The organism is Caminicella sporogenes DSM 14501 (genome assembly GCF_900142285.1).
In the GTDB taxonomy this organism is placed as follows: domain Bacteria; phylum Bacillota; class Clostridia; order Peptostreptococcales; family Caminicellaceae; genus Caminicella; species Caminicella sporogenes.
In genome coordinates, this window is the sequence record NZ_FRAJ01000020.1 from 1 (window position 1) to 42336 (window position 42336).

Here is a 42336-nt window from a genome sequence, read left to right on the forward strand (position 1 = left end):
TCTTACCATGGTCTACGTGACCTATTGTTCCTATGTTTACGTGTGGCTTCGTTCTCTCAAATTTTGCCTTTGCCATCTTTCTTCCTCCTTCTTAACTTTCTCATTAAATGTTTTTTAACCAAGGTCAATGTAAACTGACCCTGGTGTATCTTAATATGTATATAAATATAATTTTGATGTGTTGTGGAGCCCACGAGCGGATTTGAACCGCCGACCTCCGCCTTACCAAGGCGACACTCTAACCTGCTGAGCTACATGGGCATTTACCTATAATATTTTACTACTTTTGTTTAGACAAGTCAACGTGTTTTTTGCTTTCATATTTTTCCACAGCAACATCAATTGCCCTTTGACTCTAAAAACCTCTCTAATTTTCTTTTTACTCTTTGAAGAGCATTATCAATTGACTTTACATGCCTGTTTAAATCTTTGGCTATTTCTTGATAAGATTTTCCCTGCAAATAAAATATAAGAACCTGCCATTCTAAATCACTTAAAATTTCTCCAATTTTACTTTCTATGTTATTAATTTCTTCTCTTGAAATTAATAATTCTTCTGGGTCAGATATTTTTTTACCAGATAAAACATCTAAAAGAGTTCTATCTGACTCCTCATCATATATAGGTTTATTAAGCGACACATAAGAATTTAAAGGTATATGCTTTTGCCTAGTTGCTGTTTTTATAGCAGTAATTATCTGCCTAGTTATACACAGTTCTGCAAAAGCTCTAAACGACGATATTTTATCACTTCTATAATCCCTTATAGCCTTAAATAATCCTATCATTCCTTCTTGAATAATATCTTCTCTGTCTGCACCAATTAAAAAATAAGACCTTGCTTTTGCTCTTACAAAATTTTTATATTTTTTTATCAAATATTCCTGAGCCCTTGGATCCCCATTTTTGGCATCTTCTACAACTTTTTCATCAACTAACACTTCATAAACTTCTGGTTCTTCTTTGTATGCTCCTACTCCCACCATCATCTCCTCCTGCCCCTTTAAATATGAAGAGAAAATGCGTCTTTTACGCTTCTTCAATTTCGAGTCCCATAGTCAATTTTTATTAATTTTAATTCCCAACTCAAATTCCAATTGACTTACTTTGTCCAAACACTATGCATAAAAATTATACTGAATACAAAATACCACTATGATTTAATTATATATTACTTAAAATAATTCAGTCAAGATTTAAACCTCTTCTCTTCTCCATTTTTCAAGGGCTTCAAGAATTTTTTGGTCTATTCTGTCGCTTAATGTCGACTTTTTTCTATTTTCCATATCTATTTTATTTTTTATCTTTCCTTTAATTAAATCTAGTTCATATTTTAATTCTCTTGGAGTAACTCTAACAGCTCCACTACCTATAACAACCTGCTGTTCAGCCCAATCTGATGTTACAACTTTTACTATATTCCTCCTATTTTTAACCAAGTCTTCTACTACCTTTTCAATATAAGTGTCTGCTGTCTGATGTTCTTTAGTAAACACTACTTCAATCCCCTTGACATTTTCTTTTTTTACCTTTGCACTTTTAACTTGATAAGCATCAAATACTATTATAACATTTACCCCTGTATAAGAATGATATTCTATCATTTGTTCGATAAGAAAATCTCTAGCCTCTTCTAAATTTTCTCTACTCACTTTTTTAAATTCTGGCAAAGCATTTATTACATTATAACCATCTATTAATAAATATTCTCTCAATTTTAGTTCACCCTAACTATTATCCCTCTGCCTCAAGATTTCATACATTAAAATAGATGCTGCTACAGAGGCATTAAGCGATGTCACTTCTCCCTTCATAGGCAATTTAACCAAAAAATCACACTTTTTCTTAACTAATCTGCTTATTCCTTGTCCCTCACTTCCAATAACCAAAGCAACATTACCCTTTAAATCACTCTCATAATAAAGTTTTTCCCCATCCATATCTGCTCCAACTATCCATACACCTTGCTCTTTTAAATAATCTATAGTTCTTGAAATATTAGTAACTCTTGAAACTGGAACATACTCAATAGCTCCTGCTGAAGTCTTAGCTACAGTAGCAGTAAGACCTACAGCTCTTCGCTTCGGAATAATAATACCATGAGCTCCTGCTGCATTTGCAGTTCTAATTATAGAACCCAAATTATGAGGGTCTGTTATTTCATCTAAAATAATTAAAAAAACTTCTTCATCTTTGCTCCTTGCTCTTTCCAATAATTCATCTACTTCATAGTACTTATATGCTGCTACATAAGCAATAACTCCTTGATGTGCATGTGATACCGATATTTGATTTATCTTATTTTTATCTACATATTGAATAGGTATTCTATTTTCTTTAGCCACAGCTAATATTTTCTTTATAGAACCTTCTTTATTTCCTTTTGATATGAGAATTTTTTCTATTTCTCTTCCAGATTTCAAAGCTTCTATTACTGGATTACGTCCTTCAATAATATTTGCATTATTCAAACTCTTTTCACTCCCTACAAATTAAATCTCTCTAAATTTTTTTCTCACTTCTTCAATTCGCCCACAAGTCATATTTCCTTCTGGACATGGTCCATTAATACAATTTGGTCCTGCATTTTTAAATATATTCGGAGCAACTTTTTTTACAAGCTTAAGCATTTCTGTAGCTAAATTTCTTATCTCCCACTGAGCTCTATTACAACACCTGTGATTAAAAAAATGAAGTAATGTCCTTGCATTCATAGTAACTACTATTTTTGTTTCACAAGCATTTGGAAATACAAATCTAGCATCTTCTATAGCTCTCTTTTCAGCTAATTTTTCAGCTTCTTTATCACTTTTTCCTTCTGATATAAAAGTTTTATAGTGTTTATCTTTTAGCATTTTAGTCAGTCTGTTATAAATTTTTTGGTCATCTTGCATAGCTTTAATAAATAATTCCTTAGCTTCTGGAATAGATTCTATTTCTGGCGGAATTATATATTCAAACTGTTCTAGTTTAACATATCTTTGAGATTGTTGAGAATAAGAAGCTATTCTATGTCTTACCAACTGATGAGTTAAAACTCTACTTACTCCTTCTATACCAAATGTAAAAGATATATGTTCAAGAGGTGATTGATGTCCTAATCCCATAAGCATATTAACAAACTTTGCAACCTTTTCATCATTAATATTTTCTGCAATTTCCTCAATTCCAACTGGAGAATAACATAGTTTTGCAGCAGATGCAACAACTTTTTCTGGCTCTGGAGTATAAGTTATTAAATTAACCTTCATTATAAAGCCTCCTCTTTTATTTATATTCAATGTCTGAATTCTCAGCTCTTATTTTTAATCTTAGCTTTTATAAACTCCAATATCTGATGAAATGAAGTATAAATAGCATAAAATTGATTATTTAATAGTTTACTTCCTACTTAAAACTTTATCTTCTCCATAAGGCAGAATATGTAGTACATACTTTCGAATTTTTGCTTTGTATTTTCCAGAAATTTTAACTTGTTTGTAATTATTATTGTTTTCATCTTTAACTTCGATTATAGATATTCCTTTATCGTCAATTTTTTTTATACTTACAACTCTAAAATTTATTAATCCTTTCTTCATAAAAAAGTTATTATTATACCTTTTATATGTTAATTTTTCTACATATTCTTTAAACATCTTTTCTTCATATGTCCTCGGCTTAAATTCATCTAAAAATAAAGATTTAACTGTTAAAATTGCAAGTAAAATAATAATTACAATTACATACATTTTCTCTCTTTTGTTCATAATAACCTCCACAGCCAAACTATACTTTTTTATAATATCAAATTTTATTTGCAATATCTTTTTCTATTATTTTTATAGCTTCTGATATTATCTCATTTATTCTTTCTTTATCTCCCTTTAAATATAAATATCCCAATAAACTTTCAAACCCTGTTGCATATCTATAATCTGATATATTTGCATTTTTAGGTATAGTAGCAGATTTTTGATTTCGTCCCTTTTTTACTATACTCCATTCTTCTTCTGTCAGCTGGTTTTGCAGGGCATGTACAATTTGTGCCTGTCCGGAAGCCTTCACAAACTTAATAGCTAACTTATGAAACTCATGCACTTTTCCTTCATATTTGTACACTATATAAGTTCTTATGTAAACTTCATATAATGCATCACCAATATATGCAAGTATAAGCGGATGAGTATTTTTAATATCCATTTCACTTTTCTCTTTTAAATTCATAATTGATAAAAAGTTTTTCATATTTTTATCATCCTTTGTATGTTTTAATTTGTCATTATACTAATTATATTATATCCTAAATTCTACAAACTACTTTATCATATTTATTATCACATAGGCAATAATACAATTTATCTAAAACTTTACATTTTCAAAAAACAAAACCAGAGATTTGCTCTCTGGTTAATATATTTAAAATATAAAATATTTTTCTATAATCTACATCCTTCTCCACTTAACTCCTTGAGGTGTATCCTCTAATATAATTCCCTTAGCTCTTAAATCATCTCTTATCTTATCTGCCAAAGCATAATTTTTTTCTTTTCTAGCTTTTTGTCTTTCTTCTATAAGTTTTTGAATTTCTTCATCTAAAAGTTCTTTTTCTTTACTCAAAAAACCTAATACACCTGTTAATTCTTTCAACAATTCATAACTTTTTTGTACAATCTCTTTTGAAGATTCTCCTGATATTTTAGTATTTATTTCTTTAACAAGTTCAAATATAGCTGCTATAGCATCAGCTGTATTTAAATCATCATCCATAGCCTTTATAAACTTATCTTTATACTTCTTAAAACCTTCAAAAATACTAATTTCTTCTTCAGTCATTTTTTCAACTTTAACATTCTCCATTAAATGCTCAAGATTTTCTTTTGCATTATAAAGTCTATCCAAAGCATTTTTAGACTGTTTCATTAAATCTCTACTAAAATTTATTGGATTTCTATAATGAGCCGATAATAGAAAAAATCTAACAACTTCTGGTTCAAATTCAGTTATTATATCTCTAACTGTAAAAAAGTTTCCCTTAGATTTAGACATTTTTTCATTGTTGATAGTAATATAACCATTATGAACCCAATATCTTGCAAAAGGCTTTCCTGAATAAGCTTCACTCTGTGCAATCTCATTTTCATGATGTGGAAAAATAAGGTCCTGACCTCCTGCATGAATATCAATAGTTTCACCTAAATATTTAGTAGACATTACAGAACATTCTATATGCCAACCGGGTCTGCCTTTTCCCCATGGACTATCCCATCCGGGTTCACCGGGTTTTTGTTTTTTCCAAAGCGCAAAGTCCATGGGATTTTTTTTAATTTCATTTACTTCAATTCTCGCACCAGCTTCAAGTTCTTCAATACTTTGTTTAGAAAGTTTTCCATAATCTTTAAACTTTGTTGTATCATAATAAACATCACCTTGGGTTTCATAAGCAAAACCTTTATCTATTAATTTTTGAATAAACTCTATTATTTCCTGTATATTTTCTGTCACCTTTGGATGAACTGTAGCTCTTTTTATTCCTAATGCATCTGCGTCTTTAAAGTATTCTTTTATAAATCTTTCACTTATTTCCTTGGAATCCACGCCTTCTTCATTTGCTTTTTTAATTATTTTGTCATCTACATCTGTAAAATTTTGAACATAAATCACTTTATAGCCTCTATATTCCAAATATCTCCTTAATGTATCAAATACTACAAAAGGTCTTGCATTACCAATATGAAAATAATTATAAACAGTTGGTCCACAAACATACATTTTCACTTCGCCCGGAACCATTGATACAAATTCTTCTTTTTTTCTTGTTAGTGTATTAAATAGTTTCATTTTATCCTCTCCTCTCTTTCTATGAGAATTTTTTCAAGTTTTGCAATTCTCTTCCTCAAACATTCTAATTCTTCTGCCACAGGGTCAGGCAACTTAACTTGATCAAGGTCTGCAGAAGGCTTCTTCTTATGGTCATCTATTACTCTAACGTTATCCTTTATTACTACTCTACCCGGAACGCCAACAACTGTACAATTTGGCGGGACTTCCTTAAGGACTATAGAACCAGCACCTATTTTAGAATTATCTCCTACTTTAAATGGTCCTAGAACTTTTGCTCCTGATGCTATAACAACATTATTCCCAATAGTCGGATGTCTTTTGCCAGTTTCTTTACCCGTTCCTCCAAGTGTAACTCCTTGATATATAGTTACATCATCTCCTATTTCAGCAGTTTCTCCTATAACTACCCCCATTCCGTGGTCTATAAGTAATCTTCTTCCAATCTTAGCTCCCGGATGTATTTCTATTCCAGTCAAAAACCTATTTATTTGAGATATAACTCTTGCAAGTAGTATCCACTTCTTTTTATAGAAATAATGAGCTATTCTGTGTAAAATCACAGCATGTAATCCTGAATAGCATAAAAGTACCTCAAATCTATTCTTAGCAGCTGGGTCCCTCTCCAATATCGAATCTATATCTTCTATTAGACTTTTAATAAATTTCATTTTGCACCTCCTTCTTATCAGTTACAAGTTCTAAGTTACACGTTTTAAGGTAACAGGTCAGACTGGCTCTCAGTTATTAGCTCTCAGTTCTTAGCTTATTTTTAATTTTCAATTTTAACTATATTATTTTCTACCAAAAATAAAACCTCCTTCTCTAGCTATTACCAGAGACGGAGGTTATCCGCGGTTCCACTCTGTTTAGGCAGTAATTGCCCCAACTCTAAAAACTTTTAACGGAGTCACCCGTAAAGACCTACTTTACATTTCAGTCTTAGGCTCATAGGTGCACTTCAATTTGTTTATAGCTTAAGGCTACTTCCAGCCGATGATAGCCTCTCTCTGGTAAGCATCAACAAACCTACTCTCCTAATCAACGCCTTTTTACAATATAAATATTTTTATAAATATAAACTTTTATGTCTCGCTGCCATCAAGTTATCTACTTCAAATTTTAATATCAATCCTTTGCAGTATTTAAAAACACTTAATCCTTTATAATTCTTAACTTTTAACTCTCAACTCTTAACTAATTATATAATGATTTTTTACAAATTCTACTCTTTTGATAATATTTTCTCTTCCAAGTATCACTATTACTTCATCAATATCTGGTCCGTGAAGCTGACCTGTAAGAGCTGCCCTTATTGGCATATAAAGTTTTTTACCCTTTATACCTGTCTCTTTTTGTATTGTTTTAAATACCTTTTTACCAAATTCATTGTTTATTTCTTCTGCTTCACTTACTTTTTCTTTAAATATATTCAAAAGCTTGCTAACATGTTCCTCATTTAATACTTCTTTCACGTCTTCACTTTCTAGCTTAACTTCTTCTCCAAAAAATCTCTTTGCATAATCACTTATTTGTGCTAAATATTCAATTCTTTCTTTAGCTGTATTTACTATTCTCTTAACCCAATCATATTTTTCATCTTTTTCATCTTCTTTTATCAAACCAGCTTCAACTAAATATGGAATACATAAATTTGTAAGTCTATCTAAATCAGCCTTTTTAATATAGTGAGAATTTACCCAATTTAATTTGTCAACATCAAACACTCCACCACTTTTTGAAACTCTATCAAAAGAAAACTTTTCAATCATTTCATCCATATCCATTATTTCTTCATTGTCATCTGGACTCCAACCAACTAATGCTATATAGTTAACAAGAGCTTCAGGTAAATAACCCTTTTTTCTAAAATCTTCTACTGCTACATCACCATGTCTTTTACTTAATTTTTTCTTTTCTGCATTAAGAATATTTGGCAAATGAACATATTTTGGTTTTTCCCATCCAAATGCATCATATAGTATTATATGCTTAGGAGTTGAAGATAACCACTCTTCACCTCGAATAATATGAGTAATTCCCATAAAATGGTCATCTATAACTACTGCAAAATGATAAGTTGGAAATCCATCTGTTTTTATGAGTACTTGATCATCTAAATCTCTTGTATTCATTGTAACCTCTCCTCTTACCAAATCGGTAAAGGTTACATCAGTATCCTCAGGAAGTTTTAATCTTATTACATGAGGCTCTCCTGCCTCCACTCTCCTTCTAGCTTCTTCTAAAGGGATATTTCTACAATGTCCATCATATCTTGGAGTTAATCCTTGGGCTCTTTGCTGTTCTCTAATTTTATCCAATCTGTCTTTAGAACAAAAACAATAATAAGCATGTCCACTTTCCAATAGATTTTCTATATATTTATGATATATATCAAGTCTTTCCGATTGAATATATGGACCCCTATCCCCTCTTTGTACTATTTCATCATTTTCTATAAAAGGTCCTTCATCATGAACTACACCAGCCCACTCCATAGCTTTAAGCATATTTTCTATAGCACCTTCAACATATCTAGTTCTATCTGTATCTTCTATTCTCAAAATATATTTTCCACCTTGATTTTTTGCAAACAAATAGTTATATAAAGCCGTTCTCAAACTCCCTATATGTACATATCCTGTAGGACTTGGTGCAAATCTTACTCTTACAGTCATCATTAAACCTCCTATACAGCTTCTCCATTTTCTTCTCACTATATTAGAATATTATATCCCAAAAGCTTTTTTGTATCAAGAAATTTGAACAAAGTATAACCATATTAATCAAAGTTTTAAAACTATATTATTTCTTCTCTTTTTAATAATTTCATAGTTTTACCTAAAGCTTCATGTACTTTTAGTTCTTCTTTTTCACTTTCCCATCTCAATTTGTATTCTACTATCTTTTCACTTGCTTTCTTCCCAATGACTATTCTTACTGGTATTCCCAAAAGGTCTGCATCTTTAAATTTTACTCCTGCTCTTTCATTTCTATCATCTAAAATCACATCAAAATTAGCACCTTTTAATTCCTCGTATATCTTTTCCCCTAACTGCACTTTTTCTTCATCTTTAATACTCAATATAGATACAATTATATGATAAGGAGCAATTTTTATAGGCCATATTATTCCATCTTCATCATGATGTTTTTCAATTACTACACTTAGCAATTTATATATATCAATATAATGATAAATTCCAACTATTTCTCTCGTTTTACCTGAACTGTCTTTATAATTGAAATTTTTAATCTCATTTATTTTCCCTAAATCATAAAAACCACCTATTTTTACAGCATATTCTCTTACAAAACTTCCACCACATATAGGACATCTATCTTCTTCCTTAACATAGCTTACATCAGCTACAATATCTGCTTTAAAATCACGCCCTGCTACTACATTTTTAATGTGATAATCTTTTTTATTTGCACCAGCTATAAATAATCCTCCCTTGTATATCTCCCTATCTGCAATAATTTTTACACCTTTTAATCCTACAGGGCCAACAAATCCCGTTACTGTATTTAAATCCTTTATATCTTCATCTTCAGCCATTTTTATATCATGAACAGAAACTTTTAAAACTTTGCTTAATTTGTAAAGATTAAGCTCTCTATCACCCCTTAAAACTACAGCTACTACTTCATCTTCTATTTTCACTAATAATGTTTTAGCCAAATCTTCCTTTTTAATTCCTAAAAAGTTTTCTAGTTCTTTTATCGTCTTTATATCAGGAGTGTATATTTCCTCTATTTCTGCTTCTTGAACAGAAGCATTTTCATCTATATTAAAAGATGCAACTTCTTCCAAAGAAGTATAATCACAATCCTTACACTTATATATAACTTTATCTCCCCAATCAGCTTTTACAACAAAACTATAACTTATATCACCACTGTTTTTAGGATTATAATCTGACAAACTTAACATTTCTAATCCTATTTCTTTAAACATTTTTTTATAATTTTCTATTATTTCACTACACTTGTTTGACAAATCATCATCTTCCTTGTAAAAACTACAACCTCTTAACTCCTTATATTCTTTAGCTCCAAACAAACCTTCTTTTATTCTTACCTTATCCCTTTTTAAAGTTTGCACATCATAAAGAAAAACTGGAAGTTCCTTGTAAGACTTTATTTCATTCCTAATAGAAAGACTCATATTTTTTACAAATTCACTATCATTTGAAAGATAAATTCTTTGAAAACCTAAATTTTCTATTCTTTTTATTAAAAAATCTACTAATTTATCTAAAACTTTAACACCTAAAGGAAGTACTGTAAAAATGCCGGAATCAATATTTCTAAACATTCCCGATTTTATAAGCAGTTCTTGACTAGACAAATAAAACTCATCATCAATTTTTTTAAGAGTTTTTCCAACTAATTTACTCATATACATTTTTCATCTCTCCTATTCTTTTAAAAAATTATAAATTTTTTATATACTTATATAACATATATAGTATTTTTCTATAATTGTAAATAGATTCCTCTCTTTATATTATAATTTACACAGAATAAATTTTTTTTACAAGGGGGAACTCATATATGGCAGATTACAGAGAAATGTGGAAATCTCTTGATATGGACCTAGAAAAACATGATAAACTATGTGAAGTATTACCTCAATTTTACGAAGAAATATATCTTTCTCAAAAAAATCGTCCACAAGGAATGAATTATTTCAACTTTGTAGTATCAGAAGTTCACGGTTTAAGAATAAAAGAATTATTAGAATCCAGAAAAAACAATCGCAAAGTAATAGGGAGTTTTTGTGTATATGTTCCAGATGAAGTTATTAATGCCGCAGATGCTATAAGTGTTGGATTATGTGGTGGTTCCGATTTTTGGCACCCAGATGGAGAAAAAGTACTTCCTAGAAATACTTGTCCATTAGTTAAAGCTTCTATTGGAGCCAAAATCAGTGCTACATGTCCATATTTCCAATCCTGCGACCTTTTAGTTGGAGAAACTACTTGCGATGGTAAGAAAAAAGCTTGGGAAATATTAAGCGAATATACTCCTATTCATGTAATGGACTTGCCTCAAATGAAAAGAGAAAAAGATAATCTGCACTGGCAAGACGAAATAAAAATATTTATTGATAAAATAGAAAATCTAACTGGCAATAAAATTAATGAAGAAAATCTAGCTGAAGGCATAAAATTAATTAATGAAAAACGTAGAGTTTTAAAAAGACTCTATGAATTTAGAAAATTTGACAAACTACCTATAAGTGGAAAAGATGTACTTTTAATATCTCAAATTGCATTTTACGATGACCCTAAAAGATTTATTGAAAAGACCAATGAATTATGTGATGAATTAGAAAAAAGAGTTCAAAATGGAATATCTGTCTTTGAAGAAAATACTCCTAGAATCCTTATAACTGGAACTCCTATGGCCATTCCCAACTGGAAACTTCACCATATTATTGAAAGCAGTGGTGGTGCAGTTGTATGCGAAGAAACTTGTACAGGCACTAGATATTTTGAAAATTTAGTTGATGAAAATGGAAAAACTTTAGATGAACAAATAAAAGCTCTATCCGATAGATATTTAAATATAAACTGTGCATGTTTTACTCCTAACAAAGGAAGAATTGATGATATATTAAGACTTTATAAAGAGTATAATGCTGATGGCATTGTTTACTTTACTCTACCTTTCTGTACTACATACGCTACTGAATTTAAAAAAGTTAAAGATGCTCTTGATAAAAAAGGAATTCCCGTTATCATGATTGAAACTGATTACGGTTTGCAAGACGCTGGACAAATTAAGACTAGATTAGAAGCCTTTTTTGAAATGTTAGAAACTAACAAAAAAGTAGCTGTTACAAAATAAAACAATACAAGGTGATTTAATGAAAGAACTTGAAACCTATATATTATTTCCCAGTCATACTGATGGATTAGCTCTTGAAAAAATTTTAAAAAGTAATAACATAGAATATACCATCGTTCCTACTCCTAGAACACTTAGCAAATGCTGTGGTATATCATTAAAAATCAATCCAAAAGATAAAGACATAGTTGAAAATCTTCTGCTAAATAACCCTTCCATAGACTATGAAGGTATATACACACTGAAAAAAAAGAAAAATAGTTTATTTAATTTTTAAATCAAATTGTTAAAAATAAAGATATTTATTCCTTGCAATTCAAATTGTTTTTTAAATCTATAGGAGGATTTGTAATGTATTCAGTTGGTATTGATTCTGGCTCTATTGCAACAAAAGCTGTTTTATTCAATGGAAATATTGTAGAAAAAGTCATTATACCTACAGGTTGGAGTCCTAAAAAAGCTTCTGAAAATGTCTTAAATATTTTGATAGAAAAAAGTTCTATAAAAAAAAGCGATATAAAATTAATAATAGGAACAGGATACGGTAGAATATCTATGCCTTTTGCAGATAAAAAAATTACTGAAATAACTTGTCATGCAAAAGGAGCTTATTTTTTAAATGATAAAGTTCGAACTATTTTAGATATAGGTGGACAAGATAGCAAAGTCATAAGTTTAGATGATAATGGAAACGTAATAGATTTTATTATGAATGACAAATGTGCAGCAGGCACAGGTAGATTTCTTCAAGTTATGGCAAATGTACTGGGAATAGAAGTAGAATCTTTTGATGAAATTATTCATAATGTAAAACCAGAACCTATAACTAGTATGTGCACAGTATTTGCAGAATCAGAAGTTATTAGTCTTTTAGCAAAAGGTATAGACAAAAATAAATTAGCTTCAGGTATAGCTCACTCTATTGCCAATAAAGGCACTGCTATGTTAAATAAAATTAAGCTTAAAAACGCTATTGCCTTTACTGGTGGTGTAGCAAAATCAAAAATTATAAAATCAATAATTGAAGAAAAAATAAAACAGCCACTTTATTCTCCTCCAGACTCTCAAATAATAGGAGCATTAGGTGCTGCTGTAATAGGTTGGAATATGATAAATAAATAAATAAGGCTCATATTAATAAATTAATTTAAATACTTTTTAATAAAAATTAAGAATTTAAAATTTTTAAGAATTAAGAGTTATATTGACCTTAATAGCTCTTAATTCTTAATTATTTTTTGTAACTTTTTTATTATTTAAAATTACAAAGACATATCATTTACTATTCTCTTTCACTTGCCTTTTCTATTACCTCACCCATCTTTGACATTATATAATCATATCCTCCCTCTGAATGCGGTATCATACAATCACTGCAGTCTTTTATACCATTAGTATATTTAAAATTACCTCCACAATTTTCTCCAAGCATATATAAAGGACAAAAACAAAATAGACAGTTAAACTTTGACTTATCTTTTACATTATGACATGGAAAATATTCACATTTAGTATTTTGTACAAACTTATAATTTTCACTCATAAATTCTCCCCCTATTATATAAAATATATTAATACAAGGTACAAAGGTTTAATTTTCCTAAGTACCTTGTATTTTACTGTTTAATTATTAATATGCTTTAGCAACATAAACCATGTGTTTTGCTTTTTTTCCACAAAAATGACATTTATCTCCGAGGTCTTCTTGCTTAAATGGTATACATCTTATTGTAGCACCTGTTTCTGCTTTAAGATTATCTTCACATTCTCTTTCTCCACACCACATAGCTTTAGCAAATCCAAGTTTTTCAGTCATCTTTTTCTTCAAATCTTCAAAATCTTCAATATAATAAGTATTTTCATCCCTATGTTTTCTTGCTCTTTCAAGCATATCATTATGAATTGTATCTAATAAATTTAATATTGAATCTGCTAATCCGTCCATTGAAATTGACTGCTTTTCTAAAGTATCTCTTCTCACAGCCATAACTTGATTGTTTTGTATATCTCTTGGTCCTATTTCTATACGAACAGGTACACCTTTCATTTCATATTCATTAAATTTCCAACCTGGTGAATAATTTTCATTGTCATCAAGTTCTACTCTTACTCCCACATCTTGAAGAAGCTTTTTAAGCTCATAAGCCTTATCTAAAACTCCTTCTTTATGTTGAGCTATAGGTATAATAACCACTTGAATAGGTGCTACTCTTGGTGGTAGTACTAATCCTCTATTATCTCCATGAACCATTATTAATCCACCTATTAATCTTGTAGATACACCCCATGAAGTATGATAAGGATTCTGTAAATCTCCATTCCTATCTAAGAAAGTAATTTCAAAAGCCTTTGTAAAATGCTGACCTAAATTATGAGATGTACCAGCTTGAAGAGCCTTACCATCATGCATAAGTGCTTCCATAGTATAAGTAGCATGAGCACCTGCAAATTTTTCCTTATCACTCTTTCTACCTGTAATTACAGGCATAGCTAATAAATTTTCTGCCATTTCTCTATAAATTTCTAATATTCTCAATGTTTCTTCTTGAGCCTCTTCTTCTGTTTCATGAAGAGTATGTCCTTCCTGCCATAAAAACTCAGAAGTTCTTAAAAATGGTCTAGTACTCTTTTCCCATCTTACAACACTACACCATTGATTATATAAATATGGAAGTTCTCTATAAGATTTCAACCACTTTGCATACATTGAACAGATTATAGTTTCCGAAGTAGGTCTAACACATAATCTTTCTGCTAACTTTTCCTTTCCTCCATGAGTTACCCAAGCTACTTCAGGTGCAAAACCTTCAACATGTTCAGCTTCTTTTTTCAGTAAACTTTCAGGTATAAGTAGTGGAAAATAACAATTTTTATGTCCAGTTTCTTTAAATTTCTTATCAAGATAGTTTTGAATATTTTCCCAAATAGCATATCCATATGGCTTAATAACCATAAACCCCTTAACTGGTGAATAATCTACTAAGTCAGTCTTTAAAATAACATCTGTGTACCACTGAGGAAAATCTACTTCCATAGCCGTAATTTCTTTAACAAACTCCTTATCATTTTTACTCATACTAAAAATCCTCCTTATTATTTTTTAATTTTAATCTGATTTTCATAGACTCATTTTAAATTTGTTTAATAAATTTTTAAATATGTTTTTAACTTTATAATCTCTCATTTTAGAGTTATAAAAGGCCTTTTCACAACTCTGAACTTTAACTAATTCCTACTCTAAAACTTTACATCTTTTCATATATTTATTTTAGCTTTAGCTGAAAATTTTAATTTCTCACAAAAACTCACAATAAAAATAAAAACCTTCATCTCTTATTTAGAGACGAAGGTATTCTCGCGGTACCACTCTAATTAATCTAGTATCAACTACTAGATTCCCTCTTAGCGATGATAACGGTATCGCAACCGTATGACTTATTATTCGTCATAAGCTCTGGGACGGGTTCGAAATGCATATATCCTGTGAAATCTTCCAGCCAATGGATTTCACTCTCTGTAGGCATCATCATTTCTACTATTTCCCTTCATAACCAAAATCAATATAAAATTATTTGAGTTCTCAAAAGACTCTTAATTTCTAACTTTTAAAAATTATGTCTGATTTTTTGTTTTGTTAATATAATATATAAAATATTATATTTTGTCAACAGAAACAATAGCTTGAGCAGCTATTCCCTCTCCCGTTCCAGTAAATCCAAGACCTTCAGTAGTTGTAGCCTTAATATTTATAGAGTCTTTATCAATACTTAAAGTATTTGCAATATTTTTTCTCATATCTTCTATATAAGGAGCCATTTTAGGCTTTTGAGCTATAATCACAGCATCAATATTATTTACCCTATATCCTTTTTCTTTCAATCTATTATTAACTTTACTAAGAAGTTTTATACTTGATATTCCTTTATATCTGTTATCTGTATCCGGAAAAAGCTTTCCAATATCTCCTAAAGCTACTGCCCCCAACATAGCATCTTTGATTGCATGAAGTAAAACATCCGCATCTGAATGTCCTAAAAGTCCTTTTTGATATGGAATATCAACACCACCAAGTATAAGTTTTCTTCCTTCAACTAATCTATGCACATCATAGCCAATTCCTACTCTCATATTTTTTTCACACTCCTTATAAAATAAATATATTCGACCTATTTCCCGGGAAATAAAAACTTTTTTTATATTTTCGACTTTCTTCTGTTCAAAATTGCTTCCCCTAATATTAAATCTTCAGGAGTAGTTATTTTTATATTATCATAATTTCCTTCTATCATTTTTACTCTATGTCCAAGTCTTTCGACCAATACACAATCATCAGTTCCCAAATAATTATCTTCTATTGCTTTTTCATGTGCTTTAATTAAAATATCATAATTAAATACTTGAGGTGTTTGTATTCCCCATAATTTACTTCTATCTGGTGTATCTATAATATAACTATTTTCATCTACAACTTTTATAGTATCCTTTACTGGTACACCCACTCCAACCGCCTTATTTTTTAAAGCTTCACATATACTCTTTTCTATAACATCTGCAGTTACAAAAGGTCTTGCTCCATCGTGAACAACAACAATTTGTGCATTTTTATTTACAAACTTCAACCCATTATACACAGATTCTTGTCTTTCTCTTCCACCAGAAACTAATATTATTTTTTTTCTAAATTCGTATCTATTTAATATTTTTTCTCTACAAAACTCTATTTCATCTTCCTTTAATATTAAAATTATCTCATTAATGTATTTTATTTTATCAAATACTTCTAACGTATGTATCAATATTGGTTTTCCATCAAGTTCAAGATACTGCTTATTTATTCTACTTTTCATTCTCTTACCTTGTCCGGCAGCAGCTATAATAGCAGAAACAAACACTTTATTAAGCATAAATCCTTATCTCCTATCTTTAATTTTATTATTGCAAAAAATAAAGTTAGCAACTTTTCACCCAATTTTAATATTAAATTTATTTTAGAGTAATAGTCAATAGTTAACAACAAATACTTTCTAATATTTCTTCAAGTTTTTTAATTCTCATCAATTTATTTAAATAATTTTATTTTTTACAAAAAATATTTGAAATTTTTTAATTATAAAAAAACAGAGTCTGACGAAATATTCGCCAGACTTTTTATGCTGTTTTATTAACCATATACTTAGGTTTTGCAAAAATCATTCTTCCCGCTGCAGTTTGAAGCACACTAGTAACTAAAACATCCATCGTCTCTCCAATATGTTTTTTACCACCGTCAACTACAATCATAGTCCCATCATCTAAATATGCAACCCCTTGACCTGTTTCTTTACCTTCTTTTATCACTTGAACTACCATTTCTTCACCCGGTAAAACTACTGGTTTTACTGCATTTGCCAACTCATTTATATTAAGTACCGGAACTCCCTGAAGTTCTGAAACTTTATTTAAATTATAATCATTAGTTATTATTTTACCATTTAATACTTGCCCAAGTCTTACTAATTTACTATCAACTTCGCTTATATCTTCAAAATCTGTATCGACAATTTGAACTTCAATCTGTAACTCTTTTTGAATTTTATTAAGTATATCTAGTCCTCTTCTTCCTCGATTTCTTTTAAGTGAATCAGATGAATCTGCAATATGTCTTAATTCCTCAAGCACAAACTCTGGAATTACTAATGGTCCCTCTACAAACCCCGTCTTACAAACATCTGCAATTCTTCCATCAATTATTACGCTTGTATCTAATATCTTAGGTTGATATTTATATTCATTTTTAATTGCTTCTTTTTCTTTCCCAATATTTAATTTGAAAATATTTGGAAGAATCACAATGTCATTAATCTTCTTAGTTGCTATACTTATTCCTAAATATCCTAAAAATATATATACTATAATCGAAAGGATTATTCCCAATATAGGAATAGGAATATCCATTAACAACTGACTAATTAAATAAGCAATAATAAGTCCTATTATAAGTCCAAGAGAACCCACTAAAATATCAGTAGTTGGTATTTTTTGAATTTCTGTTTCAATCCAATTAGCAATCTTTAAACCTTTACCCATCAACCAAGGAGTCATAATAAACAAAATAATTCCAAATAAGACTGCTCCTGATATACTTATAATAATTTCTACAAGTGGAGTTATAGGGGATATTTTTACAAAACCTTGTACTTTTATAATTTTAGCAATTAATATGCCTAGCGCATATCCAGCCGAGGCTCCTGCTAATGTTAAAGAACCTCTTATAATCTTATTGAACATTTTATTCACCTCCCCTTTGATTATAACCATACTAACTACTTTTTATAACAAAATTATTATTAAATAATCTTTATTACAAACTTATAACCATATAATATAACATTTAAACTCTAACAATCATTAAAACTTTATTAAATTTTCAAACATAAAATTAAAGCGTCTATTAAGACGCCCATTATAATTTTATTGGACTGCGTCATTTATTAGTTGTTCTATACTTACCTCATCACAATCATTGACTAATGCTAGTTCACTTATAAGTATCTGTTTTGCATTATTAAGCATTTTCCTTTCTCCTGTTGATAATCCCTTTTCCTTATCTCTCAACATTAAATTTCTAACTACACCTGCTACTTCATAAATATCTCCACTCTTTATCTTATCCATATTTGCTCTATATCTTCTATTCCAATTTTGAGGCATCTTAGTTTTATCATCATTTAATACTGCAAGTACTTGTTCTACTTCTTTTTTAGAAATAATTTCTCTAAGTCCCATGGCTTCTACATTGTCTAGAGGAATCATTACTTTCATATTTCTCAGAGGTAATCTCAAAATATAATATTTCCTCTTATCTCCTAAAATTTCTTTTTCCTCAATAGACTCAATAATACCAGCACCATGCATGGGATATACTACTTTATCACCAATATTGAACATAGACTGACCTCCTAATAAACATTCCACATTTCCAGTATACAACATTCTATGTCCAATGTCAAGAAATTAAATATTTTATCACAGTTTTATTATCATTGTCAACATAATTTTAAAAAGTTTCCCTAAAAACTTAAAAACCTATTTTAAATATATTATCTAAAAAACTTTTTTTACATAATAAAAATAATGTACATAATCCACATAAATAACAGATTATACGTAAAAAAAGGTAGCATGTTAATTAATGCCACCATAATTTTTAGACACATATTCATCTATAGCATCTGCTACTTTCTTAGAAAATTTTACTGCTTCAACTACAGTTTTAGCTCCAGTTACTACATCACCAGATGCAAAAATACCTTCTCTAGTCGTTCTCCCACACTCATCTGTTATTACTAAACCAGATTTATTTATTTCTATTCCTTTATTATGTAAAACTATATTTGCCTTTGGTCCTTGGCTAACTGCAATAATAATAGAATCTGCTTTAAATATTCCTTCTGAATCTTTTAACACAATCAATTTTTCTTCTCCATCTTCTTTAACTTTTTTAGTTTTTAAATATTTAACTCCTTCTCTATCAATTATTTCTATAGGAGTTTTATAAAATTCAAACTTGACTCCATCTAATTTAGCATATTCTATATCATGTTTGTTAGCAGACATATCTTCCTTACCTTTTCTATACATTATATAAACTTCATTAACACCTTTTCTTAAAGCAGTTCTTGCTACATCTATAGCTACATTTCCTGCACCAATTATACATAATTTTTTACCTAAATTATATACATCGGGATTTTTTAAATAGTCTATAGCATAATGAACATTTCCTAAACTCTCTCCCTTAATTCTTAGAGGTCTGGGATTCCAAACTCCAGTACCTATAAATACAGCTTTATATCCATCTCTAAAAAGATCATCAATTGTAATAACTGGACCTACTAAAGTATTAGGTCTTATTTTTACACCCATTTTGATTAATTGTTCTTCCAATCTATCTAAAATGTCCTTAGGCAACCTAAAAGCTGGTATACCGTATCTTAAAACCCCTCCTATTTTATCATGAAGTTCAAATATCGTAATATCATATCCCCTAGATGCTAAAATAAATGCAATTGTAATTCCTGCAGGTCCTGAACCTACTATTGCAATTTTTTTATTCGGATCAATATTTGAAATTATATTCATTTTATTTAAATAATAATCTGATATATAATGTTCAATAGAACTCCAATGAATAGGATTACCTTTGTTTGAAAGTATACAACTACCTTCACAAAACTTTTCATGAGGACATACTAAAGAGCAAACTGATGAAAGAGGATTATTTAAAAATAATTTTTCTCCAGCCTTGAAAATTTCTCCATTTAAAAATAGATTTATTGCCTCTTTTATAGGTGTATTAACTGGACATCCTTTACTACATTTAGGATTTTTACACTGTAAACATCTTTTAGCTTCTTCTATAATATGTTGAGCCATAAAAATCTCTCCTAAATAAATATTTATTACATCATATAATATTTTTAAAAAAATTTAAATATTATTTATATTATTTATGATAAAATTTAACTTTTATACTTTAACCAAATTGTTTCAGAAAGACTAAGAAAAGGTACAAAATTAATACCTATATTAGAACAAATGGATAAATGGGAGATGATTATAATTTTTTATCTATTAATTATATTAAGATTTATTTTTTAAGCAATTGTCTATCTAAAAGTACCTGATCTCTTACTCTTCTAAGTCCCTCTTTAATTATTTTTGCTCTAACTTCACCTATACCTTCTACATCATATAATTCTTCAATAGACGCCCTCAAAATTTTTTGAAAATCTTTAAAATGTTCAACAATATTTTTTACAACTCCACTAGGTATTCTCGGTATTTTAGAAAGAATTCTATATCCTCTCGGCATAACAGGCATATCTAGAGTATTTACATCATTCACAAAGCCTAAAATTTTAGATATATTAGACAAATCTAATAACTCTTCAGACGATAAATTTCTAAGCTCAATATTTATTATATCAATCGTTTTTGTTTGGTCATTTATTCTATAATCTTCTATAACATGTTTTCCATCTTCTTTTACAAAAACAATTAATTCTTCCAACTGCATACTAACTAATCTTCCTTCGCTTCCCAACTCTATAATATACTTTTCTATTTCATTTGCTATTCTCATTACCATTTCAGTTCGCTGTATAACTAAACATACATCATATAAAGTTACTAAATCCTCTAGCTCTAATACACTTAAACTTGCCATAGCTTGAACTAATACCGATTTATATTTTTCTAAAGTCTGCATTGCTTGATTTGCCTTTGTCAAAACCTTATTTATATCTTGAAGCACATATTTTGACCATCCTTTATAAATAGTTATTATATTTCTTCTTTGTGATATAGAAATAACCATATTTCCTGTCTGTATTGCAACTCTTTCTGCGGTTCTATGCCTCGTTCCCGTTTCAGAAGAGGGAATAGAAGGGTTTGGATTCAAATGAGCATTTGCATATAAAATCTTTTTTCCATCAGAACTAAGTATTATTGCTCCGTCCATTTTGGCTAATTCATATAAATATGCTGGTGTAAAATCTATATTAATAAAAAAACCACCATCAATAAGCTCCATAACTTCTTTATTATTGCCAATAACTATCAAAGCACCTGTTTTAGCTCTTAATATATTTTCCAATCCTTCTCTTAATAAAGTTCCGGGAGCTAAACATTTCAGACATTCTAGTATTTCTTCTCCTTGTTTTTTTTCTTCCTTATTAATCAAATCAGCTACCTCCCAAAATTATATCAAGAGCTTCATGAACATTTTCTACCCCTATTATTTCTATATCTTCCATTTTTGATAATCCATTTAAATTGCCTTTGGGTATAATACAAGTTTTAAATCCCATCTTTGAAGCTTCCCTTATTCTTTTTTCTGCAAAATTTACTGTCCTCACTTCTCCAGTCAATCCTACCTCACCAAATATCACCATTTGAGGATCAATAACTTTATTTCTAAAGCTAGAAGCTATTGCTGCAATTATAGCTAAATCAACAGCTGGCTCACTTAATTGAATACCTCCTACAACATTGATATATCCATCTTGAGCTTGAAGTTGAAGTCCTATTTTTTTCTCAAGTACAGCCATAAGCATAACGACTCTATTATAATCTATACCTGTAGCCATCCTTCTAGGCGTACCAAAACTTGTCGGACTAATAAGTGCTTGAAGTTCGATTAGTACTGGTCTAGTTCCCTCTATACTTGCAACTACAACAGAACCTGCTGCATTTTTAGGTCTATGAGATAAAAATAAATGAGACGGATTGATAACTTCTACAAGACCATCATTTGTCATTTCAAAAATTCCTATTTCATTTGTTGAACCAAATCTATTTTTAACTGCCCTCAAAATTCTATAAACATTATGTTTTTCACCTTCGAAATACAAAACTGTATCTACCATATGCTCTAATACCTTCGGTCCTGCTATAGCACCTGTTTTTGTAACATGTCCAACTATAAAAGTTGCTATTCCATACTTTTTAGAAAGCTTCATCAATGCAGCCGTACCTTCTCTGACTTGACTTACACTACCTGGTGCAGACGCTACATCTGGATTATATATAGTTTGTATTGAATCAATAATTAAAAGATTAGGTTTATCTTCTTCTATATATTTAGATATGTAATGCAAATTATTTTCTGAAACAATGTATAAATTATCATTTTCGATTTTTAATCTATCAGCCCTCATTTTTATCTGTTTTAATGATTCTTCTCCAGAAACATATAAAACTTTAAAACCTTTTTTTCCTACATTATTTGCTACTTGTATAAGAAGTGTTGATTTACCTATGCCCGGGTCTCCACCAACCAAAACTAGAGAACCTCTAACTATTCCTCCACCTAAAACTCTATCTAGCTCTCCATTTGATGTAGAAAATCTATTTTCCATTTCTATTTCAATATTTTTAAGTTTTACAGGTTTTTGACTGCTTCCTATAGATACTACTTCACCACTTTTTTTATTATTACCAAATTCTTCTACAAAACTCTGCCAACTATTACATTCTGGACATTTACCCATCCATTTTAATGAAATATATCCACACTCTTGACAAACATACTTTGTTTTAATTTTTGCCACATTTTTCACCTTCAATACTTTATTTTATAAATTATTTATCTATATAAAGATAATGCAAAAAATAACATTTAAAAGGATTCTACTCTAATTAGTAGAATCCTTTTAATTTTTTCTTAATCTATTTTTTCTTAAACACTATTTCTTCATTTTCTACATCTACTAATATATTATCTTCTTTAGAAATTTTACCCATCAAAATTTCTTCAGAAAGTTTATCTTCTATCATCTTTGTTATAACCCTCTTAAGAGGTCTTGCTCCATACTCTTGATCATATCCTTTTTTAGCTAGAAAATCTTTAGCTTTTTCTGAAACTTCAATATTGATGCTTAACTTCCTCAATCTCTTAGTTAAATCTGATACCATAAGTTCAACTATTTCTTTAATATGTTTCTCATCTAATTGATGGAATACTATTATATCATCTATTCTATTTATAAATTCTGGTCTAAATTGTTTTTTCAACTCTTCCATTATATTTTCCTTCATTTTTTCATATTCATTCTTCTTAGCCTTATCATTTGCTTCTGCAAATCCTAATACTTTCTGTTTCTTTATCCTTGACGCACCAACATTTGAAGTCATGATAATAACTGTATTCTTGAAATCTACTGTTCTTCCCTTTGCATCTGTCAATCTACCATCATCTAATATTTGAAGTAAAATATTAAATACATCAGGATGAGCTTTTTCTATTTCATCAAATAATACTACTGAATAAGGTTTTCTCCTTATTTTCTCAGTTAACTGACCACCTTCATCATATCCTACATATCCTGGAGGAGAACCTACTAATTTTGAAACAGAATGTTTTTCCATGTATTCAGACATATCTATCCTAATCATTGCATTTTCATCACCAAATAAAGCTTCAGCTAAAGCTTTAGTAAGTTCTGTTTTTCCCACTCCTGTAGGTCCTAAGAATATAAATGAACCTATTGGCTTTTTAGGGTCTTTAAGTCCTACTCTTGCTCTTCTAATAGCTCTAGATACAGCCTTTACTGCTTCGTCTTGTCCTATCACCCTTTCATGCAGTATTTTTTCCATATTCAAAAGTCTTTCTGATTCATCTTCAGCTAACTTCTTAACTGGAATTCCTGTCCATGCAGCAACAACTTCTGCAATCTCCTCTTCTCCAACTGTAGCATTATCATTTTGTTTCGCTTTCCAGTTATTTTTTCTATCTTCTAATTCTTCTTTTATAGCTTTTTCTTCATCTCTAAGTTTGGCTGCTTTTTCAAAGTTTTGAGCACTTACAGCTTCCTCTTTCTCTTTCATTATTTTTTCTAATTTATTCTCTAAATCTTTTAAATCTTCTGGTTGAGTAACCATTTGAAGTCTTACTTTTGATGCTGCTTCATCTATTAAATCTACTGCTTTATCTGGCAAAAATCTATCTGTTATATATCTATGTGATAGTTCTGCTGCTGCCTTTAACGCTTCATCTGTAATTTTTACACTATGATGTGCCTCATATTTATCTCTTAATCCTTTAAGAATTTGGATTGTTTCTTCCACAGTTGGCTCATCTACTATAATAGGTTGAAATCTTCTCTCAAGAGCAGGGTCCTTTTCTATATGCTTTTTATACTCATCTAAAGTAGTAGCTCCTATAGCTTGAAGTTCTCCTCTTGCAAGTGCAGGTTTTAAAATATTTGAAGCATCAATAGCACCCTCTGCTCCTCCTGCACCAATTATAGTATGCATTTCATCTATAAATAAAATTACATTACCTGCTTTTTTAATTTCATCCATCACTTGAGTAAGTCTTTGTTCAAATTCACCCCTATATTTCGCTCCAGCCAGCATAGACGCTAAATCCAAAGAAAATACTCTCTTATCTTTAAGAATTTCTGGTACATTTCCTTCTACAATCTTCTGAGCTAATCCTTCAGCTATTGCAGTTTTACCTACTCCCGGCTCTCCTATCAAACATGGATTATTTTTAGTCCTTCTGCTCAAAACTTGTATAACTCTTTCTATTTCTTTTTCTCTTCCTATAACAGGGTCAAGTTTTCCTTCTTCAGCCATTTCTGTTAAGTCTCTACCATATTTATTTAAAGTAGGAGTATTTTTCCCTTTACTGCTTACTTTTGTATGTCTAGGATTTTCTGAACCTTGATATTTACTTCCCAATAAATTTAAAACTTCTTCATAAACTTTATTAAAATCTATTCCCATATCTAAAAGTATTTTTGCAGCTACTCCTTCTCCCTCTCTAATAAGAGCAAGCAATAAATGTTCTGTTCCCACATAGTTGTGATTCAATCTTCTTGCTTCTGCAAAACTTATTTCAAAAATTCTTTTAACTCTAGGAGTAATTCCAACTAATGTCGTTTCTTCATATCCTACTCCAATCATCTCTTGAATTATCTTTCTGACTTTATTTTCATCTACACCTAAATTTATTAATGCTTTAGCTGCAATTCCTTCATTTTCTCTTATAAGACCTAACAATAAATGTTCTGTACCAACATAATTATGCTTAAATTTTTGAGCTTCTTCCTGTGCTAATCCAATTGCTCTTTGAGCACTTTCTGTAAATTTATTAAACATGAACATTTTTTATCAACCTCCTTTGTATAAAAATATTTATACTCATGTTTCAAACACATAATTTCTAAATTAACATATTCTTTCCATAAATTATTTTTTAGAAAGTCTTTCTCTTACAAGTTTTGCTCTCTCTATGTCTCTTTCATTTGCACTTAAATTTTTCCCAACAATCTTTTGAAGTATTCCCGGTTGTATATCAACCATGAGATTATTTACAACCTTTTCATCGACTTCTTTTATTATTCCCAAATCTATTCCCAATCTAACATCTGATAAAAGAGTTAAAGCCTCTTTTGAATTTAAAATTCTAGCATTACTCAAAATTCCAAATGAACGACATATCTTATCTTCCAACTTCATTCTATTATTTGACAAGAGAGTACTTCTCGCATCTTTTTCTTTACTTATTATTTGTTTAGTCACTTCTTTTAAAGTATCTATAATTTCTTCTTCTGTTCTTCCAAGGGTTACTTGATTAGAAATTTGATAGATATTTCCTTCAGCTGCCGTCCCTTCTCCATATATACCTCTAACAGTCAACCCTATCTGATTTACAGCTTGAAGTATTCTATCTATATACCTAGTCATTGATAAAGCAGGCAAATGAATCATAACCGAAGCTCTAATACCTGTGCCCACATTAGTTGGACAAGATGTAAGATAGCCTATTTTTTCATCAAATGCATATTTTACATTTTCTTCTAATATATCATCTATTTTATTTGCTAAATCCCATACCTCATCTAATTGAAATCCGGGATATAAACACTGTATACGAAGATGGTCTTCTTCATTAATCATTATACTTACAGATTCATCTTTATTTAAAAGTACAGCACTCTTGTTTGGCTTCTCTATTAAGTTAGGACTTATAAGACGTTTTTCAATTAACACACGCTTATCATTATCTGAAATTTTATCCATTTCTATAAGTGTAAAATCTTTTTTTAGTACTGTATTACCTTCTATTATCACATCATTAATTTTTTTTATCACTTCTTTACTTTTTTCATTTGTAAGTGCAATGGGAAAAGGAAATTCCTCTAAGTTTCTTGCAAGTCTTATACGACTACTAATTACTACATTGTTAAGTGGACCTTCTTCATCTATCCATTTTGGCACGTATATCCCCCCTACTCTTGTATTCCAAAATCTTTTTCAAGCTCTTTAATTCGGTCTCTAAGTTTTGCAGCTTTTTCAAATTCTTCTTTTTCAACTGCCATTTGAAGTTGTTTTTTTAATGACATAATTTCATGTTTAAGTCTAATTCTACTTCCTGCTTTTTTAGGAATCTTACCTATGTGAGTTTCACTTCCATGTATTCTCTTTATAAGTGGCAATAACTTTTCATTGAAGGTTTTATAACATTCAAAACAGCCTAATCTTCCGAGTTGTTTAAATTTTCCATAACTCATTCCGCATTTGCTGCATGTTGTAGTTTTTATATAATCCACCTTAAATGGAGAACTATGAATAGAATCAAGCAGTCCTGTTAAAAAATTGTTTATTGTAAATGTCGTATCAAAATCAAAGTTTATATCATCACTTTTTTTAGCACACTGTTCACATAAATGTATCTCTTGTTTTTGATTGTTTATAATTTTTGTTACATGTACTGTAGCTTCTCTTTCATGACAATTTTGACAAAGCATAATATCCCCTCCTATCTTAAAAGAGAAGCAAGCATGGCCTTTAAAATACTTGCCCTCACATTATTTTTCAATTCTGTATCTATATTTAAACTTCTATTGTTCAATGCTGCAATCATTATATCTGCTTCCCTATCTTTTAATATACCCTTTTCTAACAACAACTTAACTATAGATACTGCTTTCATCATACTTATACTATCACCTATTTCATTAATTATATTGTAAAGATAGGTTTTTTTATTTATATTGAGTTTAATAATTCTTATATGTCCTCCACCACCACGTCTGCTTTCTACTGCATATCCCTTGTCTATAGTAAATCTTGTTGAAAGAACATAATTTATTTGAGATGGGGCACAGTTAAAATCATTTGCAAGTTCATTTCTTTTAATCTCTATCCACTGCTTATTCGACTGTTTAAGCATTTCCTTAATAAAAGCTTCAATCAAATCACTCAATCTTGCCATACCATCACCTTTTTACTTTGACTTTCTTTGACCTTAATTTGATGTTAATAAATTTCATTATACTTTTCAAGTTATATTTTTGCTCATTTTTAATTATTTTTATTCAATCTCTAATATTATTTTTTATTTTTTTAGATTTTCATTTTTTTTCTTTATTTTTCTTTTAATTTCTAAATTTTAAAGACCTCAGTATAAAAAACTTCATACTGAGGTCTTTGTAAAATTTTAATTATTTTTTTGTTTAGCAGCCTCAATTATCTTTTGTGCCAATTGACTTGGAACTTCTTCATATCTTTCAAATCTCATTGTAAAACTTCCTCTAGCTTGAGTCATTGAACGAAGGTCTGGAGCATATTTAAACATTTCTGATTGTGGTGCTTCAGCTATAACGAGCTGATACCCATCACCTTGTGGCTGCATGCCCAAAATTCTACCTCTCCTCTTATTCATATCACCCATTATATCTCCCATGTATTCTTCAGGCACAAGTACTTCTACATGCATAATTGGCTCTAAAAGTACAGGATTAGCCTTTTCTATACCCTTTTTAAATGCAATAGATGCAGCTATTTTAAAAGCCATTTCACTAGAATCAACTGAATGATATGAGCCATCAAATAATGTAGCTTTAACATTAACTACAGGAAATCCAGCAAGTACGCCTTTTTCCATAGATTCTCTCAAACCCTTTTCAACAGCTGGAATATATTGTTTTGGAACTGCTCCACCGAATATTTCTTCATGGAACTCAAATTCTTCTGTAGAAGGTTCAAATCTAATATGAACATCGCCATACTGTCCTGCTCCACCACTTTGTTTTTTATGCTTTCCTTGTACAGTTGATGTTCCTTTTATAGTTTCTCTATATGCTATCTTAGGATCTATAAGGTCAACTTCTACTCCAAAATTATTTTTAAGCTTGTTAATTATAACACTAAGCTGCATAGTTCCTTGCCCACCTATTAGCAGTTGTTTAGTTTCATGATTTCTTTCAACTACAAATGTAGGGTCTTCTTCTGTAAGCTTATGAAGTGATGCACTTATCTTTTCTTCATCTTCTCTAGATTTAGGCTCTACTGCCATAAATAAACAAGGCTGAGGAAATTTAATTCCTTCATATTGAATAGGTGAATTTTTATCACAAAGAGTATCTCCAGTGGAAGTATACTGTAATTTTGCTGTAGCTCCAATATCTCCCGCACCAATTTCCTTACACTCTATCTGATTTTTACCTCTGAGCATAAACAAATTTCCTATTTTTTCTACGCTATCTTTATTTGGATTATATACTTCCATATCTTTCTTTATTTTACCGGAATATACTTTAAATAGAGATATTTTTCCTACAAATGGGTCTACTATTGTTTTAAATACTAAAGCTGAAAAAGGTTCTTCCTCTGCTACCTGTCTTACTACTTTTTCTTCATTATTTGGATTAATTCCCTCGTATCCATTTTCATGCATATCCTTAGGTGTTGGCATATAGTCATAAATCATATCAAGAAGTGTATGAATACCAATATTATTAACTGTTGAACCTACTAATACTGGAACAACATCTCCTGCAAGTACACCTTTTCTTAGTCCTTCATGTATTTCTTCAGTAGTAAACTGTTCTCCTTCAAAATATTTTTCAAGAAGTTTTTCATCACTTTCTGCTACTGATTCTATAAGCATTTCTCTAATAGGTCCTATTTTATCCTTCATATAATCTGGAATATCTACATTTACACACTCTTTACCGTTATATTCTCTACCTATCATATCTACAACATTTACAAAGCCTTTAAAATCTGGTCCTTGCCTCATTGGCACAGCAAAAGGTGCTATTTTTTTACCAAATTTATCTCTAAGCTCATTTATCAATTTTTCAAAGTTAACGTTTTCTTTATCAATTTTATTTATAAATATGATTTTAGGCATTTTTCTCTCTTCCGTATACTTCCACGCCTTTTCCGTTCCAACCTCTACCCCAGAAGTAGCATCTAACATTATTATTGCTCCACCAGCAACTCTTAATGCACTTATAACTTCTCCTTGAAAATCAAAGTATCCCGGAGCATCAAGAATATTATATTTTGAATTATTCCATTCTATAGGAATAACAGAAGTTCCTATTGAAAATTGTCTTGCTATTTCTTCTTTATCAAAATCCGATACTGTATTTCCTTCCTCAATCTTACCTATCCTCTTTATAACTTTTGTCGTATAAAGCATAGACTCAATTAAAGTTGTCTTTCCACTGCCACCATGGCCTAATAACGCTACATTTCTTATTTCATTAACTTTATAGTTTTTCATGTCCTTCCCCCTAACTTGTTAATGATTTATCTCTCTTTTTATATATTCTATAATGTTTTGAAAATTCCTTTTTTTCAAAATATGTTATGTATTTTTTTCAAAAAAATATAAAGGCTCCAAAAAATCAGAGCCCTTTTTACATATCTATACTATTCCTGACATCTTAATTACTTCTAATCCTCTTTTTTCCAACTCTTTTATTATAATATTAAGTCCTATAGAATCACTTGCCATATGTCCTGCCACTATAACATTTCCTATATTTTGTTTTTCTACTTCTTCTTTAACATCGTCTGGTACATGCATACAGATTATTGTACCTACACCAGCTTCAAAATATGCCTTAAATACATCTGCTCCTCCATTTGTTCCACCAGCCATAAGCACTGCTATTTTTCCTGCATAATCTTTTTCACTGCCAACTCTTATTATCGGACCTGCTAAAGCATCTTTATATTCATCAATCTCTTTCAATGCTTCTACTACATCTTTCAAAGTAGCTTTAGGTTTATCACTAAACCTTTCATTTATGAAATTTTGAACAAAATTTTCAGTTATCTTATCCGCAGGCATATGTATATTCATAAATGGTATATCTAACAGCTTTGCCGCAGAAGCTACTCTATCATAATTACTTACGTGCATACCTCTTTCTACTTTGCCCATTTTTTTTCTTAAAACTTTTTGAGCTTTATTTATAGGTACCCCAAACTCCACCATTCTATCAATCTGAAATTCCATTACTTTATGAAAATCTACCATAGGTGTACCTGCCTTTGGATGATGACTTATAACACAATCTACTCCTAACTGCTTAGCAATAAGAAGTTCAGGTGTTTCCATGTCTATTCCCATTAAAATTTTTTTAATATCTCTACCATCAACAACAATTCCAGAATCAGCAGGTATTTCGTCTAAACCTGCTAAATTTAAAGCTAATTCCATTATTTCTCTCGTATTCATTTTTCTCCTCCTTTACATTTTTAAATATAAATTACATCATATAATTTATTTTATATATATTAATATTTTACTATATACTTTACGTCTATTACCAAAATTTTTAATTGTTTTTTTATTCTTAATCATTTTTTATTTTACGATAATCTAGCTGTACTTTTTTACTTATACTTATAATACACTCTAAAAATTCTACTATATAAGTAGAATACTCAGGATTTTTACAATAAGATACATTCGTCTTAATAAGCTCTCTTTCTCTATTTTTATCCTCTATAGGCAGTAAATGCTTTTTTTTATATTCATTTATCTCAAAAATTACATAAAGTCTTTTTTCAAAAAGCTTTACTAACTCTTTATCTATTTCATCTATTCTTTTCCTCATTTCTTGTAAATCTTTCATATTTTCACCCCATACATTTACAAATTTAATTTCCCATAGTTTTTGTAAATTCTCACCCATAATATTATACTTTTTTACTTCATCATATCAAAATATTAATATAAAACAACTAATTTGCCTTTAAAGAATTGAACTTTTACTAATTTTTGTATAGTATTATACTTAGTAAACAATATAAATTAAAAGGAGGCCGTAGAGTTGAATATTGTTATTGTAGGAGCTGGTAAGGGTGGAAGTAATCTAATTAACTGTTTTAACAATATTGACAGTATTAATATTCTTCTAGTAGTGGATAAAAATTTATCTGCTCCCGGAATTTCTTTAGCTAAAAAATTAAATATACCTTTTTCTCAATCTATAGAAGATATAAATAATCTATCTGTAGATTTAATAATAGAAGCTACTGGAAATAAAAATGTTTCCGAATTTCTCAATCAAAATTATGGTTCAAACTGTACTATACTTGATTCTAAAGCTGCACTTTTAATCATGACTCTTGTAGAAAGAAATATTGAAACACTCAATAAAATGAATAAACAAATTACAATAATAAACGATACTGCTTCTATCGTTGAAAAACAAATGAAAGAAATTTCTTCATCTATAAATAGCGTTAACACTGTAAGCAATGAATTATTAAATTCAACTAACACATCTAATAAATATATAAAAGAAAGTGATAAGATCATTCAATCAGTGAATAAAATTGCTCAGCAAACAAAAATCCTTGGCATAAATGCTTCTATTGAAGCAGCTAGAGCTGGCGAACAAGGAAAAGGTTTTTCTATTGTTGCAAAAGAAGTTCAAAATCTAGCTCTATATAGCGAAAACTTTGCTAAAGAAATTAGCAACATACTTTTACAACTTTCTGAAGAAATCAAAAAAATAGATACTGAAGTATCAAAATTAAATAATTTCTCTCATATACAAATTAATGCCTCAAGCAAAATATCCGCAGCTGTAGAAGAACTTGTAAAAGTCTGTAAATGATAATTTTTCCATTGTAACTTTTCTTTTAATTTGATAAGATTAAGTCTTGAGGATTATTATTTTAAATCTGGAAAAAATAAAAATGTATTTTTATATAATTAGCTCAATAAAAGGAGGCCGTTATGGAACTTAATAAAGCAAGTAAAAAATTAAAACTATATGGCTTTAATAACTTAACAAAAACTCTTAGTTTTAACATATATGATATATGTTATGCTAAAACTCCTGAAACTCAAAGGGAATATATCGAATATATCGATGAACAATATAATGCCGATAGACTTACTAAAATACTTACTAATGTGGCAAATATGATTGGAGCTAATATACTAAATATAGCTAAACAAGATTACGACCCTCAAGGTGCAAGTGTCACTATATTAGTTTCAGAAGAAGAAGTTCCTTTATATGAAAAAAATGAAAATGAAACAACAGAAGTAGAAACTCCTCTCCCTAAAAATGTTGTTGCTCATTTAGATAAAAGTCATATTACAGTACACACATATCCAGAAAGCCATCCTGATGATGGAATAAGTACTTTTAGAGCAGATATAGATGTATCTACTTGTGGTAGGATTTCTCCACTTAAAGCACTTAACTATCTAATTGAAAGTTTTGATTCTGATATTATAACAATAGATTATAGAGTAAGAGGCTTTACAAGAAATATTCAAGGAAGAAAACATTTTATCGACCACAAAATAAACTCTATACAAAATTTTATATCTAAAGAGATTAAAGATATGTATCAAATGATTGATGTAAATATATATCAAGAAAATATATTTCATACAAAAATGATGTTAAAAGATTTTGATTTAGATAATTATCTATTCGGAACAGTATCGGAAAATCTAGAACCTAAAGAAAAGAAAAAAATAAAACAAAGACTTCAAAAAGAAATGATAGAAATATTTTATGGTAGAAATATTCCTAAATTATAAATTTCAAACTACCCTCAAAATTTAAAGGGTAGTTTTTATTTATTTGAATTATTTATACTGATAGACAATTATTTTTTAAATAATAATCATATACTTCTTCAAAACTTAAACCTAAACATTCTCCAAGATTTATATATCTGGCAAATAATCTTATATAAACTGATAGTGAATTTACATAATCTTGCTGTAATATTAATTTTTTTAAATCTCTAATATCATCAAATATATTTGAAAATAATTTTATAATATTATCGCTTTTTTCAACTGCTTCAATAGCATCATTATTGATTATATTAAACCCATGAGCATTTCCAATAGATAATAAAAATTTCATTGCATCAATATATCTAATTATTAATTTTTCTCTTGGAATATTTTCCTTAATTTTATAATATTTATAACATTTTGTTAAATTTGCTATTTCTGCTGTCTTTACTTGAAGAGCTAAAAATTTTAAATCAAATACATTTTCTTCTCCAACTACATTTTCATCAATATCAGATAACTTTTTTATATGATTTTCTATAACTTCCTGTATTTTAAACAATTGATTCAATTCCATAATATATCTCTCCCTATACAATATATTCTACTATTAATAGCAGGTTATAATATCTTGTATATATTTTACACTATAAAATTATATTCTGTAAAGAAGATTTAACCTCTAATATATAAATTTACTTAATCAAAATATTATATTGATAAAAATTTCTCTATATTATTTTATATTTGCTAAATTCATGTTAAAATAATTAATACCAATTGTTTTATAATAATTACCATAAAAGTAATTTTTTCTCCTTTAAATAATTGTTTTAAGGTGTGATTTTTCATGGGGTAAGAAAAAAAGTTTTTATTATTATATTTATTTTTATTTTGTTATTTTTACTAATCCTAATTTTATATATTAAAAATTCCATTTTAGAAAGTTATAAACAATTAGAATATAAAAGAGCAAGAAGTCACATGCAGAGAGTCAAAAATGAATATGATTATATCATTCAAAATCTAAATAAATTCCTTCTTGATTGGGCCATATGGGATGATACATATGAATTTATCGAAAACTGTAATAAAAAATATATAGAATCAAATTTACAAATTGAAACCTTCACTAATGCCGAAATAAATTTTTTCATTTTTTTTAACAATAAATCAGGAATTATTTACGGAAAATTCGTTGACTTATCAAAGCAAAAAGAAATTCCCCTTCCTTCCGAACTCATTGAAAAAGCCAAAAATTTAAAAAATCAATCCGGAATAATTCTACTCAATAATAAAGACGTTTTTTTAATAAGTTCCCATAATGTACTAGACAGCAAAAAACTCAAAAATTCAAATGGCTTTATAGTTATTGGATATAAACTGACAGATAAAAAAATTAATGAAATTAATAAAAAGTTGCAAATTAAAATTGAAAATTTTTTTACATCTAATTTTAATAATTCTAATGACAATTTTACAATTGTTGATAATAATATAAAAAATATAATAGGCCACATTTATACTAAAACTCTTGACAATAACTATATGATTACACAAATATCCATGAATAAGAGTATATTATCTCTTGGTAAACAAAAATCATTTGAAATATTCTTTGCTCTAATGATTATTTTATTCTTTACTTCGGGAATATTTATATTTACTTTAGATAAAATAGTTTTAACAAGAATAGAAAAATTATCTTCTAACGTAATTGGCATAACTAATTTTAATCTCTTCAATAATAGATTGGATATTAATGGAAAAGACGAAATTGAAAAACTTAAAATTTCTATAAATAAAATGTTAGATAAAATAACAGATAGTATAAATAATTATGAAATACTATATGAAGAAACTCCTTCACTTAATATACTAATTGATTCAAATAATAATATAATTAACGTCAATAACTCCTTTTTAGATATTATTAAATACGAAAAAAAATATGTTATAGGAAAAAGTGTATATGATTTTATTGCAAATAACAGCACAGCTAAATTTAAAATCATAGAAAATAATATCTCTAAAAACAAAAAAATCAAAAATATTGAAATAGACATATTAGATAAAGACCTTAATGTTCATACACTCTTAATTAATTCTACTGAAATAACCTTAAAAAACAATAAACAGAAAATAAGATTAATAACAGGTATAGACATCACAGATAGAAAGAAAGCCGAAAAAAAACTAGCTAAATTTGCATCATTAGATATGATGACTGGTGCATATAACAGAAGAGAAGGTTTAAATAAATTAAAAGAAATCATTAAAATTTCAAAAGAAAAAAATCTGATTTTTACTATATGCTTTGTAGATATTAATAATCTAAAAATCGTTAACGATACTTTTGGACATATTCAAGGAGATAATTTAGTAATAGACACCTGTAAAATTATAAAAAAATGTATTAGAAATACTGATATAATTGCTAGATTAGGCGGAGATGAATTTCTAATAATCTTTCCAGAAGTAAACATTAAAAATGCAATGAAAATATTTGAAAGAATAGAAAAAGAAATTGATTTATTCAATAATACCAATTATAGACCATATAAAATTAGTATTAGTAAAGGTTTTGCACAATTTGATAGGTCAATGAATGCAAAAAAACTTATAGAACTTGCAGATAAGAGAATGTATACTAACAAAAAAATTAAAAAACTCTATGATGAAGTCAGGCAAATATAAAACCTGACTTTTTTTACTTAATATTCTTCAATATTTAATTTCTAAAATTTCACACTTTCACCTCTAAATTTTTACTTATCATATACATTAAACTTTTTTATTTAATTGTAATAATTATTTATTAACATAAACTCTTCATTGTAAATATTATAATATAAGTACTTTTTTTATATTTGTTAAATACATTGAAAGGAGTCCTATCAATGTGGATTGTAGATTCTTTAAACATTTTAGATGAAATAAGAATTACTAAAGGATTTAATGAATTAAAAAATTATTTTTATAGACTAATACAATCTAATCCTCAAAATGGTATAAATTTATTAAACTCACATAATTTACGCTTTTCAAGTCTATTTATACTTCAACCTGAAATTCAAAAACTAAATCTTTATGAAAAACTCAATACTCGAAACAAAATAGCTCTAGATATTACTAAAGAAATACTCACAAGAGAAAAGAAATTTTTAATTATTAAATATACATCATCTGAATATTCTCAAATAGCATATTCAATATTAAAATGGATGTTTGAAACCGGATTTACAGATGATGGCTTTAATAATCAATTTGATGAAGTATTAGATATAATAGCTCTGCTTCTTATAAAAATATATAAAGAAACCTCTATTTTACCAATAATTGCAGATATGATATTTAAAAGAAATAAAGAAAATTTATATATACACGATTTAGTATGGGCATTCTTAGAATCACGCAATCCAAATAGTTTAATTTTAATTGCCAATCGTCTTTTATCAAAAGAAACTTCTGATAATCAATTGGCTTTAAATCTTTTAAGTTTTATACCAACATTGAAAAAAAGTGAAAATAAAGAAAAACAATATATTTCAGTTGTTGAATGGCTCGAAGATAATTATCCTTTTTTATATTTTAAAGGTGAAAACTTGCAGCAAAAAAATAAACCTGTACCATATATTGTCATTTTAGAAGGCAAATATTTATGTAAAAATGTATCCGTTAATACTGGTAAAATTATAAATTCTTTAACAGTAAAAGAACAAAAACTCCTAGATGATTTCAATAAGTTAGATAAAAATACCAAAATATTACTTTCAGATTTTTCATATTCTACTTATAAAAAAAATAATTACTTGTGGAAAAAATGGATTAACCGCCCTATTAATGAACAGATAAGAATTGTACAATCAAGAATGGGAGGAATACAATGATTCAAATCAAAAGTAGTATAATTAATAATGATAATCTTAAAAAACAATATAATCCAAATAGCATTGAAAGAAAAATTATCGATATATTAATTTCCAGCAAAATAATATATAAATATACATCTTTAAAACAGTTAAATTTTGAAATAGACTTGAGAAAAAATATCATAAATTCTGCTAAAAAACTTTATAACAGCAGATTTTCATTTGAAACTTTTCGCAAATCTAAATGCAATAATAAATATTGGAAACGTACTCATGAAGGAGGTTTTTTATTAAAAGATGACGCAACTCCTTCTGATGCCATTAATGACATTTTTATCAACGGTTCTAAATATGCTACAGAATGTGCTACAGCAATAGTTATAATTTTTTATAAGGCAGTTCTCAATATATATCCTAAAAAACTTTACAATAAAATGTTTAAAAATATACATCTTATGAACTGGCACTACATTGATAAAGACCTTGGAGTTAAATACTACGAAGATGAAGTAGATTACTTACCCGGTGATTGCAGGTACTTTAAAAATCCGGATGTTGACCCAATGACTCCAGAATGGCAAGGTGAAAACGTCATAGACCTCGGCGATGGAACTTATTACGGACATGGTATAGGAATTGAAACTGCTGATGAAATAATCAATATCTTAAATAGTCAAAGAGAAGAAAACGCAACACAATCAGCATACCTACTAGATTCTGCTACACGTCCAAATTTTAAGTATTTAGCTGAAAAATACTATAATTTTATTTCAAAACATGAAATACCACATCATAGAACATTTTGGAGACAAAAACAAAATCTAACAGGATTATACAGACCTATATATGTCTCATATTAAAAACTCGCTAAAATAGCGAGTTTTTAAATTAATGTAGTATTATTTTTTTATTACCCACATTTAGAAAAACCACAACTCCTGCAAATCATACATCCGCCTTCATGTTCTACTAAACTTCCACATTCAGGACAAATACTGTTATTTTTTTCTTTCAATGAATTATCCATCCCAATAGATATTTCCTCATGACAAAGTGTATTGTTCATTCCTGAAAGAGTAAAAGAATTATTTGATTTTTCATTTTCTATTTCTAAAGCTATATCATCAATATTTTTTTCAGGGGTTTTTATATTCATATTTAAAAGTTTCTCTAATGTTCTTCCTATAGCATCTGGGCAAGACAGTACATTTATTTCAGTATCGCCTTTTCCCCTTTGCCTTAGTGTAGAATGGCATCTAATTCCCTTTAATTGTTCTATTATAGACTCCACACTTATGCCAGAACGAAGGGCTATTGATATAAGTCTGCTTGTAGCCTCACTTTGACTTGGACATCCTCCTGCTCTACCTAAATTTGTAAACACTTCACAAATTCCTTTATCATCATAATTGGCAGTTATATATAAATTTCCACATCCTATTTTAACTTTATCTGTTATACCCATTGTCGTCTTAGGTCTTGGTCTAGGTACTATTGGCCTATTACTTCTATTTTCTATTTCCTCTTTACTTTTTTCTTCTATTTTTCCTATATTTAAAACTTGTCCTTCTCTACTTCCATCTCTGTATATAGTTACTCCTTTACATCCCAATTTATATGCTAGCATATAAACCTGTGCAACTTCCTCTTTAGTTGCATCATGTGAAAAGTTAACTGTTTTAGAAACTGCATTGTCTACATGTTCTTGAAATGCTGCCTGCATTTTTATATGCCATTCAGGTGAAATATCATGAGCTGTTACAAAAATTTGCCTTATATATTCAGGAATTTCTTCTATATCCTTTAAACTGCCCTTTTGTGCAACTTTCTCCATAAGTTCTTCTGAATATATTCCTTCTTTTTTAAGATAATCTTTAAACAGTGGATTTACTTCCATAAGTTTGTCATTATCCATCACATTTCTAAAATAGCACAGTGCAAATAGCGGTTCTATTCCACTTGAAGTTCCTGCAATAATACTAATAGAACCAGTTGGAGCTATAGTAGTAGTCGTACCATTTCTTAAACTTATTCCCTTATCTTTATATATGCTCTGGTCAAAATTAGGAAATACGCCTCTTTCTCTTGCTAACTCCATTGATTTCTTCTTAGAACGCTCATTTATAAATTGCATAACTTCACCTGCAATTTCAACTGCTTTATCAGAATTATAAGGAATCCCAAGCATAATAAGCATATCTGCAAAGCCCATAACACCTAAGCCAATTTTCCTATTAGCCTTAGTCATTTCCTCTATTTCCTTTAAAGGATATTTATTCATATCTATTACATTATCTAAAAAATTTACTGCTATATCTACTACTTCTCCTAATCTCTCATAATTTATCACAGGTTTTCCATTTTCAAATTTAACCATTTTTGAAAGGTTTATTGAACCTAAATTACAAGATTCGTAAGGAAGAAGAGGCTGCTCCCCACAATTGTGAACAACTATTCCATTAGCTATTAATGAATTTGTAATTTTTTCAGATATATCATAGACTTCTACTTTTTCACCTTCTTCTATTGATACTACTTTACTTATAAACTTCGTACTTTTTCTTGATTCTCTATTTATTTGATTTAATTTATGATTCTTTGTTTTATGTATTAAGCTTTGAATTAATTCTTTAAATCTATAAATATCATTTCCATTTATTATTAATTCATAGTATGGTCTATTATCATAAATCTTCTCTTCTCCATTCTTATTTATATAACTAAACTTTGAAGACTCCTTTTTCGTTCTATTATAAATGTTAGAAAATATACCTGAATTTAATAATAATAGCTGCACATCTTGTAATAATTTAAAAGAACTAGATGTTAACCTAACATCTATATGACTTTCATCAATATAATTAATAATTCCATCTGAACTAAATAAACCATTTAAATAAGCTGCAACAGTTTTAATAGATGCAGTAAATATTGATAAAGGTACTCTTTTTTCATATGCTCGCCTAGCTTGAATTCCCAATGACCTAATTAAACTAACAAAATTCTTTCTTTTAAAAAGTAATTGCCATGTTCCATTTTCCCTTTTACTTACTATGCCATTACCCGCTCCATTTTTTAAAGCAATTTGCTGCATTTTTTCCATTATATATTTTTCATCTTGAGCAAAAACCATTCCTATTACTTTTTCATCTGATGTAAGCCATCCATTACCTGTAAGCCAACCTAAAAATAATCCTAAATCTTCTCCAATATCATCTTTTTCAGCCCAAAATCCAATGCCAGATTGCACAAATATTTCATCACCATTAAGTAAATATTGTGCTTCTACCCATCCTCTTGTAGTAAAAATCTTATGCTCTGGAGTAACCATCAATTCTTGACCATTACCAAGTTTAATTTTTAATGTCTTTTTAACACCTGTTTTAAATACTTTAGCTTTTCTTAAGGTTACTCCATTTTGATAATATTCTCGTCCATTAATTGATATTTTTTCTTTAATTATTCTATTATCTGTAACTATTTCTATTTCGCTATCTTTATATTTCTCATATAAATCTTTTATCTTTTCAAGTCCATATTTCGTTGAAATCAATGTATTAGGATGAAAACATGGATTAGTACTTTCTATTTCACCTAATTTTGGAACTATATTATCTTTATTTATTCTATCTAGAAATATTATTCCCGGTTCTCCATTTTTCCACGCCATAGATACTATAATATCAAAAACTTCTTTAGCTTTTAATTTGCCAACCACTTTCTTACTTTTAGGCTCAATTAATTCATACTCTCTATCTTCTTCTACTGCCTTCATAAACTCTTCTGTTATACCCACACTTATATTAAAGTTATTTAATTCATTATTATCTTCTTTACACCTTATAAACTCTAAAATGTCAGGATGGTCAATACGTAAAATTCCCATATTTGCTCCTCTTCTTCTTCCACCCTGTTTAACAGCTTCTGTAGCCGCATTAAAAACTTTCATAAAACTAACTGGTCCAGAAGCAACTCCTCCAGTTGAAGCCACTGTAGCCCCCTTTGCCCTCAATCTTGAAAAACTAAAACCTGTTCCTCCACCACTTTTGTGTATCAACGCAGCATTCTTAACTGCTTCAAATATACCTTCCATTGAATCTTCGACTGGCAAAACAAAACAAGCAGATAACTGACCTAAATCTTTTCCAGCATTCATTAAAGTCGGGGAATTAGGTAAAAATTCAAGATTAGTCATTATTTCATAAAACTTTTCTTCAATTTCTTTTATATCTTTATTAGAGTTATATTTCTTTTCTGCTAAAGCTATGTAATGTGCAACTCTTCTAAACATCTCCTCTGGAGTTTCTATAATATTTCCATCTAAATCCTTAGACAAATATCTTCTTTCTAGTACTTTTAAAGCATTTTCTAAAAGCTGCATAACACACCATCCTTATCAATATTTAGTATATTTATAACCGAACTGTACTATATATTGTATCATCCTCCATAAATTAAGTCAAAAAAAAGATAGAGCTGGGTACACTATCTTTTTTAAACAATTATATTTAGTATATCTTCAATGGTTTCATTTATATATTCACCTTTTCTATATTTTCGTTTTGCTACTATTATATCGACTTGATTACCCTTTGATACTATCTTTCTTATCGCCTGTGGTATTTCTATAAATTTGCCTAAAATATTAAAATTGTCATCCATAAAAAGAAATGTAGGTATTTTAACTTTTCCATTTACTTTATAATCTTCTAGATATTTTTCATTTCCCTTTCTTGGTACTATTTTTACTTCAATATTAGAATTTATATCACATAATTTTTTAAGAGCTGGTACATTTATAATACAATCTGGACACCATATCTCTGCAAACACAAGAATATTTATCTTTCTATTTATTTCTTTTATTCTCTTTAACAGGTCATCATCCACTTCAATACTATTATATATTTCTAATGCTTTTTCTTTATAAGATTCATCATCGGTCGATATGAAGGTTTCAAAATCCATACCGCTTGTATATAAACTCTCAATACTCATTTTCATCCCCCTTTAGACTATTTTAATATAATTATATAAAATTTTAACATGCAAATACAAACTATAACAAAAAAGCCTCTGAAGAATTTATAAATTCTTCAGAGGCTTTTCTATTAACCGGCAACGACCTACTCTCCCAGGCGGTCTCCCACCAAGTACCATCGGCGCTGAAGGGCTTAACTTCTGTGTTCGGTATGGGAACAGGTGTATCCCCTTCGCTATAGTCACCGGACCTATAAAACAATTAATAATTAATAGTGAATAATTAATAAGTAAAAAACCAACAAATACTAAATTATCAAATGATTTTAAGTTCTTTTAACACCTATTCATTATTCATTATTAACTATTAATTGCTTTTTTGTTTGTTCTCTCAAAACTGGATAATAGAGTGGTTGGTTATTGGTCAAGCCCTCGACCTATTAGTACCTATCAGCT

Annotated in this window: 37 protein-coding genes, 1 tRNA gene, 1 rRNA gene and 2 other annotated features; of the genes, 8 read left to right on the forward strand and 31 right to left on the reverse strand. The window is 28.9% G+C overall.

The window, feature by feature from the left end:
- Positions 1–184: 184 nt before the first annotated feature.
- The 11 genes from BUA90_RS10350 to BUA90_RS10400 all read right to left on the reverse strand — a co-directional run bounded on the left by BUA90_RS10350 (position 185) and on the right by BUA90_RS10400 (position 10231).
- Positions 185–261, reverse strand: a tRNA-Thr gene (locus BUA90_RS10350).
- Positions 262–338: 77 nt separating this feature from the next.
- Positions 339–986: an RNA polymerase sporulation sigma factor SigH gene (gene sigH, locus BUA90_RS10355; protein ID WP_456297940.1), complete on the reverse strand. Its 648-nt coding sequence runs from the start codon at positions 984–986 to the stop codon at positions 339–341.
- A gap of 210 nt (positions 987–1196) precedes the next feature.
- Positions 1197–1715: an NYN domain-containing protein gene (locus tag BUA90_RS10360; protein WP_072968331.1), complete on the reverse strand. Its 519-nt coding sequence runs from the start codon at positions 1713–1715 to the stop codon at positions 1197–1199.
- 12 nt (positions 1716–1727) lie between these two features.
- Positions 1728–2471, reverse strand: coding sequence for a 23S rRNA (guanosine(2251)-2'-O)-methyltransferase RlmB (gene rlmB, locus BUA90_RS10365; protein WP_072968333.1), 744 nt, complete (start codon positions 2469–2471; stop codon positions 1728–1730).
- A gap of 21 nt (positions 2472–2492) precedes the next feature.
- Positions 2493–3251, reverse strand: a complete 759-nt coding sequence (gene thyX / locus BUA90_RS10370; RefSeq protein ID WP_072968335.1) for an FAD-dependent thymidylate synthase — start codon at positions 3249–3251, stop codon at positions 2493–2495.
- A 129-nt stretch (positions 3252–3380) separates the two neighbouring features.
- Complete coding sequence (locus BUA90_RS10375) at positions 3381–3749, reverse strand: hypothetical protein (protein WP_072968337.1); 369 nt, start codon at positions 3747–3749, stop codon at positions 3381–3383.
- A gap of 37 nt (positions 3750–3786) precedes the next feature.
- Positions 3787–4227, reverse strand: a complete 441-nt coding sequence (locus BUA90_RS10380) for a Mini-ribonuclease 3 (protein ID WP_072968339.1) — start codon at positions 4225–4227, stop codon at positions 3787–3789.
- Positions 4228–4425: 198 nt separating this feature from the next.
- Positions 4426–5820 (reverse strand): cysteine--tRNA ligase, encoded by a 1395-nt coding sequence (gene cysS, locus BUA90_RS10385; protein ID WP_072968341.1) that lies wholly within the window; start codon positions 5818–5820, stop codon positions 4426–4428.
- On the reverse strand, positions 5817–6491 hold the full coding sequence (cysE, locus tag BUA90_RS10390) for a serine O-acetyltransferase (protein WP_072968343.1): 675 nt from the start codon (positions 6489–6491) through the stop codon (positions 5817–5819). The genes cysS and cysE overlap by 4 nt, the downstream gene beginning before the upstream one ends.
- Before the next feature lie 163 nt (positions 6492–6654).
- Positions 6655–6874 (reverse strand) — a binding site (T-box leader).
- A 139-nt stretch (positions 6875–7013) separates the two neighbouring features.
- On the reverse strand, positions 7014–8498 hold the full coding sequence (gene gltX, locus BUA90_RS10395; RefSeq protein ID WP_200793516.1) for a glutamate--tRNA ligase: 1485 nt from the start codon (positions 8496–8498) through the stop codon (positions 7014–7016).
- Positions 8499–8620: 122 nt separating this feature from the next.
- Entirely contained in the window at positions 8621–10231 is a 1611-nt protein-coding gene (locus BUA90_RS10400; RefSeq protein WP_072968347.1) for a YbaK/EbsC family protein, read from the reverse strand.
- Between the two features lie 149 nt (positions 10232–10380).
- On the opposite strand from BUA90_RS10400, the gene BUA90_RS10405 reads away from it, so the two are divergent.
- The 3 genes from BUA90_RS10405 (at position 10381) to BUA90_RS10415 (ending at position 12801) form a co-directional block, all read left to right on the forward strand.
- Entirely contained in the window at positions 10381–11679 is a 1299-nt protein-coding gene (locus tag BUA90_RS10405) for a double-cubane-cluster-containing anaerobic reductase (RefSeq protein ID WP_072968349.1), read from the forward strand.
- A 19-nt stretch (positions 11680–11698) separates the two neighbouring features.
- On the forward strand, positions 11699–11956 hold the full coding sequence (locus BUA90_RS10410; RefSeq protein ID WP_072968350.1) for a putative Se/S carrier protein: 258 nt from the start codon (positions 11699–11701) through the stop codon (positions 11954–11956).
- Between the two features lie 74 nt (positions 11957–12030).
- A complete protein-coding gene (locus tag BUA90_RS10415; protein WP_072968352.1) occupies positions 12031–12801 on the forward strand; it encodes an acyl-CoA dehydratase activase in 771 nt (256 codons plus the stop codon).
- 160 nt (positions 12802–12961) lie between these two features.
- Here BUA90_RS10415 and BUA90_RS10420 read toward each other — a convergent pair whose 3' ends face one another.
- The 16 genes from BUA90_RS10420 to BUA90_RS10495 form a co-directional block, all read right to left on the reverse strand.
- The gene (locus tag BUA90_RS10420; RefSeq protein ID WP_072968355.1) at positions 12962–13222 is read right to left on the reverse strand and encodes a cysteine-rich small domain-containing protein; all 261 of its coding nucleotides are present in this window, start codon (positions 13220–13222) and stop codon (positions 12962–12964) included.
- An 87-nt stretch (positions 13223–13309) separates the two neighbouring features.
- Positions 13310–14755 carry a proline--tRNA ligase gene (gene proS, locus BUA90_RS10425; RefSeq protein ID WP_072968357.1) on the reverse strand — a complete coding sequence of 482 codons (1446 nt, stop codon included), beginning with the start codon at positions 14753–14755 and terminating at the stop codon, positions 13310–13312.
- A 260-nt stretch (positions 14756–15015) separates the two neighbouring features.
- Positions 15016–15237, reverse strand: a binding site (T-box leader).
- A gap of 96 nt (positions 15238–15333) precedes the next feature.
- Complete coding sequence (gene ispF, locus BUA90_RS10430; protein ID WP_072968359.1) at positions 15334–15807, reverse strand: 2-C-methyl-D-erythritol 2,4-cyclodiphosphate synthase; 474 nt, start codon at positions 15805–15807, stop codon at positions 15334–15336.
- Positions 15808–15872: 65 nt separating this feature from the next.
- Complete coding sequence (gene ispD / locus BUA90_RS10435; RefSeq protein WP_200793517.1) at positions 15873–16583, reverse strand: 2-C-methyl-D-erythritol 4-phosphate cytidylyltransferase; 711 nt, start codon at positions 16581–16583, stop codon at positions 15873–15875.
- A 244-nt stretch (positions 16584–16827) separates the two neighbouring features.
- A complete protein-coding gene (locus BUA90_RS10440; RefSeq protein WP_072968361.1) occupies positions 16828–17946 on the reverse strand; it encodes a PIN/TRAM domain-containing protein in 1119 nt (372 codons plus the stop codon).
- A 183-nt stretch (positions 17947–18129) separates the two neighbouring features.
- A complete protein-coding gene (locus BUA90_RS10445) occupies positions 18130–18606 on the reverse strand; it encodes a CarD family transcriptional regulator (protein WP_072968363.1) in 477 nt (158 codons plus the stop codon).
- Positions 18607–18843: 237 nt separating this feature from the next.
- Complete coding sequence (locus tag BUA90_RS10450) at positions 18844–20094, reverse strand: NAD(P)-dependent oxidoreductase (protein ID WP_072968365.1); 1251 nt, start codon at positions 20092–20094, stop codon at positions 18844–18846.
- 214 nt (positions 20095–20308) lie between these two features.
- Entirely contained in the window at positions 20309–21403 is a 1095-nt protein-coding gene (disA, locus tag BUA90_RS10455; RefSeq protein WP_330390732.1) for a DNA integrity scanning diadenylate cyclase DisA, read from the reverse strand.
- A gap of 1 nt (position 21404) precedes the next feature.
- Entirely contained in the window at positions 21405–22772 is a 1368-nt protein-coding gene (gene radA / locus BUA90_RS10460; RefSeq protein ID WP_072968367.1) for a DNA repair protein RadA, read from the reverse strand.
- A gap of 118 nt (positions 22773–22890) precedes the next feature.
- On the reverse strand, positions 22891–25332 hold the full coding sequence (locus tag BUA90_RS10465; protein ID WP_072968369.1) for an ATP-dependent Clp protease ATP-binding subunit: 2442 nt from the start codon (positions 25330–25332) through the stop codon (positions 22891–22893).
- A gap of 84 nt (positions 25333–25416) precedes the next feature.
- Positions 25417–26448 carry a protein arginine kinase gene (locus BUA90_RS10470; protein WP_094756862.1) on the reverse strand — a complete coding sequence of 344 codons (1032 nt, stop codon included), beginning with the start codon at positions 26446–26448 and terminating at the stop codon, positions 25417–25419.
- 11 nt (positions 26449–26459) lie between these two features.
- Complete coding sequence (locus BUA90_RS10475) at positions 26460–26978, reverse strand: UvrB/UvrC motif-containing protein (RefSeq protein ID WP_072968372.1); 519 nt, start codon at positions 26976–26978, stop codon at positions 26460–26462.
- Between the two features lie 11 nt (positions 26979–26989).
- Positions 26990–27445 carry a CtsR family transcriptional regulator gene (locus BUA90_RS10480; protein WP_072968374.1) on the reverse strand — a complete coding sequence of 152 codons (456 nt, stop codon included), beginning with the start codon at positions 27443–27445 and terminating at the stop codon, positions 26990–26992.
- 225 nt (positions 27446–27670) lie between these two features.
- Entirely contained in the window at positions 27671–29746 is a 2076-nt protein-coding gene (fusA, locus tag BUA90_RS10485; protein WP_072968376.1) for an elongation factor G, read from the reverse strand.
- Positions 29747–29890: 144 nt separating this feature from the next.
- The gene (locus BUA90_RS10490) at positions 29891–30709 is read right to left on the reverse strand and encodes a Nif3-like dinuclear metal center hexameric protein (RefSeq protein WP_072968378.1); all 819 of its coding nucleotides are present in this window, start codon (positions 30707–30709) and stop codon (positions 29891–29893) included.
- Positions 30710–30827: 118 nt separating this feature from the next.
- Positions 30828–31109 carry a chorismate mutase gene (locus BUA90_RS10495; protein ID WP_072968380.1) on the reverse strand — a complete coding sequence of 94 codons (282 nt, stop codon included), beginning with the start codon at positions 31107–31109 and terminating at the stop codon, positions 30828–30830.
- A gap of 198 nt (positions 31110–31307) precedes the next feature.
- Here BUA90_RS10495 and BUA90_RS10500 point away from each other — a divergent pair, with 198 nt between their 5' ends.
- Both BUA90_RS10500 and speD read left to right on the forward strand, forming a co-directional pair.
- The gene (locus BUA90_RS10500) at positions 31308–32099 is read left to right on the forward strand and encodes a methyl-accepting chemotaxis protein (RefSeq protein ID WP_072968382.1); all 792 of its coding nucleotides are present in this window, start codon (positions 31308–31310) and stop codon (positions 32097–32099) included.
- A 122-nt stretch (positions 32100–32221) separates the two neighbouring features.
- Entirely contained in the window at positions 32222–33043 is an 822-nt protein-coding gene (speD, locus tag BUA90_RS10505; protein WP_072968384.1) for an adenosylmethionine decarboxylase, read from the forward strand.
- 52 nt (positions 33044–33095) lie between these two features.
- Here speD and BUA90_RS10510 read toward each other — a convergent pair whose 3' ends face one another.
- Complete coding sequence (locus BUA90_RS10510) at positions 33096–33605, reverse strand: dUTP diphosphatase (RefSeq protein ID WP_072968386.1); 510 nt, start codon at positions 33603–33605, stop codon at positions 33096–33098.
- Between the two features lie 407 nt (positions 33606–34012).
- On the opposite strand from BUA90_RS10510, the gene BUA90_RS10515 reads away from it, so the two are divergent.
- From BUA90_RS10515 to BUA90_RS10525, 3 genes are all read left to right on the forward strand, one after another.
- The gene (locus tag BUA90_RS10515; protein ID WP_072968388.1) at positions 34013–35725 is read left to right on the forward strand and encodes a diguanylate cyclase; all 1713 of its coding nucleotides are present in this window, start codon (positions 34013–34015) and stop codon (positions 35723–35725) included.
- Between the two features lie 203 nt (positions 35726–35928).
- Positions 35929–36918: a hypothetical protein gene (locus BUA90_RS10520; RefSeq protein ID WP_072968390.1), complete on the forward strand. Its 990-nt coding sequence runs from the start codon at positions 35929–35931 to the stop codon at positions 36916–36918.
- Positions 36915–37760 carry a protein-glutamine gamma-glutamyltransferase gene (locus BUA90_RS10525; RefSeq protein ID WP_072968392.1) on the forward strand — a complete coding sequence of 282 codons (846 nt, stop codon included), beginning with the start codon at positions 36915–36917 and terminating at the stop codon, positions 37758–37760. Before BUA90_RS10520 ends, BUA90_RS10525 begins: the two co-directional genes overlap by 4 nt.
- A 50-nt stretch (positions 37761–37810) precedes the next feature.
- On the opposite strand, the gene BUA90_RS10530 is transcribed toward BUA90_RS10525, so the two are convergent.
- The 3 genes from BUA90_RS10530 to rrf all read right to left on the reverse strand — a co-directional run bounded on the left by BUA90_RS10530 (position 37811) and on the right by rrf (position 42130).
- Entirely contained in the window at positions 37811–41281 is a 3471-nt protein-coding gene (locus BUA90_RS10530; RefSeq protein WP_072968393.1) for an adenosylcobalamin-dependent ribonucleoside-diphosphate reductase, read from the reverse strand.
- 113 nt (positions 41282–41394) lie between these two features.
- Complete coding sequence (locus tag BUA90_RS10535) at positions 41395–41898, reverse strand: thioredoxin family protein (protein ID WP_072968395.1); 504 nt, start codon at positions 41896–41898, stop codon at positions 41395–41397.
- Between the two features lie 115 nt (positions 41899–42013).
- Positions 42014–42130, reverse strand: a 5S ribosomal RNA gene (rrf, locus tag BUA90_RS10540).
- Between the last annotated feature and the right edge of the window lie 206 nt (positions 42131–42336).

Coding starts and splice junctions, on each gene's coding strand:
- BUA90_RS10440 (WP_072968361.1), bottom strand. CDS start 17,946: ATGTTCAATAAGATTATAAGAGGTTCTTTAACATTAGCAGGAGCCTCG.
- BUA90_RS10420 (WP_072968355.1), bottom strand. CDS start 13,222: ATGAGTGAAAATTATAAGTTTGTACAAAATACTAAATGTGAATATTTT.
- thyX (WP_072968335.1), bottom strand. CDS start 3,251: ATGAAGGTTAATTTAATAACTTATACTCCAGAGCCAGAAAAAGTTGTT.
- BUA90_RS10515 (WP_072968388.1), top strand. CDS start 34,013: ATGCAGAGAGTCAAAAATGAATATGATTATATCATTCAAAATCTAAAT.
- BUA90_RS10410 (WP_072968350.1), top strand. CDS start 11,699: ATGAAAGAACTTGAAACCTATATATTATTTCCCAGTCATACTGATGGA.
- ispF (WP_072968359.1), bottom strand. CDS start 15,807: ATGAGAGTAGGAATTGGCTATGATGTGCATAGATTAGTTGAAGGAAGA.
- cysS (WP_072968341.1), bottom strand. CDS start 5,820: ATGAAACTATTTAATACACTAACAAGAAAAAAAGAAGAATTTGTATCA.
- BUA90_RS10525 (WP_072968392.1), top strand. CDS start 36,915: ATGATTCAAATCAAAAGTAGTATAATTAATAATGATAATCTTAAAAAA.
- BUA90_RS10445 (WP_072968363.1), bottom strand. CDS start 18,606: ATGTTCAATATTGGTGATAAAGTAGTATATCCCATGCATGGTGCTGGT.
- BUA90_RS10530 (WP_072968393.1), bottom strand. CDS start 41,281: ATGCAGCTTTTAGAAAATGCTTTAAAAGTACTAGAAAGAAGATATTTG.
- proS (WP_072968357.1), bottom strand. CDS start 14,755: ATGAGTAAAAATGATAAGGAGTTTGTTAAAGAAATTACGGCTATGGAA.
- BUA90_RS10520 (WP_072968390.1), top strand. CDS start 35,929: ATGTGGATTGTAGATTCTTTAAACATTTTAGATGAAATAAGAATTACT.
- gltX (WP_200793516.1), bottom strand. CDS start 8,498: ATGACTGTAAGAGTAAGATTTGCACCAAGTCCTACAGGATATGTACAT.
- fusA (WP_072968376.1), bottom strand. CDS start 29,746: ATGAAAAACTATAAAGTTAATGAAATAAGAAATGTAGCGTTATTAGGC.
- BUA90_RS10405 (WP_072968349.1), top strand. CDS start 10,381: ATGGCAGATTACAGAGAAATGTGGAAATCTCTTGATATGGACCTAGAA.
- BUA90_RS10480 (WP_072968374.1), bottom strand. CDS start 27,445: ATGGCAAGATTGAGTGATTTGATTGAAGCTTTTATTAAGGAAATGCTT.
- BUA90_RS10495 (WP_072968380.1), bottom strand. CDS start 31,109: ATGAAAGATTTACAAGAAATGAGGAAAAGAATAGATGAAATAGATAAA.
- cysE (WP_072968343.1), bottom strand. CDS start 6,491: ATGAAATTTATTAAAAGTCTAATAGAAGATATAGATTCGATATTGGAG.
- BUA90_RS10380 (WP_072968339.1), bottom strand. CDS start 4,227: ATGAAAAACTTTTTATCAATTATGAATTTAAAAGAGAAAAGTGAAATG.
- BUA90_RS10450 (WP_072968365.1), bottom strand. CDS start 20,094: ATGGCTCAACATATTATAGAAGAAGCTAAAAGATGTTTACAGTGTAAA.
- ispD (WP_200793517.1), bottom strand. CDS start 16,583: ATGCTTAATAAAGTGTTTGTTTCTGCTATTATAGCTGCTGCCGGACAA.
- sigH (WP_456297940.1), bottom strand. CDS start 986: ATGGTGGGAGTAGGAGCATACAAAGAAGAACCAGAAGTTTATGAAGTG.
- BUA90_RS10510 (WP_072968386.1), bottom strand. CDS start 33,605: ATGGAATTGAATCAATTGTTTAAAATACAGGAAGTTATAGAAAATCAT.
- BUA90_RS10415 (WP_072968352.1), top strand. CDS start 12,031: ATGTATTCAGTTGGTATTGATTCTGGCTCTATTGCAACAAAAGCTGTT.
- BUA90_RS10475 (WP_072968372.1), bottom strand. CDS start 26,978: ATGCTTTGTCAAAATTGTCATGAAAGAGAAGCTACAGTACATGTAACA.
- BUA90_RS10535 (WP_072968395.1), bottom strand. CDS start 41,898: ATGAGTATTGAGAGTTTATATACAAGCGGTATGGATTTTGAAACCTTC.
- speD (WP_072968384.1), top strand. CDS start 32,222: ATGGAACTTAATAAAGCAAGTAAAAAATTAAAACTATATGGCTTTAAT.
- BUA90_RS10490 (WP_072968378.1), bottom strand. CDS start 30,709: ATGAATACGAGAGAAATAATGGAATTAGCTTTAAATTTAGCAGGTTTA.
- BUA90_RS10375 (WP_072968337.1), bottom strand. CDS start 3,749: ATGAACAAAAGAGAGAAAATGTATGTAATTGTAATTATTATTTTACTT.
- BUA90_RS10400 (WP_072968347.1), bottom strand. CDS start 10,231: ATGTATATGAGTAAATTAGTTGGAAAAACTCTTAAAAAAATTGATGAT.
- BUA90_RS10465 (WP_072968369.1), bottom strand. CDS start 25,332: ATGTTCATGTTTAATAAATTTACAGAAAGTGCTCAAAGAGCAATTGGA.